This is a genomic window from Bacillus cereus group sp. BfR-BA-01382 (genome assembly GCF_022663475.1).
Classification (GTDB): domain Bacteria; phylum Bacillota; class Bacilli; order Bacillales; family Bacillaceae_G; genus Bacillus_A; species Bacillus_A thuringiensis_S.
The window spans coordinates 1-57671 of sequence record NZ_JAKUFQ010000022.1; the positions used below are offsets into that span (position 1 = coordinate 1).

Here is a 57671-nt window from a genome sequence, read left to right on the forward strand (position 1 = left end):
AAGATCCACATTTAATTCCTCTAATTGTTTCTTTTCATTGTCTAAAATCGCTTTTGCTTTTGTTTTTGTTGCTTCATCTAATCCCGCAAAGATGTCTTCACGCTTCTCTTTTTCTGGAAGTTTCACACCTAATTTTGTTAATTCTTCTTTTGCTTGCTCATGCGTTAATTTTCCAGATTTCTTTTGCTCTAAAATCGACTTCGCTTTTGCTTTCGCCTGATCATCTAATCCTGCAAACATGTCTTTACGCTTCTCTTTCTCCGGAAGCTTTACACCTAGTTTCTCTAACTGTTTCTTTGTATCGTCCATAATTGTTTTTACTTTTTGTTTTGTAGCGTCATCCAAATCCTTTTTCGCCGTTTTTGTAGACTGTTCAGCTGCTGGAGTATTCGTTGCCGCGAATGCCGGAATACCGACTCCTCCAATGATTCCGAATGATAAAGCACCTGCAATCGCTAAATACCCAACTGTTTTCTTCTTCATAGGAAATTTCCTCCTTCATATTTCTAAAGCATGTACACTTTCGTATACAATGCCAATAGTAATGTTGGTTTCTTAAAATTCCCTTAACGTTTCGAATAAAAAACACCGCTCATAATGAGCGGTGTTTCTCTATGCTTTTTGTAATTGTAACTCTTCACGTTCCATTATTTTTCTTAATACGATTGTTTGTGTCATTGTAAATAAGTTACCTGTTATCCAGTACAATACAAGTCCTGATGGCGCCGCAAACCCCATAAATAGAATCATTGCCGGCATCATAATTTGCTGTATCTTTAGCATCTGTACTTGTTCTCCAGGTGTAATATTAGATTGGAAAACTTTCATCTGAATAAATGTCGTTAACGCTGCAATAATCGGTAATATATGATATGGATCTGCATGTCCTAAGTTCACCCATAAAAAAGAAGATGTGCGAATCTCTTCCGTTCTGCTAATCGCATAATACAAAGCAGAGAAAATCGGCATTTGTATAAAAATTGGCCAGCAACCAGCAAGTGGATTCCAACCGCCTGATTTCATTAGCTCTGACATTTCTTTTTGATACTGCTTTTGTTTTTCAAGATCTTTACCTACATCACCGTACTTTTTCTTTAGCTTCTGCAATTCAGGTTGCATTTTCTTCATTTTCGCTTGGCTACGATATTGTGAAACAGCTAATGGAATCATTGCTGAACGAATAACGAGCGTCATAATAATGATTGCAATCCCAAAGCTAGCTCCAGGTATATGATGAGCAACAAATTGAATCATAAACGAGATTGGATATACGAAATAATGATCCCAAATCCCAGTACTATGTGCATCAATTGGGACTGCATTACTGCAGCCAGATAAAACAAAAACAAGTAATAATGATAAACTAACGAGCACAGCTCGGTATGATTTTAACATGTTCATTCCTCCAATGTTTCGTAATTATTTAGCGAAACATTGGTGTATACGGACCGACCTCATCATTCTCTTCACTTGATTCTTGTCTACGTACAGAACGAATCATTCCATATTTATAAAAAATAGAAAATAGCGGTACATTTCCCGCACTATCTTCACATGTATCAACTAACGCAAAAGCTCTTTGTCTACCGCTTGATGCTTGTTGACGCACAAAGCGAGAAACATTAGCAAGGAAGAAAACTTCTAATAAACAAAGTGCCGTCGTTACAAACGATATATATAAAATTGCATCCTGCAATAAAAATTCCATCGCTTCACATCCTTAATAAGGTCATTTTAGCACATTAGGCAAACATTCTCTATTTCCTTTTATTTTCAAAAAAAGTATTTTGCATATTTTCTCAAGAAAACAATAATTAAGAAACGTTGTATTCGCTTTCTTTAGTATATTCACGCACATCAATGAATAGGCTTGATTTATTAGAAATTTATAAAATTTTTGCATTATAATAAAACTATTGCCAGTTTTTGAAAAAACCTTTATTCTCTTCTTGTAATCAAAAATGAATATGGAGATGAAACATACTATGGGTCAACTAGGAGACGCCGATTACGTTCCCGACACCGCCTTTTTATCCTTCCCAGCAGCTAAAACATTTCATTTAGAATTTATGATACAGTTGGTTGTTATTTTTATAGCTTCTATTTTGTATGCAATTTCTATGAATATGTTTTTTATCCCGCATAATATGATTAGCGGTGGATTCGCTGGTGTAGGGATGATTATCGGTTATTTAATGCACTACAATATCGGTGCACTTATCTTTTTACTAAACATTCCTCTTCTTATTTTAAGTCACTTTTACTTAGGCAAGAAGACAACCTTTTTAACAGCGTACTTTGTAGCTGTGTCATCTTTAGCGATGAATATTATCCCGGTACACCAAGTTTCAGACGATATTTTACTTTCTTCTGTATTCGGTGGTGTTATCTGCGGAGCAGCTTCAGGAATTATATTCCGATTTGCTTCTTCAACAGGTGGTTTTGATGTTGTTGGATTGATTGTAGCAAAATATCGAGATGTTTCAATTGGAGCAATCATATTTGTATTCAACTTAATCTTACTTGTCGCAGCAGGTTTTATTTTCGGATGGGATATTACACTTTATACGTTAATTAGTCGATTTGTAGTCAGCAAAGTTATCGATGCTGTGCATACGAAACATATTAAATTAACGATAATGACTATTACAGAAAAAGGCGAGGAAATAAAAAGCGCACTACTACATCACGGCATACGCGGGGTGACAATGGTAGACGCTGTCGGCGGCTATACAAACCATAAGAAAAAAATGATTTACACTGTCGTGACTCGCTATGAGTTAGGCGAAATGAAACGTATTATCCGTCAAGTGGATAACAAAGCATTTATGAACATTACTGAAACAGTTGAAATTGTCGGCCGTTTCAAACGTATATAAAAAAGGTTAATACATTAAAGGGCATAACATATTAGTCATATATACTATGTTATGCCCTTTGTTATTCAACTAACGCACCCTTTAGCATAATAAAATCACGAAGTTTATTACTACAAATCGGAGGATAACATTCCATATACAAAACTATCTGTCCATTCATTTTTATTCCAAAAATCTTGTATGAAATGGGCTTCCTTTCTCATACCTATTCGTTCACACAATTTTTTTGAAGCTGTATTACGTGCATCAAGATTAGCTTGTATACGATGTACATTACATTCATTAAATAATTTAAACACCAAACTACTTACTGCTTCTGTTGCCAAACCTCTTCCAACTACTTCATTTGAAAAACTATAACCAATCTCAACAGTATCCTTCATATTTGTGTACCATACGGATAAGTCACCAACTACTTTAGTCTTGTATATAACTGCCAAACTTAATATTGATTCTTCAGTAAGTGCATTGTTTGCTAGCTTCTTATTAAATCTTTTCAGCATGTCTTCATGAGTCCACTTATTATGTAATAGGAACTTACATGTATCATCATTATTATAAATAGCAAATACATCCTGTAAATCAGTACTCTTAAAAGGTCTAATTATTAATCTTTCTGTTGTGATTTCCAAGTTAGCTCCCCTCCCTTACATTCATGCTACAAAACATTTTTTATTGTATTTAAGCCTCCTTCTTAGATCTCACCTTGATTACATATTTCATCATAATAAATTAAAATCCTTCTTCCACTAAACTGCATTGTTAATGGTATTTCCTTACGCTTTTTATTTTTTACACTTATTACAAAATCAGATAATTCTATTATTATGTCCCTAAATGTGTTATAATGAAAGCAGACTCACAAAAAAAGAGTATATAGACTTGGAAGTTTCTCTTATTTTACAAGCAAAAAGAAACGAGCAGTCGGGTATATTTCAGACACCATACACGTAACGGTTTAAACAACCGATCATCTTAGTTACTCTTCAATGATCTTTTTATAAAAAGATACGTACAATTAAAACTCACTTCAATATACTATACCTACCTTTTTGACTTCCAAATCATCTTATTACATAGGGAGATGAACATATGAATCAATATATACGATATACAATAGCTGTCCTGTTTGCTATTATCGGCGGTACGATTTGTTTCTGGACAAACACACAGCTTGGAGAGAATATCATTTTTAATGGAATCGAAACACTTGTAAGCGCTTCAATTTTAGGCGGATACATTTACTTCCTCTTCAATCCAGAAGAAAATGCTCAGAAAACAATGTTATTAACAATGATTGGAATCGTTGGTGGATGTATTTCCTACTCAATGACAAACTATACATTACCACTTCAATTAAGCTCAGCTTTCTTCCACGGTCTATGGACTTGGTTCATTGCATTCTGCTTAGCAGACGTATTCAACCTATTACAAGACAATGAAGAAGATAGCGGTCGCCAAATTGAAAGTAACTCTTAAGCTGGAAGGAATTCTTCCAGCTTTTTTATGTTGGTTTGCATACACCGGCACTACAATAAAAAGAAGCTACCCAACGGCAACTTCTTTTCCATATACCCCACTTCGTATTCACTTAAATATATCAACGATTTTTCAAATATATCGATCGTTTCTCCACTTATATCAACGATTTTTTCATTATATCAACGATTCGGCACAAGATATCGATTTAACGACAACCTTAGACATCCAAAACGTACAACATACCCTATCCCCCAAGCAACTTACTGCCGAACTCTACGATTAAAAAGATAATCAATAGGATCGCGAGTATCTTTAATGCTACATATGCTACTTTAAAAACAACATAAATGAGCAAGACTATCAAAATAATTGATAAAATTTCCATATTTACTTCCTCCAAGCTTTGCTCTTCTTATCTCATTTTACTCGCCCTAGGCTGTTTATGGAACGGCATAAGATGACATATAAAAAAGAGGATACCTCACCCATCGTAAGATACCCTCTCTTTCAGCTGCTTAAACCATTCTCTTTCTAATTGTAAATATCCCATCTCACTCTTCTCGGCGCTCTTTAATTCTTGATCGGCTTTCTTCATATAAGTACGGGACGCTTCCATATTGCCCTCTACATATTTAATAATCCCTTGTGTACGGTAATATCCACTTAGGTCCATTTTTGTAATAGCCTTTGCATGTTCCTTTGCTTCTTGCAAAGAAAGACTATCCATCTGATAAAGGGCTTTATATAAAAGGTACCAACTATGAAAACTACTAACGAAAAACTTATTTTCTTTCGTTACAGGTAATTGAACAATTCGTTCTATATACGGTATCGCTCTTTCCATTCCCTCTTGATCTGCACGAGCAAAAAAGACGAGCATAAGTCTACTCATTATCTCCCTTATCCCTTTATTCTCTTTTATTTTCTCCTCACTAAGTTCTACTAATCTTTCATCCCAATCTTTCGGTCTTTTATAACTAAATAACTCACTCGATATTTGAATCTCATATAAGTGATTTCTAGCTCTTTCATCATCTTTAATTAAAATAAGAAATTGCATCCCATCACTCATAAGCATTCCTTTTATCGGCACAATTGTAACCGCAAAGATTGCAAAATGGAAAAAGGAAAAATATAAAAGATATTGATAATAACTCACCATGTATATGTAACCGGAAGTAATACCAAATAGTAAACTCGTAATCGGTCCACCTAAAGTGAGCCACGCCCACTTTTTCGAAAGATTCGGTGTCTCTATAGAAGGTGGTACTAATGTTGCAACACCTCCAAAGTACGCCCATAATTTATTTTCTCGAATGCGTACTTTCCCCTTCTCTTTTTGGAAAGTAATCGGCCCTACTGTCATAAATTTAAAATTCAAACCACCTATTACACCAAATACTACATGTCCTAGCTCATGAATGGCTAACACTAACAATGAAATTCCAACTATTGCCCATAGGTTCAAAATTACTTCTAATTTCCCAGTTCGGATTACTCCGTATAAAATGGACAGAATTAGCGCCACTGTCATTGAGCCAGCTGGCCTTCTTAAAATATCCACCTTTTTCTCCCCTTAATAAATCATTTTTCTCTGCATTTCGTACATGAACTTCCCGAGATGCAATATCCAAATAAATGAGATTAAGCCAATTAATACAAAATCGATATCACTAGCAGCTGTATATATAACGGCAGCCCACCATACATATGCCAATATTGTATTCGTAAATTCATACGCTTTATATCCAGCCTCATGCACAATGTGCTTTAATCCTTCATCTGCGTTTTTCGTCCACATTTTCATAGATTCCATATACGTTACACCTTGTTCAGGGTATAGCTTATTATAACGATTTTTTGTTATGAGCCCGATAATCACTACAGTAGTTAAACAAACAATAGAAGCTACTAAATTCCACACCGCAAATGAAACATTAGTATCCTGCAACAGTGCACGTCTACATGTAATAACTGCATATACAAACCATGCCTGCGTCACTATATCACCTACACGTAAATATATACTTATAATGCCTAATTTTCTGCCTTGTACGCTCTCTTCTTCATCGCGTGCCTCCGCTAACATACGCGTATTCTTCCAAGTGTAGTACATCATTAAGATTCCAAAAATAGTACATATGCCTATAAATGTATTGGATGATAATTTTCTCGGTTCATCCGAGAGTAAATTTAAAGCTATATAAGACGTTAAAAAGCCACCCATCATACTTAATGCTATTTTCCCCACAGAATCAAATTGTTTTTTTCGTTTACTCTTCATCATCCTCTTCCCCCTCCACTAACGTGAATATTTCCTCCACCGATACATTGAAAATTTGTGCGATTTTTAACGACAATACAATAGATGGTGCATAATCCCCGCGCTCAATTAAACTAATCGTTTGCCGTGATGATCCAATCGCTTTCCCTAAATCCCCTTGTGATAAACGATGCTTTGCTCGCAATTCCCTCACTCGATTTTGAAGCTTCATGTCTTCCCTCTTTTTCATTTATTTAATTAAAATTGTAAATAATATCCTTATTTTTGTCAATTATAATTGTCATTACGACTATAATAATTGACAAGATACTTATTTCTTATCCTGTATCAAATTCCTATAAAGAATGTAAAATGTGCATTAAACATAGTCTTAACAATAAAATAAAAAAGGCAGTGCTTTTGCACTGCCTTCCTAAATTCTGACATAGAATGGATTTCATATTAGCTTGCGTTTTGTAGTAATACTCGTTTTAACTGTTTGCGGAAACGAACACCTAACGTAATTGCTACGATAACGATAACTCCAACAATGATTTTACCGATATGATCTTCTAGCACTCCAAAGATGTCATGTAAGTTTCCACCTAACCAGTAACCACCGATTAAGAAGAATGATACCCAAAATAGAGCGCCTGAATAAATTGTAATGGCAAAACGACGGAATGGTAAATTAATAATTCCTGCAAAGTATCCTGTGAAATGACGTACACCAGGAATAAAGAAACCAATAAAAATCAGGAAGTACCCATACTTATCAAACCACATTCTCGTTAAATCAATTTTTCTTTGTGTTAAAAATACGTATTTTCCATACTTTTGAATGAAAGGCATACCTAATTTATTTCCTAAAAAGTATTGAATCGTCATTCCTACACTTGTCCCAATAAAGGATAGAATGATTAAAATCGGTAAACTTAAATCACCCTTCTGCGCTAAAAATCCCGCATATGCTAATGTGGGCTCTCCCGGAAACGGAAGTGCAATATATTCTAACAGCAAGCCGACAAGTACAACATAGTACCCGTATTGCTGAAATAATTCATGAATCCATTCCATGTCATCTCTCCTTTCAATCACGTACAACTTCTTACTATTATTGTATAAAAAAATTGTCGAAATAACTATCACAATAGCTTACATTTTTATTACATTTTTGTAAGGGTCACACTAATGATTTCCGTTCTTTATTAATTAGTAAAAATCATTTTTTAAGTCGAAATAACAAAAAGACGCATTAATATCATGCAAATTTTATCCATTTTTTAACACTTAAAAACCCCTCTAATTTTGTTCTCAATAAAAAACCACCACAAACTCATCCTAACTTCATATTAGCTTCATATACGTATTGTAAGATTATATCGGAATTTGTTGAAAAATTTAACCAATATATGACTAAGCATTAATTTGAATAAATATAAGTCGTTTTCGAAATTGAAAAAAGGGTGAATACGAAATGGAAGCATATAAAATGCACGATTTTATTAATACAAATGTTGAATCTCATCAAAATGAAACCGTTTTTAATTTACACATGTGTGAAACAAGTGAATTTGACGTAAGTTTAACAAAATCTACAACACTATCTTTTATCGTTTCAAAAAAGAATATTAAAATTGTCACGAAAAAATGGATTAATTCAAATCAAGAAAGCATGATTGGCAAAAGCTACATCATTCCAACAAAAGCTTTTCATTATTTCTTACCAATCATTTCTGAAAATGAAGATGAGCTAAATATTCAAGTTCAAAGTTTTGGACTACGTGGTGAGCTTTTATTAAATGAAAGATTACTTATTGATAAAAACAACAAACACAACAGCAAAATCACTGCATTCTTTGAAACATTAGATGAAAATGTAAATAAAGCTTTACGAGGATTACAACTTCATTGTATGTAAGACTATTACGATAGTAAAAGGAGAATAACAATGAAAAAATTATTATTAAGCGCACTATTATCATTAGGATTTTTAACTCTTCCATTCGCTAGCGCAGAGGCCGCTACAACGAAAGATCAATTAATCGTAAACACTCAGTTAAATAAAATGGATTATTATCAGGATGGAAAATTTATAAAAAGTTTTACTGTCGCTACTGGAAAAGCAGCAACACCTACACCTAAAGGAACTTTTCAAATCGTAAATAAAATTAAAAACCGCCCTTATTATACAGGCAAAATTAAAGGCGGCGATCCACGTAATCCACTTGGTGACCGTTGGCTCGGATTAAATATGGCAGGAACTTACGGAACAACTTATGCAATTCACGGAACTAACAATAATCAAGCAATCGGCAAAGCAACAACACTTGGTTGTATTCGTATGTATAACAATGATATACACTGGTTATTTGAGCGCGTTCAGCAGCAAGCTACTGTCACTGTAAAATAGCCTAAAAACAAGATTTATGTGTAGCCAAGAATTTTATGTCTTGGCTTATTTTATTTATTCATTTACAGTAGCAAAACAACTGTATTTACATATATAATAGGAATAGATTTGATTAGCTGATATTTAAACATTGATAAACGTAGATATTAAAATTATACAGTTATAATGTTTTATAAATTTTATAATACATACTATAATAGAACTACTGTAATTCTGAACTATTCAGTAACACTAAACTATTCCCCTTGCTACCTTCATGATTATTTTATAGCGGGGGCTTATTATATGTATAAACAATCTGAGTCACTCGAAAAATGATGAATTCGAATATTGCAGTAAAAAGCGTTATTTAGGAGGTGTTACTATGACGCATATACTGGTGATTGAAGACAACCCAGATATACAAGAACTAATTCGTGAATTTCTAATGGCACAAAACTTTACTGTTGATGTAGTTGGTGCTGGAACAGAAGGTATTCTTCTTTTCCAAAAAAATTCATACGATCTTGTCCTCCTCGATGTAATGTTACCAGATATAGATGGCTATAGTATTTGTAAAATTATGCGAGGACAATCTGATGTACCAATCATTATGTTAACAGGCTTACATAATGAAGAAAGTGAAATTAAAGGATTTGAGTTAGGTATTGATGACTATATTACGAAACCGTTCCATTACACTGTATTTATTAAGCGTGTAGAGGCTGTATTAAGAAGGGCAGCAACGAAGGAAGCAGAAGCTGCAACTATACTACAATTCCATGAATTGATGTTAAACTCTACAGCATATGCAGCTTATGTTCATGGTAATCAAATTGAATTGACAACAAAAGAATTTGAAATTATTTATACTTTACTGCAAAATCGAGGAAAAGTATTATCAAGAAGTGATTTGTTGAATAAGGTATGGGGCTATGAACATTATGGTGATGTAAGAGTTATAGATACACATATTAAAAACTTAAGAAAAAAATTAGGAATTACTTATATTAAAACGGTGAAAGGCATTGGCTACAAAATCGAATCGTAGCAAAGACAACATCACCAAAAATATTTTCATCAAAACCTTATTATTTTGTATTCTTTTATCACTTTGTCTTTATCAAATTATTTACTTTCTAGCTTCAAACTACGATAAAGAACATTTTGCGAAAGAAAATGGAACGCCGACTACAGAACAGGCGGATTTAGATAAGCAAAACAATCAAAGTAAAACGAATCAAAATAAAGCTGTGTCAGAGGGAATCATTTCCAATTTCCAATCTTCTATTATAGATTATAAATCTCTTTCTACAGCTATCAATCACCTTTTGCAGCCTAGCCAAACTGCAAAAGCAAAAGAACATACACAAAACCTTTCGGGGAAAAATAGCACTTCTAATCCGCTTACAGAAGCAGAAAAGAAAGTCGCTAATAATGATGCCTTACATACACAAAATGCAGCAAGTAAAATAAATGATATAAATGATAATCCAAAGTTAGCAGATGCGTTGCAGCAATTAGCTCCACATATTGGCGCGACAATGCTTGCATTATCACTACTCGGATCTTTAATTTATACAAAACTAATTGCCAAACCTTTTCAATATATGAGCGATGCTTTAAAAGATATTATGAATCTTGATTTCTCAGATAAAAAACTACTTAACAAAAATACAGATCAAACAGATTTTAATTTGCAAGTAGCCGCTTCACAAGTACCAAATATTGTGAAGAATTTACATGCAAGCAATCAAGATTTAAGAAATGAGCTCAAAAAGGAACAACAATTAGAGCAATCTCGTAAAGAATTTATGTCTATGGTATCCCATGAATTAAAAACACCAATCGCAGCCGTTATGGGACAACTAGATGGCATGATTCACGGAATTGGAGCTTATAAAGATAGAGATAAATATTTAAAACGTTCCTATGAAATGATGCAAGATATTAACATATTAACGGAAAAAATGTCGGAATTATCCAAAATACAAAACCCTCAATTTAAACCGAATTTAGAAGTCATTTCTTTATCTAATATTATTGAGGATGTTATGAAGAAAGTAGATTACTTTGTATCTGTAAAACAATTAAATGTACAATCTAATATTAAACACGACGTACAAATTTTAGCTGATCCTAAATTTATTCAAACTGCTATTTTTAACATTATTTCAAATGCAATTCATTATACAATTGACCACCAGCACGTATATATAAAGCTTTATGAAAAACCAAACGGTTACGCATTAGAAGTATTAAATACAGGTTCACAAATTGATGAAGATAAACTTGCTCATTTATTTGAGCCTTTCTATCGTGCAAACCCTGATAAACACGGTTTAGTACAAGGTAGCGGTCTTGGATTATATATCGTGAAACAAATATTAGATAAACATCAATTTCCTTACGGAATACAAAACACAGCTCAAGGTGTAAAATGCTCCATTGTATTCCCAAAAGCAATGTAGCATTCACTATAATTACATACCCCAAACTCATACTTTATGTGTGAGTGGCGGAATTTTGTAGAGTGTCTTACTCTGTTTCGTTCGCCCGTTATCCTTATTTGGATAGCGGGCGTTTTTTATTACTTAAAAGGAGGATTTTTTATGGATAAGTTTAAATATTCATTGCTCGTTTTATTCGGTGCTTGCAGCTACGGCATACTTTCAACTATTTTCAAACTCGGATTCCTAAGTGGATTTTCAGCACATCAACTATTAGGGGGACAATATGTCTTCGGATGGATTGGACTATTTCTACTCGTTCTTTTCTTTTCACGTCATAAAGTAACAAAAAAACAATTCTTTTCATTACTAACCGTCGGAACAACAATGAGTATGACTGGAATTTTCTACGCTATTTCTGTAGAAGAGCTACCCGCATCTATCGCTGTCGTCCTACTCTTTCAGTTCACTTGGATTGGTGTCATTATCGAAGCAATTGCAAATCGAATATTTCCAAGCCGCGATAAGATCATATCTATCCTTATTTTATTTGCTGGTACATTGTTTGCAGGTGGTATATTTGAAGGCCTCGGACAAAGTTTTTCTACGAAAGGGATTATCTTTGGACTATTAGCTGCTGTCTCTTTTTCATTCTATGTTTTTGCAAGCGGACGCGTTGCTACAGATGTTCCCCCTTATACGAAAAGCTTTCTTATGACAACAAGTGCAACTCTTATCGTATGCCTATTCTTCCCGCCGACCTTTTTAACAGATGGTGCCCTGCAAGCTGGTCTATGGAAATATGCTTTCTTCCTCGGATTATTCGGCGTTGTTGTACCTGTCATTTGTTTTTCAATCGGTGTACCAAAAGTTGGAACAGGACTTAGCACGATATTAGGTGCAGCTGAATTACCAACTGCTATTATCGCTTCTATTACACTTGTACATGAAGTCGTAACCTTCATGCAGTGGATTGGAATTATTTTTATATTGCTTGGAATTTTCACTCCCCAGCTGCTTACGGCTAGGAAAGAAAGGAAACATAATCGCGTGCATAGCGCTTGAAAAAAATACAGAATTTATATAAAGTAAAACTTTAATTAGTGGGGGTTTTGTTCATCCCCCACTGATTATCAGCCCTCACCAATCGGGCTTTTACGGGCAGTTGATCCCCACCTAACTTCTTCGCTTTCGCTGAATTTTGAGGTGGAGTCTTACTGCCCGTTAATGCGGGATAAAAATATAACTACAATTAAAATAAGTAAATTTATCGGGAGGTATAAATGACTATTTTAAGCATCGTATTTTTTGCTATTATGTGTATCTTCTTCCTAATAAGATATATGAAAGAAAAGAAATTTTACGATTTACTTCTCATTCCCGTTTGTATATATGCAGGAGCAGTGAAAACTCCTTTCGTAGAGTACTTAAACTTTAATACTACATTTAAAATAACGTATGATATTGCAGCTATTATTCTTGTAATCCTTGCTGTACTTTTCTTTTTGAAAGATAAGAAAGAGAATCATACTGCATAACAAAAGACCTTTCATTTACTTGAAAGGTCTTTTTCTCTATCTCATTTTGCCGCTACATACAGCTTCTCTATCTCATGCTCAATTTGTTTTACATCGATTCGCTCAAATAATGGCTGCACGCTATCAATTCTATTCGGCAACGTATTTTGCGGTTCCCAATTTCGGTTCACAATCGACAATGTGCTTCGAACTCTTTCACTTGAAAATGGTAAAAATGGTTCAAGGAGATTTGCAAAATTAGCAATAAGATAAATACAATTATAAATCGTTTCTTCACATGAAACTGGATTATCTTCTCTTTCTTTCCAAGGCTGCCTCTCATCAAAGTATTTATTTGCAAAACGTACGGCATCGAATATTGTTTCTAGCGCCACCTTAAATGTAGTTTGCTCAATCGCCTCTCCTACATTTTTATATAATCCTTCTACTTTATCCTTCAGTTCTACATTGATAGTTCCCTGCGGCACAATGCCATCATAATATTTTTCAATAAACTTTAATGTCCGGTTCACGAAGTTCCCGTATGCACCTAACAGTTCACTATTATGACTGTAAATGAATTCACGCCATGAAAAATCAGTATCACGATTTTCTGGTGCATTTACTGTTAAAAAGTAACGAATAGAATCTGGATTGTAACGTTCTAATATGTCAGGCACCCATACTGCCCAGTTTTTACTCGTAGATAACTTTCTTTTTTCAACTGTTAAATACTCATTCGAAACGATATGACGCGGGATTGCTTCCTCTCCTATTCCAAGTAAAACCGCTGGCCAAATGATGGAGTGAAATGGAATATTATCCTTGCCGTGTACATAATATGTTTGCGCATCGCTATTCCAAAACTCATGATCATCTTTTCCTGTTTCTTCAGCCCAATATTTACTCGCTGAATAATATCCTGCCACTGCTTCTATCCATACGTAAATTTTCTTATCTTCATACCCTTTCACTGGAATTGGTACCCCGATTGGTAAATCTCTTGATACAGCCCTATCTTGTAAGCCTTCCTTTACATATCTTTCCGTTAATTGAATTGCATTATCACGCCATGTTCCTTTTTCTTTTGCGATTTCTACAACTTTTTTAATTTGCTGCTGAAATGTATGCAATGCAAAATAAAAATGCTCTGTTTCCTCTACAGATGGTGTACTACCACATAACTTGCATGTCTTTTCTAACAAATCGAGTGGATCTAAAATAGCTGAACACGCATCGCATTGATCGCCTCTTGCTGCTTCATGGCAATGTGGACATATTCCTTCTACATAACGATCCGGTAAAAACTGCGTACACGTTTTACAGTACGCTTGTTCCACTGTTTTTTTATAAATATAGCCTTCTTCCAATAAACGTAAAAAAACTTTTTGAACAGTTTCATGATGATGCTCGCTATCGGTACGTGTATAGCAATCATACGTAAAACCGAGATCACGAAAACATCGCTGGAATTCTTCATGGTACTTATTAGCAATTTCTTTTGCTGTCACACCTTCTTGTTTTGCTCTAATTGCAATCGGTGTTCCATTACAATCACTGCCCGAAACATACAACACATTCTCACCTTTTGCCCGGTAATAACGTGCTAAAATATCTCCAGGTAACAAACTCGCAATATGACCAAGATGTAACGAGCCATTTGCATACGGCCAAGCGCCTCCAATAAAAATACTCATCTTACATTCCTCCTTTTAAATATAAAAAAGCCCCGCCCTTATCTTAAAAAAGATAAGGGCGGGGCTGTATAAACAGTCGCGGTACCACCTTATTTCGCCAATTACTCACATAATTAGCCTTAACAAGTACGGAGCTATATGCTCTTATACTGTGGTTTTGATAACGAGTACCAACTCTCGTCGCCGCCTACTATTATCATTTGATAAGTTCAGGACGAAGCTCAAAGGCCATTGTTCAAATGAATATTCTTGCTTCTTCTCAGCTACCGAAGCTCTCTGGAAAGAATGTGTTCATCCTACTTTTCCTTTTCAACGCTTTTACGTATAAAAAGTATTGTACGACTTAATCACAGAAAAATCAAACTTTTATTCAGAAAGAAAAGGAAATCCCATCCCCCTGCCGAATAACTATACGTTCACAAAAGGAGTGATAACATTGAACCAAAAACAACTAAGCACTATTAATGAAAAAAGCTGGAATACAGCTGCTTATGAAGCTTGGACGAATCGCCATGGGGCACCGGAGGATTATGCGAAAAAAATCATGGAAGACCCTATGCGCGAGGTAGATCACTATTTACCTTACATACAATCTCCGAAAGGAAAACATATTATTAATTTACTAGGATCAAAAGGGAATAAGGCCGTTGCTCTCGCCCTTTTAGGCTCTGACGTAACAGTTGTTGATATTTCAGCAAGTAATGCAAAATATGCAAATGAACTTGCTGCCGCCGCAGACGTCTCTATTCATTACATCGTTTCTGATGTACTAGATGTAAATCTCTCCAAATCATTTGATATCGTATTACTGGAGCTTGGTGTACTTCATTACTTTCTAGATTTAAAACCACTTTTCAAAAAAATTTCTCAACTACTAAAGCCAGGTGGAATACTTATCCTTCGCGATTACCATCCAATATACACAAAGCTATTAGGAGTAGACCACCCATCGTTTCGAGCAAGTGGAAATTATTTCGATGAAGAATTGATTGAAGATGATGTTGCTTATAGCATTCTTCTTACAGAAGCGCAGAAAGAATCGTTACCGAAAACAACCATCCGTCGCTGGACATTAGGAGAAATTATTACAACACTCGCCGAAGAACATTTTAAGATTGAAAAACTAATTGAAGAACAGGGACCTCATCAAAAGTGGGTCTTCCCTTCTACTGCCCCAGAAGGAATTGAAGAACAAATACCCGGTCTATATACAATAATTGCGCGATCATGCAAAAAAGGATCCCTTCACGGATAGGATCCTTTTTGCATGCTCGCGCATATAAGTTGAGGTTGGAGATTACCATAATTCTGTAGAATAGGACACAAGATATTTCAACATTTCGTCTCTGACTTACGTCGTCAAAAAGGGGTATGACCAACATAACGAAGAGTAATGTTTTAGTTGATACTGATAATCGTTATCAACTAATTAGAAGTATACATGATGTTATTTCAAATTTCAATAGCATTTCTAATATTTATTTATGGATTTTATGATATACAAATGTATACATTTTAAGAACTTTTTCTAATACCAATCTGACTCCTTCCATTATCTGCTATAATTTTCATTGAACAGATTAATAACTTCATAATAATGTTTTTATTAATTCCGCTTCAAATATCTATAAATCATAATAAACAGTTTAAATGAGGGTAGGGGTAACGATGAAATATGTTAGTATTCGAAAAAAACTACTGTTCACACTCTTAAGCATTTCTTCTTTATTTAGCATTGCTCTTATTGTTATTCTTTCATTCGCCATGAATCAAGCAAGTGAAATCGAAACGTTAAAAAATGATGTATCGAAAAGAGCGACGATTTTAAAAGAACGTGGCGATTGGTTCCAGGCACAAGTTGCTGGTTTACAAGAATATTTGCTATCACATGATCAAAAAGGATTAGATAAGTTCAACCGAGAAGGGAAAAAATTAGCTGATACTAGAGAGAAAGTAACAAGTGACAAGAAGCTCCCAGAAGGAATGAAAGAAGCCATTTTAATGGGAGGAAAATGGCGTAGCGTCATAGATAATGAGGTACTACCTCTTGCGCATGAAGGAAAATGGGACGAAGCATCTAAAATTGCTTTAGCACAAACAGATTATGTAAATGATCTGTTAGGTCGTTTTAATAAATATACAAATGAAGAAAATGAGAAACGTGACGCATTAATTGCTGACGTCGAGTCTTCTTCATCACTTATTCAATATATTATTTTCTTCTCACTCATTACATGTACATTAACGTCTATTTTATTAGCATGGTGGTTCTCTGGTAAACTCGTTAAACCAATTCGACAAATTGATGAGAAGTTGAAAGAATTAGCTTCTCAAGATGGAGATTTAACGGCTAGATTACACGTAACGAGTAAAGATGAAATTGGTGACATTGCAAATTCCTTTAATCAAATGCTCACTAACTTACAGCATATAATAAAACAAGTTCAACAAACATCAACAAGTGTAAAAGAAGCTTCCGAAAATGTATTTATCGAAACAACCGCTTCTATGGAAAATACCGCAAGGACACAAGAAACTATGAATGCTCTTGAACACAATATTCGTTCACAAGTTTCTAGCATTGAAGAAAGTTCAACCTCAATGGATGACATGGCAACGAGTGTTCAGCGTATTGCTGAGGCCGCCTCTTCTGTTACTAGTTTAGCTGTCACAACCTCAGAAAAAGCAGATGATGGGAATAAAGTCATTGAGAAATCTATTACACAAATGCATACAATTAACGAAGCTGTTAACGCTACATCACAAGTAGTTGAGCGACTCATTACACATACAAATCATATCGATACTGCACTTCAATCTATTTCTAATATCGCCGAGCAAACAAATTTACTCGCTTTAAATGCTTCTATTGAAGCAGCTCGTGCTGGTGAACACGGCAAAGGATTCGCTGTTGTTGCTGATGAAGTTAGAAAACTTGCTGAACAATCTCAACTAGCCGCAACTGACATTAACCATTTACTGCATCAAATTCAAGCCGATACAAAAATAGCAAATGACATGATGACACAAGGTCAAGCAGAGGCTTCTGAAGGAATTACGGTTATTCGTACCGCTGGATCTTCATTCTCAGAAATTGTTAACCACATTAACAAAGTCTCTACGCAAATGCAAGAAATGTCTGCAACTGCTGAAGAGATGGCTGCAAGCTCTGAAGAAATGAACGCAGCTTTAAATAATATCGCTTCTATTTCAAACGAAGTTGCTGCAGAAACATCACAAACAGCACATTCGGCTGGTGATCAAGTAAACAAAATGAGTATCGTGGCTAACAAATCATCTGAAATGAAAACCATCGTACAAGAACTTGAAATTCTCGTTTCTCATTTCAAAACAAACGCTTAAAGTGAAAATGACACAAGCTCAAAGGTATAAGAAAGAAAGTTTTACAGTCTCTCTTTTTTCACTTTAAAATATCTCTTTCTATCTCTCATTCCGTCTGCTATAATTCCTAAAGGAAATAAGAAAGCTTTATTCCAACTGGAGTAAAGCTTTCTTTCAATTTTTTACATTTATTAATTCTAATACTAAGATTTCACAAAGGAGGCTTTTTATCATATGAATTTTGTAAGTATCAGAAAAAAACTTATGTTCATGATGGGAACGATTTGCGCTTTATTCGGTATCGCCTTAGCATTTATTTTATTTTTTGCTATTGACCAATCTCGTAAAGCTGAAACATTACAAAAAGAAATTTCTCCACTGGCAACAGAATTGAAAGAACGTGGAGATGCTTATCAAGTACAGCTCTCTGCTTTAAGAGGTTATTTACTACAACATGATCAAGTCGAATTAGACAAGTTTAATGAGATGAGTAAACGTCTTGAGGATTCAAAAGATAAACTTCTTTCTAATCCAAATCTTTCTTCGTCCGTAAAAAGCACAATGGAATTAGGGTCTACTTGGAGAAAGTTCGTTGAAGAAAAAGTATTCACTCTTGCAAAAGAACAAAAATGGGAAGAAGCTTTACAAGTAGCTTCTTCAGAAAACGGAACTGTCTATAAAGTAATTGGTGACTTCACCAATTACAGTAATGAACAAGCTACATTACGTGAACAATCTATTGAAAAAATTGACCAATCTGCACTCTTAATCGAATATGTTATTTTCTTATCACTTGTTATTTGTATTGTCGCTGCAATTATTCTTGCATGGTGGTTCTCTGGTAAACTTGTGAAACCAATTCAACAAATTGACACGAAACTAAAAGAGTTAGCTTCTCAAGAAGGTGACTTAACGGCACGTCTACAAGTAAATAGCAACGATGAAATCGGTGCTATCGCAGCATCATTTAATAAAATGTTAGAAAACCTACAACATATTATTAATCGTGTTCAAAAAACATCAGTGGAAGTACAAACCGCTTCTGAAAACATGCTAGAAAAAACGAATACATCACGTGAGGCGACAGTAAGAGTCCAAAGCTCAATGTCTAACTTAAACGCAAGTATTCAATCACAAGCTTCTAGTATTGAAGAAAGTTCAACTGCAATGGACGATATGGCAGTAAGTGTTCAACGTATTGCTGAATCTGCTTCATCTGTAGCGGAACTTGCTGTTGCCACATCTGAACATGCTAGCGATGGAAGTACCGTTATCCAAAAATCCGTTTCACAAATGACAACGATACACGAAGCTGTAAATGCTACGTCAGAAGTGGTTGAACGTCTAATCACTCATACGAAATATATCGATACCGCTGTACAATCTATTTCTAATATCGCTGAGCAAACAAACTTACTTGCTTTAAATGCTTCTATTGAGGCAGCTCGTGCTGGCGAGCAAGGAAAAGGATTTGCTGTCGTAGCTGACGAAGTTCGAAAGCTTGCTGAACAATCTAAAACAGCTGCAACAGACATTAATCAATTACTACATCAAATTCAAAATGATACAGAAACTGCTAGCTCTATGATGTCTCAAGGCCGTTCTGAAGCATTTGAAGGCATTCATGTTATTCGTGAAGCTGGTACTTCTTTCACAACAATTGTAGAACAAGTAAATAAAGTATCTACTCAAATGCAAGACATATCAGCAACTGCTGAAGAGATGGCTGCAAGTGCTGAAGAAATGAATGCTTCACTTAATAACATCGCTTCTATCTCGACTGAAGTATCCAGCGAAACCGCCGCAACGGCACAATCTGCTGAACAGAAAGTTATCGTTATGAATGAAATGACAGTAACTGCTGGAAAAATGAAACAAACAGTTGAAGAGTTAGATCAACTCGTATCTCATTTTAAAACAGAATAGATTTTCAAAAAATATCCCTCTTTCAAAGAGGGATATTTTTTTTGAGCTCATTTCCTGCACATTATGCTCATTTCCGTTATAATGAGAATCGATATCATTAAAATATAGGAGGGGCTGCTTATGTCACAAGAAGCATTTGAAAATAAATTATTGGATAATTTAGAAGCTGTTATTGACCCTGAACTAGGTGTTGATATCGTTAATCTTGGATTAGTGTATGATGTTACAGCAGATGAAAATAATAATGCTGTCATTACGATGACTATGACTTCTATCGGTTGTCCAATGGCTGGGCAAATCGTATCAGACGTTAAAAAAGTATTATCAACAAACGTACCTGAAGTTAATGAAATAGAAGTAAATGTCGTTTGGAATCCACCGTGGTCGAAAGAACGTATGTCACGTATGGCGAAAATCGCATTAGGTATTCGCGACTAGCGGAATAAAGTGAAACTTTATTCCGTGGGGGTTTTGTTCATTCCCCACTGATTATCAGCCCTCACCAATCAGGCTTTTACGGGCAGCAGGGCCCCCACCTAACTTCTTTGCTTCCGATGAATTTTGAGGTGGGGGTCTTACTGCCCTGCAAATAGCGGGATAAAGAAAAAAACCTGACATTCTAGTCAGGTTTTTTTCCTATTATTTTACGCCTACTGCATCATAAGCTTTCGTTACAGCTTGTACAGCTTTAGAATCTTTACCGTATAAATCTTCGGCTGATTGAAGAGCAGCTTGACGCATCATTTTGAAGTCAGAGTTTGCAGTTAAATATTTCGTAAGAGCGCGGTAGTAAATTTTTTCTGTCGCTTCACGGCCCACTCCAGCTACTTTCACGTCGTAATGATCTCCGCCTTCAGATACTAAATAAGCAGCTTTATTATTAATACTACTGTTAATATGAACGCCACCATTATCAGCTGTTCCAGTATAACGTTTACTATAGTGATCTGGGTAACCTTCACCTGGTTTTAATGGGTTTGGAATAGACGCTGGATCTTTTAGTGAACGAAGTGCATCGCCTGGTTTACCAGGTGTATAAATGTCAGCACCTAAATCCCAGCTCTTCTTCTCAACCATAACACCCATAATATCGGATAACGATTCATTTAACGCCCCTGACTCATTTTTATAAACAAGGTTTGCTGTATGTTCAGTTACAGCATGCGTTAATTCGTGACCGATAACATCAAGTCCAGCAGATAATGGAATGAATGTTTTTCCATCGCCATCACCATACATCATTTGCACACCGTTCCAAGCTGCGTTATTCCAGCTCTCCCCTACGTGAACAGTTGAAATAAGCTTCGCACCTTTATCATCGAAAGAGTTACGATTAAATGTTTTTTTGTAGTAATCATATACTTTTCCTGCATTTACATGCGCATCAACTGCAGCTTTATCTTCGAAGAACTTAGATTTACTTTCAACTTCTTCGCCTGTATATCCAAGCCATTGTGAGAATAAATTAAACAAGTTTTCATCCATATTTTCTGCATCAAATGTGTGAATACCTTGTCCTCGTTTACCGTCAAATAAGTTGAATACTCCCGTTTTTTCATCTTGGGCAATTTCAAATGATTGTCTAGCACCTAATACTCCGTAGCCAAACCCTGTAACGTGATCTACAGCATTATATTTCTCAATAACATTTCCATTTGTTGCATCAACAAAATAATGCCAATACCCTGGAGCTGGTTTTGAAATCGATGCCTTAACTAAGTATGCAAGGTAGTAATTACCGTCCTTTTCATATACAAATAAATCTTTTTTCACACCATCATAATTCTTTACTTTACCAATTTCTTTCTCAATATCTGCCTTTGCAATTGTTTCTGCTTGTTCCGCACTAATGCTTGCAGATGCAGGGATATTTTTATCATCTAAATTCGGAATAACTTGTCCGAAGAATGCTTTTACATTATTCTCTTTATCAAGTGTAACAGTTTGATCAGAACCGTACACAGGAATGTTATTATGTTTCTCAACTAGCTTCACATGTGTCGTGTCAGATTCAGCGTCTTTTTCTTCTCCAACGATATTAAAATGCTTTTCAATATTTCCTGCTAATTTAAACATATCTTTCTTACTCTCTAAGTATTGAAAGACCGTCTCTTTTTTATCTAGTCCTTCCGGTGCTTTCCATTCTTCACCTATGTATGCAGGTGTTTTAAATTCTTGATGATATTGAATTTTTTGTTCTTCCGCTTTCGTTGTCGTTGCCCCAAACGCTCCAAATCCCCCGGCGATAACAGTTAACGCTAATGCTGATGAAATGACTTGCTTTTTCACTATAACATTCCCCATTCCCATAAAGATTTTTGACACTTTTATAAAATTCTGATTTTTACAGCCGATACCTCTACCGAAAATTTGAGAAACATTTTTCAGATAATTCCAATCAAAAAAGAGGACATCCTATCAGATGTCCTCTTTTCTACAAGCCTTTTATTGTTTTTTCAATTCAATTGCTAAATAGTGTGATTGCTCTTTCGCTTGAATGTGAGTATCTTCTTCTACAGATTCTGCTGCATCACGCATAACAAACGTTTCACCATTTATTACACTGCTTCCTTCAATTTGAACAAGATACAATTGACGGCCTTCTCGCACAGGAAAATGAATTTCTTTTCCGGCATCTAACGATAAAGAATATAAATTTGCATCTTGGTGAATTTGAATTGGTGCCTCTCCTTCTACTGGAGATACCATATGGAACCATTCGTTTTCACGCTCGCTCCAATCAAATTTAAACTCACCATAGTTTGGTTTATGATCCGCACGATCTGGTAAAATCCAAATTTGTAATAAACGTAGTGTTTCATTTCCTAAATTATGCTCGCTATGAAATACACCTGTGCCAGCACTCATATATTGAACATGTCCTCGCTCAATTGTTCCGCGGTTCCCCATGCTATCCTCATGTGTTAAAGCACCATCTACAACGTACGAAATGATTTCCATATCACGATGCGGATGCATATCAAAACCAGTTTGTGCCGCTACTAGATCATCATTAATAACACGTAACGCTCCGAAGTTCATGTTATTTGGATTATAGTAATTGGCAAAAGAAAAATGAAAATGTGTATTTAACCAACCATGATTTGCTCTGCCCATATTTTTATGATCAACTTTTCTAAACATATCCTTCACCTCATACTATATCGAATTCGAGATTTATTTTAAAATTTTTTCTCACTGTAATTTTTTTAGTAATTGTAATAATTGATGTTGTTCTTCTACATTTAATTTTTGAAACTGCTCCGCTTGGAATGTTTCTTGAGGCGGGACGATTTCTTCATATAAAACTTTTCCCTTTTCTGTTAACGAAATATATTTTGTAGTACCTTCTTGTTCACGACGAATCCACTCTAGCTGCTCCATTTTATTTAAAAGCTGCGTGATATTTCCCTTCGTAACAAATAGCTTATTTCCAAGCTCTTGCTGCGTTAGACGATTATGCCCTCCAACTTGAGCTAGTACATCAAACTGAGCGGCAGATACATTCCATTCTTTCAAATGCTGATTCGTCTCACGAATACTCTTATTATAAAAGCGTGATAAACGAAACCATAATAGTAATCCGAGTCTATCTTCTGTTTTCATTTCATCACCTCGCTCGTTTCATATCATTAGTTTAGAACTAAACTTTATAAAAGTCAAATACTTATTTTTAATAAGTATAAAGAAAGCACAGCGCTATTTCTCCACTATGCTTTACATTAACTTTCTATTCTTATATTCATCCAATTTCCTCTCCGCGAACTTCCTCGCATCTTTTTCAATCCATCTATCTTCGTACACTTCACTTCCAACATACAATACTTCTCTCTTATGCTGCATCGCATGACGAAACTCATGCAGTAGTGTTTTGAGCACCTGCTCATACTCTTCCCACATACAAACAAAAATTAATTGTCTTTCTTTATGATAAAAACCACCTACTGGGAATAGGAATTCTTCTTCCTCTTCCCCTAATGATAGAAGCACATCGTTTGCATCACACGTATCACAAAAAATAACGGGCGTTTTACATGCTTCAATAAGAGAGAACAAATCCTCTCTCAGCTTTTTGACATCCCAATGAAGCTCCGAATCCAACACATACCAATTCTCTACCTGTTGATATACATTTTGAAACTGGAGTTCCATTTCTCTTTATTCCCCTTTCCAAGCACCCTTTTTCTATATGTATGCCACAATATGGTAAATATTAAACGTATTCTTTCATCCTTGAAAAAATGCCAATAAAAAAAGAACCTATGTCGACATAGATTCCTTTTCCGTAATCACTTTTTTTTCATCACTTTTTTTAATACAAAATAACCAATTGCACAAACAATAGCAGCAAGTGCAAAGTATTTCACATATGGCCCCGCAACTTTATTAATGCTTTCCCACTCTGTTCCTAATTTAAACCCTAAATATACAAACACAATTGACCACGGAATAACAGCTAATGTAGTTAGCGTAATAAACTTAGCATGTGACATTTTCGCAATACCCGCCGGTATCGAAATAGCATGACGCACAACCGGAATAAAACGTGCGGTAAAAATAACGCCAGTTCCGTAACGATTAAACCAATCTTCAGCATAATCAATATGTTTCTTCTGAATTAAAATATATTTTCCATATCGCTCAAGAACAGGTCTTCCTCCGTATCGACCGATCCAATAAATGAATAGTTGTGCAATTACACCACCAATTGTACCAAACGCGACAGCGCCCCAAAATGTAATGCTTCCTGTTGATACTAAATAACCTGCATAAGACAATACGATTTCACTTGGAATAACCTCTAGCATTAATCCAAGCATAATTCCCCAATAACCAAGTCCTTCTAAAAAAACTAAAACCGAATGAATCAACTCTCCTAACATCATTTACCTCTCTTTACTGTTTTCATTACAAAAATAAAAGTACAAGCAGGAAATATCTTGTACTTTATTTTTTAAAATTTAGTTAGTCTTCGTATCCCACTTAAAGATTTTATTTAAGAATTTATATACATTCTTCGACTCCTTTGTCAGAAGTGGGCCTAAAATGGATAGTATAAGCACGTATAGTGCTGAGAAGGGTTTCAGTACTGACATTAAACCACCGGCGATACCGATATTAGCCATAATGATGGAGAACTCTCCTCGTGAAACGATTGTTAATCCGATATTTGTTGATGCTTTATGAGATAACCCTGCTTGTCTTCCTGCAATCATTCCTGCTACAAAGTTGCCGATTATTGTAAGAAGGACAGCACCTAACGTTAACCATATCGCTCCTCCTAATGAGAACGGATCAATACTTAACCCGAAGCTGAAGAAGAAAATAGCTCCGAAAAAGTCTCTAAATGGAACAACAAGATGTTCAATTCGATCACTATGCTCTGTCTCAGAGAAAACTAATCCTAGAAGAAGTGCCCCAATCGCTTCTGCAACGTGAATTGTTTCTGAAAAACCAGCAATGAAGAATAACGAAGCAAATACTACAATAATAAAAATTTCATCTGAGCTAATATTGAGCAATTTATTTAATAACGGCGTAGCCTTTCTAGCTACTATAAAGAATAGAAGCATATATCCTAAAGCAATTCCAATTGAAGTAAGGGCGCCTAAGAAGGAAGCGTGATCCCCTAGTACTAAACCAGAAACAACTGATAAATATACAGCAAGGAATATATCTTCAAACATAATAATTCCTAAAATTAATTCGGTTTCATTATTACCAGTTCTTCTTAAGTCCACTAACACTTTAGCAACGATAGCGCTAGAAGAAATCGTAATAATACCCGCAATAATTAAGATTTCTAGTAATGGGAATCCCATTATAAATCCGTATAACAAACCAAGTGAAAAGTTAATTAAAATATAAATCGTTCCGCCAATCGCAATAGAGCGTCCAGATTTAATTAGTTTTTTCATTGAAAATTCTAATCCTAGATAGAATAGAAGGAATAGAACCCCAATCCGTCCAAGGAAGGAAATTACACTTGCACTTTCAATAAATTTGAGATCGATAACACCTATTGTCGGTGCATGCGGTCCTACTAACATTCCGAGAACAATTAGAAAAGGAATTACTGAGAATTTAAATTTTCCAGCAATTACCGCTGCAATTGCCACTAAAACTAAAGCTGTACCAACTTCAAAAATTAACGTATCCATCTAGTCAGTCCCCCCTATTTGAAAGTAATTCATTAATGATTTTTTTAATTTCTTCTCTCTCACCTGAAACTACAAGCATATCTCCTTCTTCAATTACTGTTTCTGGCCCTGGATTAAATAGCTTCTTCATGTTCTTCTTCATAACTGCGATTATCGTTACGCTATATGTTTTTCTTATTTCAAGATCGCCAATTGTTTTTCCGATTGCTGGAGCTGTATTCTCCACTTTGAACCACTCAATCGCTAAACCTTCAAAAACCATCTCAACATTTTCTAACGCCCTAGGCTTATATACCATTCCACCTAATATTGCTGCGATTTGCCTTGCCTCTGAGTCACGTAGTGAAATACTTGAGATGCTTTCTTCATGGTCTGAATCAAAATGATACATTTCTCTACGCCCATCATCATGAATGACAATTACCATCTTTTCGTTACCTTTCGTAACGATTTGAAACTTATAACCAATACCCGGAAGTTCACTTTCTCTAATATTCATTTTTAGCTCCTCCATAACTTATTTATTTTAATTTTCTGTTTTTCTGTCTTTTATTCATCCAATCAACTTTAGAAATTCTAACCACTCAGGATATTTGTGATTTGGAAATCTTTTATTGTAATAATAAGTTGCCCCTAAAAAGATACTTAAAGATGTAATGATAAAAAACATATTACTTCTCATTTTCAAACTCTCAAGGCTTACTTTCAATAAAGAATCTTCTTTCAAATTATCCCCACTTTCTCGCTTTAAATTTAGTTTTTTAAAATGTAAATAATTCTAAAAATATTACGATGTAACATAATCATAACACAAAATTGATTTAAGTAACATAATTTTTTAGAAAAATTGATTCTCGTATATTTTTTGCATATAATTTTCTTATTACGAAAAAAAGGAAGTGTATTATATGGTTGATATCTTTAGCAGATTCCTTGAGGTAACGAATAATATTTTATGGTCATATATTCTTATTGCAATGCTAATCGGCTTCGGTCTTTACTTCTCTTTTAAATTAAAATTTGTCCAAATTACTCATTTCAGTGAGATGGTCAGCTTAATTAGTAAAGGGTTTAATCGAAAAGAAAAAAAGAAAGATAGCATCTCTCCATTCCAAGCATTTTGCTTAAGTGCAGCAGCACGTATCGGTATCGGGAACTTAGCCGGTGTAGCACTAGCAATTTCAATGGGTGGACCTGGCGCAATATTTTGGATGTGGTTTATCGCAATTATCGGAGCAGCTACTAGTTTCGTAGAATGTACGCTCGCTCAAATTTATAAAGTAAAAGATGGTAGCAGGTTCCGTGGTGGGCCGGCATATTACATGGAAAAAGGATTAAACAAACGCTGGATGGGTGTTTGGTTCTCACTTCTTATTACAGTTGCGTACGGATTAATTTTCAATTCAGTACAAGCGAATACAGTAACAATAGCGTTTGAAAATGCTTTTGGACTAGAGCGAACAATCGTAGGAGCTCTATTAGCCTTATTAGTTGCAGTCATTATTTTTGGTGGTATTAAGAGCATTTCACGTATTACAGAAATGATTGTTCCGCCAATGGCAATCGTTTATATCGGCGTGGCTATTTTTGTCGTTATTAACAACTTCAATATGTTACCAAGCATTTTCATGGAAATCTTTAACGGTGCATTCGGTTTAGACCAAGCCATCGCTGGTGGTATTGGAGCAGCAATCAAGTTCGGAATTCAGCGCGGTTTATTCGCGACAGAAGCAGGTATGGGTAGCTCTCCTAACGCAGCAGCAACATCAGATGTATCTCACCCTGTAAAACAAGGACTTGTTCAAGCATTAGGTGTTTTCGTAGATACATTCTTAGTATGTACATCAACAGCATTTATCGTATTATGTTCTGGACTTTACAAAGGATCAAATTTAGAAGGTATCGAATTAACACAAAACGCTTTAAGTTCACAAATCGGACCGTGGGCAAGCACTTTCTTAGCGATTATTATTTTCCTATTCGCTTTCAGTTCTCTACTAGGAAACTACTATTATGGTGAAACAAATATTGCATTCATTAAAGAAAGCAAAACATGGTTAATGATTTATCGTGTTGCAGTTGTCGGAATGGTATTCTTCGGATCAATCGCTGCTCTTAAAACAGTTTGGAGTTTAGCTGATTTATTCATGGGACTAATGGTATTCACAAACTTAATTGCCATCTCATTCCTTAGCAAATTTGCTTACGCTGCATTAGTAGACTATTTGAAGCAAAAGAAACAAGGAAAAGATCCAGTTTTCGTTGCAAGCTCTATCCCTGGTTTACAGAATACAGAGTGCTGGGATGGACAGGATGTAGAAGAAAAACAGAAGGCTGTGTAATGATTAAAAGCGGATTCGGCTCGTTCAGAATCGCAGGACACTTCAAGCTCTCGACCTTGAAGCGCTTTTTGCTTCGAGCGAGAGAGCGAAATGACCGGAGATTCTAGCCGCTGGAGCTGGATATTAATTAAAAGCGGAGGTGACTTGCTCAGAACAGGAGGGCATTGGAGCTCCTGACGAAGAGGCGTTCTTTGCCTCACAGGAAGGCGCGAAATGACCGACTGGTCTAGTCACCGGAGCTGGATATCATTAAAAGCACAAGCGGCTCATTTAGAACAAGAGCTATATATCAAACAAAATCCCTATTACCTCACCGTAATAGGGATTTTTATTTACAACAGTTCATAATTTGTTCAAATTAATTTCAGCAAAAGGGTTGTTTTATATCAATTACTAGATTATAATAATTATAAATTAGTAATTGATATAACATAACAACTCAAAAGGAGATTGATCATAATGAACAAACAAGTAATCGAGGTATTAAACAAACAAGTAGCAGACTGGAGCGTTTTATTCACAAAACTTCACAACTTCCATTGGTACGTAAAAGGGCCTCAATTCTTCACATTACACGAGAAATTCGAAGAACTTTACACAGAATCAGCTACTCACATCGATGAAATTGCAGAACGCATTTTAGCAATTGGCGGCAAACCAGTAGCAACAATGAAAGAATACTTAGAACTATCTTCTATTCAAGAAGCAGCATACGGAGAAACTGCAGAAGGGATGGTCGAAGCAATTATGAAAGACTACGAAATGATGCTAGTCGAACTGAAAAAAGGCATGGAAATCGCTCAAGACTCTGACGACGAAATGACATCTGACCTACTACTAGGCATCTACACAGAACTAGAAAAACACGCTTGGATGCTACGCGCGTTCTTGAATCAATAATAGACTTTAAAGCGGAAGCGGCTCGTTCAGAACAGGAGGGTGTTGGAACTCCTGATTACGAGGCGCTTTTTGCCTCGAATGAAGGAGTGAAACAACCGACTGTTCTAGCCGCTGGAGCTGGATATCATTAAAAGCAGAAGCGGCTCGCTCAGAGTCGCTTTTTTCTGTAATGGTTGCACTTAACGGTACACGAAATTATATCAACGATTTTTCAAATATATCGATCATTCCCCTTAATATATCAACGATTTTTTCATTATATCGATCATTACCCTCAATATATCAACGATTCGACAAGGGATATCAATTTACCGACAAATCACGACAGTATTAACACACAACTCGCCCCCACTTTTATCACTATATTACAATCCTTTTTATGTTAAAATATAGGAAACACCCTTTAGTATCATAGATCCAAAAGGCTTTTCCAAATTCATCATTTACTACTTAAATGACGGGAGTGGTTCAGTTGAAAGACTACTTAATTAGAGCGTTTTTTGCGTTAATAACAGTTGGGATTCTCTTACTTATAGCTAATATTTTCAATATACGTGTCGAGGTTAAGGACTATGCTTTCCTCGTTGTCGTAGCAATTGGTGGCGGCTGGGGTGGCTGGTACCTGTATAAAAAACAAAGCAATCAAAATGATAAAGGCATTCCAAAGTAATATGGAATGCCTCTTTTATTGCCTTCTGTAATAAATAATGAAATTCAGACCACTAATACAACCAATCGCAATAAACATACAAAACGATTGTGGATCTCCACCTAGATTATACTCATCAACGATAAATCCGGACATAAACAACGTTATCGCGGAAACACCGATACACAATACCGAGATAAACCAAAGCGAAAATTCATTAATCAACTCTTTCTTCTGTCTCAAAACAATTAGCATAACAAGAATAGATGCTGCTAAAATACTTTTAAAAACCGGACGTAAATATACGAACTCCTCCATCTATTTCTCCTTTCCCCCAAAACATTACATCTAAACATTAACATATTTAACCAAATTAAAAACACATGCCATCTTAAATTAAAACGACATGTGTTTCCGTATTTGCTATGATAGTTGCTTCCACTTCGTTCCCAAAACAGGACGCTCATAATTTTGGATTGCATGAATTAGTTTATCTGCCGTCTCAGCTGAAACGATCAATTCTTTATTTGATGGATTCATAAATCCTTCTTCAGCTGAACGTTCAACCATTTGCAAAATTGGTCCGTAAAAACCTTTTATGTTTAATAAACCAACTGGCTTATTATGTATACCAATTTGTGACCAACATACAACTTCAAATAGTTCTTCAAACGTTCCGTATCCGCCTGGAAGCGCAATAAAAGCATCCGCAAGCTCTGCCATTTTCGCTTTACGTTCATGCATTGTCTCTACTTCAATTAATTCTGTTAATCCTGTATGTACAATTTCTCCTCGAAATAGACCGCGCGGCATAACCCCTGTTACACGTCCACCTAAACGAAGAACTTCGTTTGCTACTTCTCCCATTAATCCGACACATGAACCACCGTATACGAGCTCATAGTCGTTCTCAACAAACATTTTACCTAACTGAATTGCCTGCTCTTTGAATTCTGGTCTCTCCCCTAAATTAGAACCTGCAAACACACAAATCTTTCTCATCCCTACACCCCGATACTGTATATTGTTATGTTACAATGAACATTGTACAACATATTGAGGAGGTGAGGAAGAAATGGATATCGTTGCATTTCAAAGATGGGTTGAGGAATTTTACGAAAAACGAAGCTGGTCACAGTATAATGCCTTTATTCGCTTAAATTTCTTAACCGAGGAAGTTGGGGAAGTTTCACGAGTCGTTCGTGCTATTGAAATCGGCCGCGATCGCCCTGATGAAGATGCGAAAACAGAAGAAGAGCTAAAACAAGAACTAAAAGAAGAACTTGGCGATGTACTATCTAACCTTATTATTCTTTCGCAAAAATATGATTTAGACTTACAAGACATTATGGACGCACACGTCACAAAGCTTTCAAAAAGGTTCGAAGTATCTAAATGAGAACATTATCAATTATGGTATAATATTCTTGTCACAATATTAAGGGGGATTTTATGTTATCAAAAAAATTACACGACGCATTAAATGAACAAATGAACTTTGAATTTTACTCTGCCCATGCTTATATGGCAATGGCTGCTTACTGTACAGCCGAGAGCTATGATGGATTCGCTAACTTTTTCCTTGTACAAGCTGAAGAAGAACGTTTCCACGCGATGAAGCTTTACAACTATATTAATGACCGTGGTGAGCGTGCTATTATTACTGGATTTGATAATCCAAATAACGAATATGAATCTGTATTGAACGCTTTTGAAGTGGCACTTGAGCACGAGCGTGAAGTAACGAAGCGTATTTATAACTTATCTGATATCGCTTGGGATGAGCGTGAACACGCAACAATTACATTTTTAAAATGGTTCGTCGATGAGCAAGTAGAAGAAGAAGCTTCATTTGATAGCATCATCCAAAAACTAAAACGTATTACAAGTGATTCAAACGCACTATTTATGCTAGATGCTGAATTAGAGAAACGTACATTTACACCTCCAGCTGAGTAATATTTCAATCACCTTAATACATGTATTAAGGTGATTTTTTATTTGCTCTCTATCTTAAAATCACCTTAAATTTCCTCATATTTGACATAGCGCCAGCTATAAAATGGTATTATTTTCAATATAAAAACAATATACGAGGAGAGAAAAAATGAATCAACGTGTAGAAGCTGTCGATGCAATTCGTGGTTTCGCTTTGTTTGGCATTTTACTAGTCAATATGACATTAATTCAATTTGGGTTCTTCACCAGTGAAAAACCCACTTATCTATTCGGCAATCTTGATAAAGGCGCTAATTGGTTTATTCAATTTTTCGGCACACACAATTTTATATCCCTATTTTCTTTTCTATTTGGGCTTAGCATTATTTTGTTACAAAAAAGTATTATCGCAAAAGGAAAAAAATTCTTCCCTACATACATAAGACGTATTATCATTCTTTTACTACTTGGCTACATTCACGGCACTTTTGTTTGGGAGGGAGATATTTTATTTGCATACGGAGTTATCGGGATTTTCTTAATGATGTTCATCAATCGAAAACCGAAAACTTTGCTCATTTGGGCGATTATTCTACTCGCACTTATTACACTTATGTCCTATCAAACTGATCCATCTACAAATATAAATGATTTCGCACCTTATACTGAAAAAGAACATAAAGTCCATCAAACCGGAGGCTATATGGATCACGTCAACTTTAGATTGACTGAAAATCCTTTTGATTACATGGGAATTGACGGTGCATTCGGATTATTTTTCATATCAGTTTTCGCAATAATTTTTATGTCTCCACTGTTCCTACTCGGAATGTATGTAGGGAAAAAAGGCTGGCTATTTGAGGTCAATAAACATATACCTGCTGTCAAAAAAATATGGTTTGCCACCGGTCTCTTCTCTTTTACAATTAAAATCTTAGCTATGTTCGTAAAGCATCCGATTTTAATTATGTTACAAGATGGCCTTACACCAGTAACTATGACCTTCTTTTACGGAAGTACGATTATTTTATTATTCCATTACAAAAAAGCATCTCGTCTACTAACATACATGGCGAACATGGGAAAAATGTCCGTTAGTAATTACTTAGCACAATCTATTATTGCAACAACTATTTTTTACGCATATGGATTTGGCCTATACGGTAAAATCGGTTATTTCTTCGGTATTCTTTTAACCATCGGAATTTATACGATTCAATTATTCGTTAGCACCTATTGGCTCCAGAAATACCGGATGGGTCCAGTGGAATATGTGTGGAGACTGGGAACTTATTTAGAGAAACCACGTTTTAAAAGAGATTTGGATAAAGCAAGTTAAACAAAAAAGCAATGAGCTTACGCTCATTGCTTTTCTTAATTTATTAAAGCATAACCCCAACGATAATCGCTGATAATATACTTACTAACGTTGCACCGTATACAAGTTTTAAACCGAATGATGATACAACGTTTGCTTGTTTGCCATCGATACTCTTCGTTGCACCTGCGATAATTCCGATAGATGAGAAGTTCGCAAATGATACAAGGAAGATAGATAAAATACCTACTGTACGAGCTGATAAATCGCCAGCTACTTTTCCAAGGTCAAGCATTGCAACGAATTCGTTCGTCACTAATTTTGTTGCCATAATTTGTCCTGCTTGTAGCATCTCTGATGTTGGAATACCCATTACGAATGCTAATGGTGAGAAAATGTATCCTAAAATGCTTTGGAATGTGATTCCGAAAATTGAATCGAATACACCGTTAATTGCTGTAATTAATGCTACGAAACCGATTAACATCGCCGCTACTGTTACAGCGATAGAGAAACCAAGCATAATATATTCGCCTAACATTTCAAAGAATGTTTGTTTCTTGTCTTCTTGTAATTCTAAAATATCGTCTTCTTCTTTTACTTCATATGGATTAATGATATGAACGATAATGAATCCACTGAATAAGTTTAATACAAGTGCTGTTACTACATATTTTGGATCAATCATTTTCATATAAGAACCGACGATTGACATCGATACTGTAGACATTGAAGATGCACAAAGTGTGTATAAACGATTTTTCGGTAATTTGCTTAGTTGATCTTTTACTGTAATGAATACTTCCCCTTGACCAACGATTGCAGCCGCTACCGCATTATATGATTCTAGTTTTCCTAAACCGTTAACTTTACTTAATAGGAAACCGACTGCACGAATGATAATCGGTAAAACTTTAATATGTTGCAGGATCCCGATTAATACTGCTAAGAAAATAATCGGTAATAATACTGTTAAGAAGAATGGTGCTTGTCCATCGTTTGCTAGACCACCAAATACGAAGTTAACCCCAGCTTCCGCAAATTTTAAAATAGAACCAAATCCATCTGCGATCCCTTTTACTAATACAAATCCGACCTTTGTATTTAGTAAGAAATACGCAAGTACCAATTGAATGACAAGCATAAGTGCAATTGGTTTATATTTAATTTTCTTACGATCTGAACTGATAAGGAAACCTAGTACAAACACTACAAGTAAACCGACTAGAAACATTACTATTTTCATATGTGAATCCCCCACTTCTCCCACGAGTTATTGGCCGTATAACGTATAACGAATGACGTCTGACCATTGTTGTTAAAAAAATTTAAAACCCCTAAAAGCTATTCAACTGTCATCTAAAATCAGTAAGCGTTTACATAAATTGCAATTTATAAAAGGTAGCTTCTTCTCTCCTACCATACTTGAAAGTCTGAAATTGATACCACCTACAAATCAAATTGTAAGCGTTATCTAGGTGAAATGCAATATAAATTTTAAAAGATTTTTATATGTTAATATATTCCTAATTAATTGGTTTTTTCATGCAAATTTACCATAAAAAAATAGCCCTAGCTATGAGCTAGAGCCATCCTTTTTTTACCCCGCTTTAACGGGCAGTAAGACCCCCATCTCAACATTCAGCGAAAACAAAGAAGTTAGATGGGTGATTAACTGCCCATAAAAGCCCGATTGGTGAGGGCTGATAATCAGCGGGGGATAAAGCTCCCCCCACTAATTAAAGTTTCACTTTATAACATAACACCAACGATAATCGCTGATAAAATACTTACTAATGTCGCACCGTACACAAGGCGTAGGCCGAATGATGATACAACATTTGATTGATTTTCATCGATACCTTTCGTTGCACCTGCGATAATTCCGATAGATGAGAAGTTCGCAAATGATACAAGGAATACAGAAAGAATACCAACTGTACGAGCCGATAAATCACCAGCTACTTTTCCAAGATCAAGCATCGCAACAAACTCGTTTGATACTAATTTTGTTGCCATAATTTGTCCCGCTGTTACCATTTCTGCTTGCGGGATGCCCATTACGAATGCTAATGGTGAGAAAATATATCCTAAAATAGCTTGGAATGTAATACCGAACATTGAATCAAACAAGCTATTGATTGCTGTAATTAATGCTACGAAACCAAGTAACATTGCCGCTACTGTGATCGCGATTGTGAAACCAAGCATAATATATTCGCTTAGCATTTCAAAGAATGATTGTTTCTTCTTATTTTCTAATTTCAGTGTATCTTCTTCTTCTGTAATATCGTACGGGTTAATAATATGAATGATAATGAAACCACTAAATAAATTTAATACAAGTGCTGTTACTACATATTTTGGTTCAATCATTTTCATATAAGAACCAACAATTGACATCGATACTGTCGACATAGAAGATGCACATAATGTATATAAACGATGTTTTGGGATTTTACTTAATTGATCTTTTACTGTAATAAATACTTCTGCTTGTCCAACAATGGCAGCTGCTACTGCGTTATATGATTCTAGTTTTCCTAGACCATTTACTTTACTTAACAACGTACCAATAGCACGAATAAATATTGGTAAAATTTTAAAGTGTTGCAGAATTCCGATTAAAACCGCAAAGAATACGATTGGTAATAGCGCTGTTAAGAAGAATGAAACCTCTCCTTTATTAACAAGACCACCAAATACGAAAACGATTCCAGCTTCCGCATATCCAAGAAGTGCGCCAAATCCATCTGAAATTCCTTTTACTAAAATATAACCAACTTGCGTATTTAATAAGAAATAAGATAATACTAGCTGAATAATAAGCATAATTGCGATTGGTTTATACTTAATCTTCTTTCGATCGGCACTTATAAGAAAACCGAGTACAAATACAACGAGTAATCCTACAAGGAACATAACAAACTTCATTAATAAAATCCTCCATTTAACTCTTCATTAACGTTGAACGTCTGACCATTCGAAACAAGAAATAATCCGAACTTTCCATTTCTCCTCCAAAACCTTCAATCGGATAGGAAAGATCATAAAACCTCTTATTTCAAAGGCATTTTCCATTCTAACATAAATCATAATTCATATCCGCATTTTTCTTAAAAAAATACGTTTTATTATGAAACATTCATGAATGTTCGTCTTTTTCATTATAAAGCGAAACTTTAATGAACGGGAGTTTCACTTCACACAAATAGCTGAACCAACAAAAAATGAGCATCAAGTTTCACTTGATGCTCACCTCATTATACTGCTTTTTCTTTATCAGCTACCTCTGGCTTATCCCAACACTCTGTATTGTTCAAACCTGGAATAGACTCCGCATAAAAGACTGGATCTTTCCCTTGTTTCTTTTGCTTAATATAATCTGATAACGCTGCGAAAGCGTACTTAGAAAGGAATACAATTGCTACTAAGTTAATAACAGCCATAATTCCCATAAATAAATCTGCTAAATCCCAAACGATTTGAATTGTCGCCACGGACCCTAGCATAACCATACCAAGTACAGCAATGCGGTATGCATTTAATAGCACTTTACTTCCATTTAAGAACTCAATATTCGTTTCACCATAGTAGTAGTTACCTACTAATGAACTGAATGCAAACAAGAAGATTGCAACTGCTACAAATATAGAAGCCCATGGACCGATATGTTGACTTAACGCCTGCTGCGTTAATTGAATTCCATTTAAATCAGCTGCATTATGCACATCTGATAAAAGAATAATAAATGCTGTACAACTACAAATTAATAATGTATCTGTAAATACCCCTAAAGTTTGAATGAAACCTTGTTTAACTGGGTGCGTTACGTTTGCAGTCGCTGCTGCGTTCGGCGCACTACCCATACCTGCTTCATTTGAGAATAATCCACGTTTTACCCCTAATAAAATCGCAGCTCCTAATCCTCCACCTACTACTTCTTTAATTCCGAAAGCATGTAAGAAAATTTCTTTAAATACATATGGAATTGCCGTAATGTTTGTTACAACAACGAATAATGCCACTGCTACATAAATAATTGCCATTACTGGAACAATCATTTCAACCGCGCGAGCAATTCGTTTTACTCCGCCGAAAATAATAACTGCAAGTAAACCAGCCATAACAAGACCTACTAATCTACTATCTGTTTTGAACGCCCCATCAAAGGCAGCCGCTACAGTATTAGACTGTACAGCGTTAAAAATCAATCCGAAACTTACTGTTATTAGAACAGAGAACACAACACCTAACCAGCGTTTCTTTAAACCCTTTTCCATATAATACGCTGGGCCCCCACGGAATGCATTCCCATCTTTTACTTTATAAATTTGCGCTAATGTGCTCTCTACAAATGCAGAAGCACCCCCAATTACCGCGATTAACCACATCCAAAATACTGCTCCTGGACCACCTGCTGAGATTGCAATAGCTACACCAGCTAAGTTACCAGTACCTACACGAGAAGCTGTACTCATACAAAACGCTTGAAATGATGATACGCCGCTCTTCTCTTTTTGCGCTTTTCTCGTTTTCGAGCTTGCTCCATCCCCAAGCAAACGAATCATTTCACCGAAGTAACGAACTTGGACAAATTTCACACGAAATGAAAAATAGAGCCCTAACCCAATTAACATCGCAATAATGACATATGACCAAAGGATATTATTTACATCCCCAATTACCCTAGCTAAAAAATCCATATTTGCATTGCCCCCTCTTCCTAACAATAAGAAAATTATATTCTAAAAACTTTAAGTAATCAAGAACTTTATGTAAGGTTTTATAACATGAATATGTTAATAAAATTAACATACGTGTTTTTTTTACATAAAAATATAGCCATTACATACATTTATCCAATACTCAATCACTTATCCTCTTCGACCAGTCATACTTTTAATACAGCACGTTCCCCACAAATAACGAGAGAGAAATAAACAAAAAAATTATATTAATAATTACCTCTCACCCTTTTCATCATTTCCTACAACAAAAAAGGCGAGCATCGAATTCACCTCGATGCTCGCCTTTTCATTTACACTGCTTTTTCTTTATCTGTTACCGCTGACTTATCCCAACACTCTGTATTCGTTAAACCAGGAATAGAATCTGCACTGAAGACTGGATCTTTTCCTTGTTTCTTTTGCCTTACATAGTCTGCCAATGCAGCATACGCAAATCGGCCGAGAAGTGTAATCGCAATTAAGTTCGTGATTACCATTAGCCCCATAAATAAGTCCGCCATATTCCATACAACTTGAAGCGTCGCAACAGAACCGAATAATACCATTCCAACTACCGCAATACGATAAATTGTTAACCACGTTTTGCTTTGCTTAATGAATTCAATATTTGTTTCACCATAATAGTAGTTTCCTAGAAGTGAACTAAATGCAAATAAGAAAATAATAATCGCTAAGAAACTGCTCGCCCATGGGCCAATTTGTGAACTTAATGCATTTTGTGTTAATTCAATACCTTCTAAATTCGTTGCTTTATATGCACCAGAACATAGTACGATAAATGCTGTTGATGTACATACTAAGAATGTATCTACTAATACTCCAATCGTTTGAATAAAACCTTGTTTCGCTGGATGCGTTACATCAGCTGTTGCTGCCGCATTCGGCGCACTACCCATACCTGCTTCGTTCGCAAATAATCCGCGCTGAATACCATATTTCATCGCAGCACCGATACCGCCACCTACAGCTGAATCTAAACCAAATGCACCTTTAAAGATTTCCGTAAACACATCTGGTATTAAATAGAAGTTTTTAATGACAACAAAAATAGCTACGGCAATATAAATAAGCGCCATTGGCGGAACAATCATTTCCGACATACGTGCAATACTTTTTACACCACCAAAAATAATAACCGCAACTAATGCAGCTAATACAATACCAACAATATAACGCTCTAAGCCAAATGCATTTTCAAATGCTAATGTTACTGTATTTGCTTGTACTGAGTTGAAAATTAAACCGTAACTAATTGTAATCAGAATAGAGAACCAAATCCCCATCCAACGTTTATTTAAACCTTTTTCCATATAATAAGCAGGACCACCACGGAAGCCACTGCCATCTTTTATTTTATAAATTTGCGCAAGCGTACTTTCTACGAAACTTGAAGAAGCACCGATAATCGCAATAACCCACATCCAAAATACAGCTCCAGGTCCTCCCATAGAAATAGCTAACGCTACACCAGCTAAGTTCCCGATACCAATACGAGCTGCAGAACTCATACAAAATGCTTGGAACGATGATACACTGCCCTTTTTACGTGTCTTGCCAGTTAGTCCATCACTCATTAAACGAATCATTTCTCCTAAATGAGTAAGCTGTACGAATTTCAATTTAATAGAAAAATAAAGCCCTAAACCAATTAACATTGCAATAAGAATATATGACCAAAGAATCGTATTCGTTGATGAAACGAATTGTTCCAAAATATTCATACAATTAACCCCTCCTTTTCTCCATAAAACGAATTATATTTAAAAAACATTCAAAAATCAACATTTTTCGACAATTTGCAATTTCCAAATATTAGCCAAGCGCGAAGTAACAATATCTTTATGACTCTCCTCCCTCTAACTGTGCATACTAAAACAAAAAATAAATCTACAAACTACCCCATTGACAAAAACACCTACCTGTAACTATAATGATTACAACAGGTTGTAACAAACCTAATTACAATACATTCATTCACTTTCAGATATACAATTTAACAAAACACTTTGGAGGGATTTATTATGAAAATCGGAATTATCGGAGCAACTGGTAAAGCAGGAAGTCGTATTTTAAAAGAAGCATTAGATCGTGGACATGAAGTAACTGCAATCGTAAGAAACGCTGCAAAAATTACAGAAGAAAACGTAGAAGTTTTAGAAAAAGACGTATTTTCTCTTACATCTAACGACCTACAAGCATTCGACGTAGTTGTAAATGCATTTGGCGCTCCAGCAGGGCAAGAACACCTTCACGTAGATGCAGGAAACGTACTTATTGAAGCTGTGAAAGGTGCACCAAATACAAAATTACTTGTAGTTGGCGGAGCAGGAAGCTTATTTGTAGACGAAGAAAAAACAACACGTGTATTTGATACACCAGGTTTCCCAGGCGAATACCTTGCAACAGCTCAAAACCAAGGTAAAAACTTAGAAATCTTGCAACAAACAAATGATATCACTTGGACATTCATCAGCCCTTCTGCACTATTCGCATTAGGAAAACGCACTGGTTCTTACAAAGCTGGCAAAGACAATCTTCTTGTTAACTCAAAAGGTGATAGCTACGTAAGTTACGAGGACTTCGCAGTTGCAGCACTTGATGAAATCGAAAATCCAAAACATGTAAACGAACGCTTCACAGTTGTTTCTGAAGCTGAATAATAAAAAAGCTCGTAAAACATAATGTTTTACGAGCTTTTTCTTATTATCGTACTTGCTCTAAGCCATTTTGAGTAATCTTGAAGGAAATCTCTTTAAATTTTTTCGCATCCCCTTTTCCAATTAACTCACCAGTTTTATACCAACTTAAACGATCAGATTCTGCATGATACACTTTTACTACATCACCATACTCGAACATCATACCATTTACTTGCTCAGCAAAATTCTTTGAAGTTTCTTGTCCTTCTGCTGTTACATGTTTTTTCTCCGTTCCATTTTGATCATATAGGGTAATTCCCATATATAATTCATTGTTAAAGTAACTATGAATTTGTTCATTTGTAGACGTTACATGTAGTTTCTTATCATCATGATTTAACGTTACAATAGAACGAATATCATCACCCAGCCCTTGGTATACAAGACTATCTCCATATGTTACTTCTACTGGTACTTCCGTTACTTTCTTATTTCCAAAACGGTCTTTCGTTTCTACTTTTACTGTTTGTTTACCGATTTTTGTTGTATTTGGTTTTTCTACAAATCCAATTACTTCTCTATCTTTCACTTGAACAAAGTTTTTTGCATCTAATTTATCAGCGTTTGTTGCGATTACTACTTTTTGCGGTATAGCTGTTACTTCTTGTTGTGCTTCCATTCTCTCAAAACCTTGCTCTGTCACTTTAAAGAGCACTTCATGAACACCATACTGCGCATTCATTAGTTCATTCTTTTTATACACTTTAAATCTATCAAACTCTCTTTGATATACCTTTATTACATCACCGTATTCAAAAGTCATTCCATTAAATTGTTCTGCAAATACTTTCGTATTCTCCGATGCTTTTACTGATAAATCTTTCTTCTCTTTTCCATCCTTATCATACACAGTCATTCCCATATACTTCTCATCTGCAAATGAAGTATGCATTGGACCTTCTGAATCTGTTGTACTGAATTTCTTTTCTTCATGATTTAATGTAACAATCGATTTAATATTCGTTTCGTCGTGCCATGTACCGAAGAACATAATGCTATCTCCGTAAATCACTTCTACTGGCACTTCTGTTATTTGCTTATTACCAAAGCGATCTTTCGTTTCTACTTTTACTGTTTGTTTTCCAACTTTTGCTGTAGTTGGTTTTTCTACAAATCCTACTACTTCTCCGTCTTTCACCTGAACAAAATTTTTCGCTTCTAATTTTTCAACATCTGTTCCGATTACTACTTGTTGAGGTTTCGCTGTGACTTCTTGCAACATGTCCATTCTCTCAAAACCTTTTTCTGTCACTTTGAAGAATAGTTCTTTTGTTCCTTTTTTCTCACCTTGACCAGTAAGTGTATTATTTTGATACCATTTCAAACGATCCGGTTCTGCGTGGAATACTTTCACTACATCTCCATACTCGAACTGTATACCATTCACTTGCTTCGCAAAGTTCTCTGATGTTTCTTGTCCCTCTGCTGTTACATGTTTTTTCTCTTTTCCTTCTCCATCGTATAACGCGATCCCCATGTATAGCTCTTTATTAAAATACTCATGAATTTCGCTATCCATATCAGTTGCATGGAATCTCTTCTCTTCGTGCCTTAAAGTTACAATTGAAGCAATATCATCGCCATTTCCTGCATATGCAATGCTATCTCCATAAACCACTTCTAATGAAACTTCCGTCACTTTCTTATTACCAAAGCGATCTTTCGTTTCTACTTTTACTTTTTGTTCACCAATCTTTGTCGTATTCGGTTTTTCTACAAATCCTACTACTTCTCCGTCTTTGACTTGCACAAAATCTTTTGCTTCTAATTTTTCAACGTCAGTTCCAATAACTACTTTTTGTGGTACTGCTGTTACTTCTTGCAGAGCTTCTAATCTTTCAAATCCATTTTCAGTAATTTCGAAGAATAATTCTTTTATTTCTTTATTTTTTCCTTCTCCCACATATAAACCTTTTTGATACCAATGTAAACGTGAAGACTCTGCATGGTATACTTTCACCACATCTCCATATTCAAATGCTAACCCATTTGCTTCCTTGGCAAAAGCTTCTGTATTCTCCAAGCCTTTTACCTCTATATTTTTCTTCTCTTTTCCCTCTTTATTGTACAAGGTGAATTCAAAATACTTCTCATCTCCAAAGTAATCATGAATCAAATTATCCGTATCTGTCGCACTCATTTTTTTCGTATCATGATGTAACGTTATAATCGATTTCATATCGTCACTACCATAACTTAATCCATATACAAATAGGCTATCTCCATAAGTTACTTCTACTGGCACTTCCGTCACTTTCTTATTTCCGAAACGATCTTTCGTTTCTACTTTTACTTTTTGTTCACCGATTTTCATTGTATTCGGTTTTTCTACAAATCCAATTACTTCTCCACCTTTTACTTGAACAAAGTTTTTCGCTTCTAATTTTTCAGCGTCTGCCCCGATTAATACTTTTTGCGGTACTGCTTCTACTTCCTGTATACCGTCTATTAGTTCATATCCTTGTGGAGTAATCTTAAAGAACTTTTCTTTTTTATTCTTAGCTCCACCTTGATCTACAAGTTTATTACTTTGATACCAATCGAAACGACTTGGTTCTGCATGATATACTTTCATAATATCGCCATATTGAAGTTCAACACCTTCAAGTTGCAAAGCAACTTTTTTAGAATTTTCTTGCCCTTCTATAGAAATATTTTTCTTTTCATTTCCATCCTTATCATATAAGGTAATCCCTACATACTTTTCATTTTTAAAGCGCTCATGAAACTCATTACCAACGAAAGAAACGTTGATTTTCTTTTCATCATGAAGGAGCGTTATAACAGAATTTACCTCATCACCGTAACCTTTAAATACCATAGTATCTCCATAAAGACTGTTAACTGGAACAGAAATGAAATTTCTCTGTCCTTTCTCATCCTCAATTTCTACTAATACCGCTCTTTTTCCAACCTCTAAATACGGCCACATAATTCTACCTGTTACTTTTACATTTTCACCTAAATTTTGAACAAGACTATTTGCTAGATTTTCATTAAAATTCGCACCAACGATGAGATCTTGTACCACAGTAGACGCTTCACCATAAGGAAGCCCGCCGTATGGTTTCACTTGTTTTTCACGAATAATATTACTATCTGTTGCTTTCCATATTTCTTTTTCTAATTTAGGTAAATTTAAATTTTCGATTTTCCCTCTAACCTCATCATTTGGACCTAATCCCCATTTCTCAAAAAACGGCACTAAGTTTTGTTTAGCCGCTTTCGATGCCATATAAATAAACATTTGCTTTTTATCTTCATCTGAAGCAGGCATTTCAGATTCTGGTAATAAGCGATACATTTGATGTAAATTAGGGTAAAAATGCTCTCCATAAGCTAAATCAAGTTGCCAAAACATTACTAGTTTCTCGAATTCTTCCATCTTTTTTTGAGCATCAGGATTATCTAAGTAAGCAAAAGCTTTTTTATAATGACCATCTTCTTCTAGACTTGATTTATTGCCTAACATTCTTTGAACCGATAATGAATATATATTTACTGTTACTTCTCCTACACCTGACCAAAACCAAGGAGCTTGCTGATGTAAATGCCCTACTTCATGCCACGGTCCCCAGCCATCTCCTTGTAATCTCTTTATATTTAAAACCCTATCCATAGTCTCTGGAACATACCCTGTATGATAATGAGTAGCAAACATCCAATCATCTTTATCTGGTTTTCTCTTTTCAACAAATTGGATATAGTGGTTTGGAGCTTTTGACACCCCTATACCATCTTCAGATAATCCTGCTACAGAATTTTCAAAGCGAATAATCTTATCATGTAGCCTCATTAATTCTACTGGATCCGTCTCTCCCATATAGTTTGCCACTGCTTCAGGACTTGCAGTAATTAAACTTCTCTCACCCTTCAATTCAACTGCATAAGGATTTTTATACTTTTTTAACATTGCATCCCAATCTTTTTTTGTGTGTTTCCCTAATACAAATAATGGAAAATGACTTCCTCCATGAATAACTGAAGCTGTTACTTCGCCATCATTATTCATGTTATAAAAATATAGTATTCCACCTCTTGAAGATGAAATATTATTTTCACCAGGTTTTAACTCAAATTCTTCAAACCCTTTTTCATCATATGACTTCGTTCCTATGAACGCTTTAATAGATTGCGTTCCTTTTATTTCAATTTTAATTTCTTCATTTGGACCAGCATAAATTCCAGTTGGTTCATTTGTTGAAAGTACATAACGTACTTTTAAGCGTTTTTGCTCTTCTTCAACACTACCTTTTCCAGGCAAATGAAACGTTCTCTGCTCCAAACGATTCTCTTTACTCTCTTCCAACTGCCCGCCCTTATTCTCTTCCAAAGGCGCCGCATATCCTTTCGATGCTTCGAAAGCTACTGGTGATAATAATGTAGATATACAAATACCAGCTACTAATACCCTACTCTTTTTCTGCTTTGACATAATCTGTGTCCCCTGTCCTTTTTTTAGACAAACCATCCTATATATATTCATTTAATAAGAAATCCTATTATTTTTATAAAAACATTTATTGAATAGACTAACACCTCTCGCACCTATATCAATTACTACCGCATTTCTCTAAATGTATTCGCTTTCTTATATTGTAAATTTTTTTATGTATTACGCCCTCCTCACTTCGCTCTACTTGTGATGAGTTCTCTTCTTACATAAAAGGAAAATAGTAAAAGATATATTTTAGTCTCGTCATCTATACATCTAAAAATAAAACCTTACATTTTCTTCATATATGACCATCTATAGGTAGTTTTTCCAACTGAATTTTACACGCTTTTACCTGTATTTAATAGCCTCCCCCCAAGAATAATATTACAATTTTGTGAATTTAATCTATTAATCGTAACGTTAGGATTTTGTTATATTTATATTATTTTAAAATATAATTTACTCTGTAAAAACACTATTTTATCTATTTTATTATTTTCTTAATATAACTTTAATCCTCGCATACAAAAAGCATTGGCATAGGCCAATGCTTTTATTTACCTTTTATATTGATTCGGTTTATGCGGTTCATTTGGAGTATATGGCTTATTTGGTTTATTTGGAGCCTCAGCCTTTTTCCAACTTACCGCTAACTCAGGGCTCGTTTTCTCTTCACTACGCTCAAGTAATACTACTGCATTTTGAATAGTCGGTGTACCTTTATGCGCAATCCCTTGTAATTTCGTTAAATTTCCTGATACTTTAAAGCTAAATCCACCAGCTGGTGTTTGTTTCGGAATTAAAATGCGGAACTTCTCTCCTACATTAAATTCTGTTTTTGTTTCGCCTTTTTCATTTGCAAACTTCACGCCCGCTGGTGCACCTGTTGCTTGCACTTTATACGTTCCGCTTTTTGCATTTGTTTCTACTGTATATAAACCTGTTTCAAAGAAATCATTTTTTAATACTGCTTCTTGTTCTTCTGTAGGAGTTACACTCATCGTAATTTCTTGTAACTCTTCACTAGCGTTTGCTTTTGCAACGATGTCTTTCGTTACTTTCTCTACATTTTTATTGCGGAAATCTAAATCATTAACATCAATTTGTTTTAACGCATTCCACACTGCCAGTTGCGTTGCGTAATGCGCCTCTCTCCAATCAGATACCCCTAATTCTTGTGGGCTCTTTTGTGGATATCCATTCAACAGTACACGGTACACGTTAATATCTACTTTACCCATTTCTGGTAAGTCTTGACCGCTCGGAGATTTTAAGTCTACATTTAAGCAAAATGCAATTTTTCCATCTGCCGTTTTAATAAGTTCTGTTCGGATTGGTTTCTTCTTTGACCTACTATAACTCCAATCCATTTCATACTTTGTATGGTCCATAACCTCTGCGAATGCTTTTTGAAGTGGGAATAATACAAATAAGACACTTAAAAACATAGCTAAAAGTTTGAACGATTGCTTTATATTCATATTTACAGCCCCTTAATAACAAACTTAATACTAAGTAGTATTTAATTAGAAAATATTTTTATGCACAAAAAAAGAGTGCATAAAAGCACTCTTTTTTCTTTCTTACTTTAATCTTAGAAATCGAAGTTATCAGGATCTGGACCAACGCGGTGATTTTCGTTTAACGCATCGATTGTTTCCATGTCTTCTTTTGTTAATTCAAAGTTAAATACATCCGCGTTTGCAATAATGCGGTGTTCTTTCGTTGATTTTGGAATTGTGATTATTCCGTTTTGAAGATCCCAACGTAAAATCACTTGTGCTGTTGTTTTACCGTGTTTCTCAGCAATTGCTTGTAATGTTTCGTTATCTAATAATTGACCTTGCATAAGTGGTGACCATGCTTCCATTTGAATACCTTGTTCTTTACAGAAAGCTTGTAATTCTTTTTGTGTTAAACGAGGGTGGTATTCTACTTGGTTAATCATTGGCTTAATTTCTGCATCTTTCATTACATCTTGTAAGTGGTGAATTTGGAAGTTACTTACGCCAATTGCACGTACGCGATCTTCTTTATAAAGTGTTTCTAGCGCTCTCCACGTATCTTTATATTTTCCTTCTACAGGCCAGTGAACAAGATATAGGTCTAAATAATCTAGTTCTAATTTCTTTAAGCTCTCTTCGTATGCAGCAATTGTTTCTTCGTATCCTTGATCTGCGTTCCATACTTTTGAAGTGATAAATAATTCTTCTCTTGAAATACCAGTCGCTTCAATACCGGCACGGATTCCTTCACCTACAGCTTTTTCATTTCCGTAAATTGCAGCTGTATCGATGCTACGGTATCCTGCTTTAATCGCTGATTTTACAGCTTCTACAAGTTCTGGTCCTTCTTCTACTTTAAATACACCTAAACCGAACCAAGGCATTTCTACACCATTATTTAATACTGTTTTACTTTGTAAGTTTTTCATTTTATTTTCTCTCCTTTTATTTTACTTGATCTCTTTTTTCTAATGTCATGCTCCACGCTGTTAAAATCACAGCACCTACTACCATAATTCCGCCTACCCAAGCCGTATGAATTAATCCTAACGAGTTCGTTACAATACCGCCCAAGTAAGCACCAAGAGCAATTCCTGCGTTAAATGCTGCAATGTTAATCGCTGATGCTACATCAACAGCGCTAGGTACAAACCTCTCAGCCAAGATAACGACATACACTTGTAGCCCTGGGACATTCATAAACGCAAATAGTCCCATAAAAATAATTGTAATGAATCCAGCAACTTTAAATGGCGCTGTAAATGTTAAAACAAATAATACAATCGCTTGAATAAAGAACATGTAAAATAACGCTCGAATCGGATTATAATTTGATAATTTTCCGCCGACCATATTCCCAATCGCAATTGCAATTCCGTATACTAACAAAATAATTGTAACGGTACTTGCTTTAAATCCTGTTACTTCTTGTAATAACGGAGATAAATACGTAAATGTTACGAATGTTCCCCCGTATCCTAATGCAGTAATGATAAATACAAGTAATAGTCTTCCGTTCGTAATCAACTTAAATTGATCGTGAAATGATACAGACGTACCCTTTTTTAAGTTAGAAGGAATTAGCATACTGTTGGCGATTAAAGCAACGACTCCAATTGCCACAATAACCATAAACGATGCTCTCCAGCCAAATTGTTGACCGATAAATGTTCCAATTGGTACACCTGTAATAGTCGCAACAGTTAAACCAGTAAACATAAATGCTATTGCACTTGCACGTTTATTCTCAGGTACAAGCGCAGCCGCAATTGTAGATCCAATTGACATAAAAACCCCATGCGCAAACGCAGATACAACCCTCGCGATAAGTAGCACAGTAAAACTTGTTGCTACTGCCGCAATACCATTGCCAATAATGAAAATAATCATAATCCACATTAACAACGTCTTTCGCGACATACTAGCTGTTAATGACGTCAATACTGGAGCACCAAACGCTACTCCTAATGCATATAAAGAAACGGTTAAACCAGCTGTTGTAACCGAAACATTTAAATCTTTCGAAATAGATGGTAGTAAACCGACACTAATAAACTCGGTCGTACCAATCCCAAATGCACTAATTGCTAGTGCTAATAAAGCAAACATACTTCTTCGATTCGTCTGAACTTCTGAAGATGGTACTGTATATGAACTCAATTGAATTCCTCCTTATTACAAGAAATCCAATCATAATAGTGTGATAAAAAGGCCCTTTTATCTTCTAAAAAATATATTTTATACTTACAAATGCTATTATGAATGGTTTCATTCCTTTTTTGAAGAACGCACTTTAAAGTACGATAGGCACTAAAAAGTAACATAGTCACTTTTTGGTACCGTACTACTCACTTGCTTCTCACATGTGCTATTATGAAACATATTTAACATGATAAAAAGTACGTACTTTAAAGTGCTATAGGTACTAAAAAGTAACATTTGTATTATTAAGCTTACTTTACTCATAAAAGGAGGGTTTCATATGAAGAAATACAATATTCCTGTAGAGGCGACTTTAGAGGTTATCGGTGGAAAATGGAAGGTTGTTATCCTTTGTCATCTAACGAAAGGCACAAAAAGAACGAGTGAACTAAAACGTTTAATGCCTGGTATTACACAAAAAATGTTAACTCAGCAATTACGCGAATTAGAGGACGACGGGGTCATTCAAAGAAAAGTCTACAACCAAGTCCCGCCAAAAGTAGAATACTCCCTTACTGATTACGGTTGGTCTTTAGAATCAATTCTTGACTCTCTTTGTACTTGGGGCGAATGTCATCTTGAAAAAGAAGGTAATACATCGATGCTAATTGCAGAAGGTGAATAATAGGAAAAAAGGAAAAAACGAACATGAATTTGTTCGTTTTTTCCTTTTTTTCTATATATATATGTACATTTCTAACTAAAACAAAATATTTTATACGCTTTCATACCTTGTCAGCACTAGGTTATACACTCAATATCAAATAATTAGGAATCATTTTTATGTTAACATAGGTGCATATAGTATATAATATAGGATATATATTATATACACTTTCCGGTAGCGGAGCTTTTCCATTATGCGGACAAGCCATGTATCGGACAGTTCATAAACAATAGGTAAGAAAATGTGGTTTTAGATTTATGTCAGCTTGTTTGCTGCCATAGATTTAAAGGCATTTTATTGTGTTTTGTGAAACTTTGCATAAAGTTTCGTAAACGTTTACTATCTTACTTATAAAAAATAAGAGTATTGCTATCGTAAAGGAGAATTGGAGATGCCAGAAACTATGACTCAAACAAAGCCAGAACAAGAAACTGTACAAATTTCTGCTAGCCAAGGACAACTTGATGTACTTGATCAGTTGTTAAAACCTGAGGTACAAGAATCATTAACAACACTAGTAGAACAGCTTCCAAAATTAACTGAGCTTGTTAACATTTTAACTAAGTCTTATGACTTCGCTCAAACTGTTGCTACTGATGAAGTATTAAAAAGCGACACTGTTGGTGCAATTACAGAGCTTGTAGAACCTGTAAAAGATACAGTGAAAAGCATGGCTGCAACTGCAATCGAAGCGAAAGATCGTGCTGACGAAAGTACTGAAGTTATCGGCCTATTCGGTCTATTAAAATTACTAAAAGATCCACAAGCACAAAAAATGTTCCGCTTTGTGAACGCATATCTTCAAATTAGTGCAGAACGTAACAATAAATAATTTAACTTATAACAACAATTAGTAAAGACGGGGGATATCATACTATGTCAAAACAAATTGTCATCTTAGGCGCTGGTTATGGCGGTCTTCTTGCCGCTTTAAACGTACGTAAATATTACAGCAAATCAGAAGCACAAGTTACAGTGATTAACCAATACCCAACACACCAAATCATCACTGAACTACACCGCCTTGCAGCTGGTAACGTTGCTGAGCAAGCAATTGCAATGCCACTTACAAAGCTTTTCAAAGGCAAAGATATCGATCTTAAAATCGCAACAGTTGAGTCATTCTCTGTTGATAGCAAAGAAATCAAACTAGCTGGCGGCACTACTTTATCTTACGATGCACTTGTAGTTGCTTTAGGAAGTAAAACTGCTTACTTCGGTATTCCAGGACTAGAAGAAAACAGCATGGTATTAAAATCTGCTGCTGATGCAAACAAAATCTACAAACACGTTGAAGACCGTATTCGTGAATACGCGAAAACGAAAAACGAAGCTGATGCTACAATCGTAATCGGTGGTGGCGGATTAACTGGCGTTGAGCTAGTTGGTGAGCTTGCTGACATTATGCCTAAACTTGCAAAAAGCCACGGCGTAAATCCAAAAGAAGTTAAACTTCTTCTTGTTGAAGCAGGTCCAAAAATCCTTCCAGTATTACCAGACCACTTAATCGAACGTGCAACTACTAGCCTAGAAGCACGCGGTGTTACATTCTTAACAGGTCTTCCTGTAACAAACGTTGCTGGCAATGAGATCGACTTAAAAGACGGTCAAAAACTTGTTGCTAACACATTCGTTTGGACAGGTGGCGTACAAGGTAATCCATTAATCGGTGAATCAGGTCTTGAAGTTAACCGTGGTCGTGCAACAGTTGATGCATACCTACAATCTACTTCTCACAAAGACGTATTCGTTGCTGGAGACAGCGCTGTTGTCTTCTCTCCAGACGGTCGTCCATACCCACCAACTGCACAAATCGCTTGGCAAATGGGTGAGTTAATTGGATACAACTTATACGCAGCACTAGAAGGCAAAGCATTCGAAGAGTTCGCACCTGTAAACTCTGGAACACTTGCTAGTCTAGGACGTAAAGATGCGGTTGCTACAATTGGAGCAAGCAATACTCCACTTAAAGGCTTACCAGCATCATTAATGAAAGAAGCAAGTAACGTTCGTTACTTATCACATATTAAAGGTCTATTCAGCTTAGCTTACTAATCTGAATATAAGCCCGAATCATGCCCAGCATGGTTCGGGCTATTTTTATCCCGCATTAACGGGCAGTAAAACCTCCACCTTAAAATCCAGTGAATGCAGGGATGAAGTCGGAAGATTAACTGCCCGTAAAAGCCCGATTGGTTCAACTAATAATCAGTGGGGAGGAACAATCCCCCCACTGATTAAAGTTTCACTTTATCCGTAATTTTCTCTAACTTATATATTCGGCAGAAGAATAATATAACCCTTTTAATTATCTAAATTTACTGATTATTTTATGTCCAAATTGTGTATATGAAAGGGGTGGAAGTATTCTTCCTACTCCCACCCCTTTCACACAAACTATTCGCCTAACTTCACAAGGCTGTAGTTCTTCTTCCCTTTACGAATAATAATAAATCTTCCATCAAATGAATTTTCTACAGTAACATCCGTACCCACATCTGTTACTTTCTCACCATTCATAGAAATCGCACCATTATTAATGTCCTCGCGTGCTTGTCGTCTGGATGGTTCAATTCCTAAATCAACTAGCCACTCTACAATATTTTTTGTCTCTTTTGAAGAATGGAATGTTGGCATTTCTTTAAAACCTTGTTCAATTTCATCAGCTGTTAACGATTTAATATCTCCGCTAAATAACGCTGCTGTAATTTTCTCAGCTTGTAATAACGCCTCTTCTCCATGAACGAATTTCGTCATTTCTTCCGCTAGCACTTTTTGCGCTTCACGTTTATGAGGCTCGACTTCTACCTTCGCTGCTAATTCATCAATACGCTCTTTCTTTAAGAACGTAAAGTATTTCAAGTATTTAATTACGTCACGGTCATCTGTATTTACCCAGAACTGGTAAAATTCAAACGGTGTCGTTTTTTCAGGATCAAGCCAAACTGCACCACCTGCTGATTTACCAAACTTCGTACCGTCCGATTTTAATAATAACGGAATCGTTAATCCGAATACTTTAGCCTCATGACCTTCTAACTTACGAATTAAATCTAAACCACTCGTAATATTTCCCCATTGGTCACTACCACCAATTTGAAGTTGAACATCCTCTTTCGTGTATAAATGGTGAAAATCCATCGCTTGCAAAATTTGATATGTGAATTCTGTGAAAGAAATACCTGTATCTAAGCGGCTTGCTACAATATCCTTCGCTAACATGCTATTGATGCTAAAGTTTTTCCCGTAATCACGTAAAAACTCAATAATATTTATTTCATGTGTCCAATCATAGTTATTTACCATCTTCACTTCGCTATTTCCACCAAAATCAAATAGCTTTTTCATTTGTGCTGTTAACGCATCTACATTATGCTGAACCACTTCTAACGTTTGAAGTTGACGCTCTGATTGTCGTCCACTCGGATCACCAATTGTTCCTGTTGCCCCGCCAATTAAAATAACAGGATGATGGCCAGCTAATTGGAATCTCTTCATCATCATAAACGGAATCAAATGTCCGATATGCATACTATCACCAGTTGGATCAACTCCGCAGTATAGTGAAATCTTTTTCTCTTCTACTAGCTTACGTAAGCCTTCTTCGTCAGTCTGCTGATTAACGGCGCCGCGCCATTCTAATTCATCAATAATATTCATCTTTTGTCATCCCCTTTATTTTTTAAAAACAAAAAAGCCCCTATGTCTACGATAGACATAGGGACGATTATTCACCGTGTTACCACCCAGTTTGCATAAATAGCATAGCTACTCATACCACTCTTAGCAATAATATCGATTGCTAGTCCGCTTAGCATTACCTAAGATACTCCAGAGTGTAATTCGCAAGTTTGTTTGTGCTAGGTTCCAGCAACCCCTAGCTCTCTCGTTAACAGTGACAAACTGCTACTGGGCTCTTTCAACGTATGTTATTTGTTAAATTATTAGCCATTATATTGAATTGAAAACAAATTGTCAACAATACCCAAATATTATTTTAAAATAATTCATATCTTCATACGTATTTCGTTATTCCTTATCTTCTCCAATAATCCTTACTTCTCGCTCTAACTTCACGCCAAATTTCTCTTCAACTGTCTTTTGTACGAAGTGAATTAAATCGATGTAATCTTGTGCTGTTCCGTTATCAACATTCACCATAAATCCAGCATGTTTTAAAGAAACTTCTACTCCACCAATTCGCTTACCTTGTAGTCCTGAGTCTTGAATCAACTTACCAGCAAAGTTATTTGGTGGGCGCTTAAATACGCTACCACAAGAAGGGTATTCTAGAGGCTGTTTTGACTCACGCTTAAACGTTAAATCATCCATTTTTGCTTTAATTTCTTCACGTACACCTTCTTCAAGTTCAAATCTCGCTTCAAGAATAATGTAATGGTTGTTCGCAAATACACTCTTACGATATCCAAATTCAAATGCTTCTTTCGTCAAAGTACGTAGCTCTCCATCACCTGTCATTACGACAGCTTCTGTTAATACAAACGAAATTTCACCGCCGTATGCACCAGCATTCATATATAATGCTCCGCCAACTGAACCTGGAATACCACAAGCAAACTCAAGACCCGTTAAATTATGATCTAATGCAATGCGTGATACATCAATAATTGCTGCGCCACACTGTGCTACAATCGTCGTTCCTGTTACAGTAACACCTGTAATATGAATTAAACTTACTGTAATCCCGCGAATTCCACCATCTTTAATAATGACATTCGATCCATTTCCTAAAAACGTAACTGGAATATTATATTCGTTCGCATATTTGATAACTTCTTGAATTTCATCATAATTTGTAGGCGCAACGAAAACATCTGCTTTTCCGCCAACTTTAATATGCGTATGATTCTTTAACATTTCATCTTGTTTAACATGTCCTTCAGGCAATACCGTACTTAAATATTTATAAACCTCTTGCATATTCATTTTACGATTCCTCTATTTCTATATTCATTTTATCCCGTTATACGGGCCCATAATATCCCCACGTACATGAAAGAACCTAAAGTGGTGGATACAGTGTACCCAAAATCAATTCGAGACACCTATAAACCTCTTAATTTATAAGAGGTGCCACTCATATTAAAATATATATTGCATAATAAAGCAACCCAAATGGACTACTAAACTTGACATGTCATCAGAAAGACAACAATTTGTAAAATATGTGACTTTTTCAAAACACTATCCCTCAGTATCTTACTATACCATACAAAAAGAAAGTGGTATTTTTTTGTACTTTTTACTTTATTTACATCAATGAAAAAAGAGCACATTCCACAGAATGTGCTCTTTCTATACTCATTAAATTATTTTTCGTTCTCTTCTTTTTCCTTATCAAACCATAATAGCTCATCGTCATCCACTTCACCATTATAATTGATTAAAATTTCTTCTCCCGCTTTTATATCCTTATACGCGAAGAAGTTAAAAGTATGATTCTCGAAGACAATTTCATACGTTGCATTCGGATTATATGCATGATTAAATAACATGCCGTATCCTAACAGGAATGCCGTATGATTTACCCCATACTCAAATGCGTAGTCAGCAAGTAACGTTTTTTCAATGTGTTCATGCTGTTCATTCGGATAAGAGATAACTGGTGCTGAGTGAATCAACTCACCCTTTTTAATATCACGAGTTGCAAATACACCTCTATTAAATTCTCCATCACTAAGTTCAGAAGTCTTAACTTCAATCATATTCGTCACCTATATAATTCTTTCTTTGAAGTATTTTATCCCGCTATTTGCGAGGTTCAACTAATAATCAGTAGGTATTAGTCTCACTTTATCTCCTTAAGCTTGGCAGAAAACGCGCAGAAAAGCAATTAAATTACTATCAAGTATTCATTTAAATGAAAAAAGAGCACACATGGTGTGCCCTTTTCAAGAAATATTACTTTTCTAGAATATCTTCTAGTAACTTCACTTGCTCGCTAACAGTATGTAACGTCTTCACCGATATATCATTTCGATGTTTTTCTTCTTCCACACTCGCTAGCACTTCTTCTGTAGCTGTAGAAGTTTGCTGAATTACGTTAGAAGCATGCGTAACATCCTTTACAATATTCGTCGTTTTAACTTGGAAACTTTCTTGATGAATAACAACCTCTCGCATTACTTTATTAATCGCATCAATAAACTTCCCTAAATCAGTTACGTTTGTTAAAACGCTTGCTAACATTTCGTTACACTCTTCTTGTACTCTTTCTGACTTCTCTACCTGCACTTCTACCTTACTTGCTTGATTACTAAACTCCTTCAAAATCCCCTGAATTCTTCCCGCAGAACGATTTGATTCTTCAGCAAGCTTTAACACTTCACTCGCTACAATAGCAAAACCTTTTCCATGCTCACCTGCCCTCGCAGCTTCAATATTTGCATTTAAAGCTAGCAAACTCGTCTGACTTGAAATATTCGTTATTACATCTACAATTTCATTAATTTGTTTCGATTGCATCATTAAATCTCTAAATATAATTCCAGACTGTGAAACAACATCATTTAAACTTCTCATGTTAGCTTCAAAATTTCTTAAAGTATGTACACTACCTTTTGAAATGTCTAAACTTTCATCCACACGAGCCGATGCAGTTCTTACTTGAGAGATGATTTGTTCAATATTTCCCTCCATATCATTCAATACCTCTACCGAACGATACATCATCTCTGATTGTGATTGCGTACCAACTGCTACCTCTTCAAAGGCAAAATTAATTTCACTCATCGATTCCATCGACGTGTTCATATTTTGCCTTAAATGATTGAAATTACTATCTAGTTTCACAACTGTTTCTTCAATAAGCCTTTGCGTCTCTTCTAGCTCCTGAGCTTTTCTCATTACTTCTTGCTTCTCATCACTTAAATGAAGGAGCAGATTAGAACCGATTTTCGTGACGCCCCACATAGCAATTGTTACAATCGCTAACAAACTTGCAAAATTAGCAGCTTCAGACGAGGCTGTATAAGCAAAAAATTGCTTCGGCCAATAGCTACAAAGAATAAATGTGATCACAACAGCTACCCCGCCAAGAATTAAAATGAGGCGCTCACTTAAGTAAATAAGTGAAACAGCTAATGTAAAATAAACCATTTGAAATACAGCCGGGCTTTCATTAAAAGCTTGTACCATGATGTAAGACATGGTAAGCAACATAAATGTCATGATATATTTATACGCTGATTCCATATTTTTTATAAAAGTAAAAAGCGTTCCAAATGCAACGACCGAAATACCACAAATCCAAAACGCTATTGCTCTCTCTGTAAAAATATATCCATAATACCCAATCGCGATTATCCCAAGGCAGAAACTACAAATCGTTATAAACAGTAATAAATGATTTTTCTGTGATTCTTTCTCAAGGTTAGAAAAACAAGTCCTCTTTAACCACTCCATATGAAGCCCCACCTTCTACTTATACATATCAATTACTTCAGTTTAAATACCGCACTCACTGGGTTATGATCGCTATTTTCAAACTTTAAATCTTTCCCTTGTACATTTACAATCTCTACATTCGGTGAAACGATAAAGCCATCAATAATAGTGACGAAATTTTCACCTTCGACATATTTCTTTACATCATCTCTCACAGTCATAACAGACGGATCTACAGCCCACTTAAAGCCACCGTCCGTAAAATCCTTCGGTAACTCTACTAACCACTCAGGACGCTCTTTCACAAACTTCGGATCACTTAATTGAGCGTTCGAAACTAATTGATTCCAATCTCCGCCCATTATTACGTAATCACCATTTTCATAATGCTTGTTCATATATTCTTTTAAATACTCTACTTGCTGTTTTCTAATTTTCCCGCCTTCATCATAAGCAGACAAATGTAGATTTACGAGTCTAACATGTTTCCCATTATTAACAGGAATTTTATATTCCACAATTGCTCGATCTAAATCAAACAAACGCTTTGGCCAAGGCTCCATTCCAGGCAGCTGGAACCTCTTCGCTTCTTGAACAGTGTATTTAGAAAACGTACTTAATCCAGCCTCCGCATATCCCATTGGATTTGTTATTGGCACTGGAACCCATTTCGTATCGTAGTTCTTGCCAAATGACGAAACATAATCAGGTAATCCTTTTTTCAAAAATTCATGTCCATTTACATC

At 35.5% G+C, this 57671-nt stretch carries 55 protein-coding genes and 2 other annotated features (1 of these 57 running past the window's edge); of the genes, 23 read left to right on the forward strand and 32 right to left on the reverse strand.

Translation table 11 applies throughout. The annotated features are described in order from the left end of the window. The 3 genes from MR160_RS11580 to MR160_RS11590 all read right to left on the reverse strand — a co-directional run. Nucleotides 1–483: hypothetical protein (locus MR160_RS11580; RefSeq protein ID WP_242297376.1), on the reverse strand; the 483-nt coding region annotated here is incomplete at its 3' end. Nucleotides 484–612: 129 nt separating this feature from the next. Next, nucleotides 613–1395 (reverse strand): membrane protein insertase YidC, encoded by a 783-nt coding sequence (gene yidC / locus MR160_RS11585; protein ID WP_074791056.1) that lies wholly within the window; start codon nucleotides 1393–1395, stop codon nucleotides 613–615. 28 nt (nucleotides 1396–1423) lie between these two features. Further along, the gene (locus MR160_RS11590; protein WP_000394930.1) at nucleotides 1424–1708 is read right to left on the reverse strand and encodes a hypothetical protein; all 285 of its coding nucleotides are present in this window, start codon (nucleotides 1706–1708) and stop codon (nucleotides 1424–1426) included. 277 nt (nucleotides 1709–1985) lie between these two features. On the opposite strand from MR160_RS11590, the gene MR160_RS11595 reads away from it, so the two are divergent. Then, nucleotides 1986–2879 (forward strand): YitT family protein, encoded by an 894-nt coding sequence (locus tag MR160_RS11595; RefSeq protein ID WP_000530044.1) that lies wholly within the window; start codon nucleotides 1986–1988, stop codon nucleotides 2877–2879. 110 nt (nucleotides 2880–2989) lie between these two features. Here MR160_RS11595 and MR160_RS11600 read toward each other — a convergent pair whose 3' ends face one another. Then, the gene (locus tag MR160_RS11600; protein ID WP_242297378.1) at nucleotides 2990–3511 is read right to left on the reverse strand and encodes a GNAT family N-acetyltransferase; all 522 of its coding nucleotides are present in this window, start codon (nucleotides 3509–3511) and stop codon (nucleotides 2990–2992) included. 460 nt (nucleotides 3512–3971) lie between these two features. Between MR160_RS11600 and MR160_RS11605 the strand changes: the two genes are divergently transcribed. Further along, nucleotides 3972–4358, forward strand: coding sequence for a DUF3938 domain-containing protein (locus MR160_RS11605; RefSeq protein ID WP_001077773.1), 387 nt, complete (start codon nucleotides 3972–3974; stop codon nucleotides 4356–4358). A 247-nt stretch (nucleotides 4359–4605) separates the two neighbouring features. On the opposite strand, the gene MR160_RS11610 is transcribed toward MR160_RS11605, so the two are convergent. The 5 genes from MR160_RS11610 to MR160_RS11630 all read right to left on the reverse strand — a co-directional run bounded on the left by MR160_RS11610 (nucleotide 4606) and on the right by MR160_RS11630 (nucleotide 7701). Further along, nucleotides 4606–4746: a DUF3985 family protein gene (locus MR160_RS11610; RefSeq protein WP_000404758.1), complete on the reverse strand. Its 141-nt coding sequence runs from the start codon at nucleotides 4744–4746 to the stop codon at nucleotides 4606–4608. A 96-nt stretch (nucleotides 4747–4842) separates the two neighbouring features. Continuing rightward, nucleotides 4843–5895: a site-2 protease family protein gene (locus tag MR160_RS11615; RefSeq protein WP_140159684.1), complete on the reverse strand. Its 1053-nt coding sequence runs from the start codon at nucleotides 5893–5895 to the stop codon at nucleotides 4843–4845. A 42-nt stretch (nucleotides 5896–5937) separates the two neighbouring features. After that, nucleotides 5938–6645: a DUF3169 family protein gene (locus MR160_RS11620; RefSeq protein ID WP_000837717.1), complete on the reverse strand. Its 708-nt coding sequence runs from the start codon at nucleotides 6643–6645 to the stop codon at nucleotides 5938–5940. Then, nucleotides 6635–6856: a helix-turn-helix transcriptional regulator gene (locus MR160_RS11625; protein ID WP_000776170.1), complete on the reverse strand. Its 222-nt coding sequence runs from the start codon at nucleotides 6854–6856 to the stop codon at nucleotides 6635–6637. The genes MR160_RS11620 and MR160_RS11625 overlap by 11 nt, the downstream gene beginning before the upstream one ends. Nucleotides 6857–7086: 230 nt before the next feature. Continuing rightward, the gene (locus MR160_RS11630; protein WP_000454764.1) at nucleotides 7087–7701 is read right to left on the reverse strand and encodes a DedA family protein; all 615 of its coding nucleotides are present in this window, start codon (nucleotides 7699–7701) and stop codon (nucleotides 7087–7089) included. Between the two features lie 400 nt (nucleotides 7702–8101). Between MR160_RS11630 and MR160_RS11635 the strand changes: the two genes are divergently transcribed. From MR160_RS11635 to MR160_RS11660, 6 genes are all read left to right on the forward strand, one after another. Further along, nucleotides 8102–8545: a DUF3978 domain-containing protein gene (locus MR160_RS11635; RefSeq protein WP_000388763.1), complete on the forward strand. Its 444-nt coding sequence runs from the start codon at nucleotides 8102–8104 to the stop codon at nucleotides 8543–8545. 30 nt (nucleotides 8546–8575) lie between these two features. Continuing rightward, nucleotides 8576–9037 (forward strand): L,D-transpeptidase, encoded by a 462-nt coding sequence (locus tag MR160_RS11640; RefSeq protein ID WP_000735061.1) that lies wholly within the window; start codon nucleotides 8576–8578, stop codon nucleotides 9035–9037. A 364-nt stretch (nucleotides 9038–9401) separates the two neighbouring features. After that, a complete protein-coding gene (locus tag MR160_RS11645; RefSeq protein WP_000148834.1) occupies nucleotides 9402–10067 on the forward strand; it encodes a response regulator transcription factor in 666 nt (221 codons plus the stop codon). Further along, a complete protein-coding gene (locus tag MR160_RS11650; RefSeq protein ID WP_242297380.1) occupies nucleotides 10045–11487 on the forward strand; it encodes a sensor histidine kinase in 1443 nt (480 codons plus the stop codon). The genes MR160_RS11645 and MR160_RS11650 overlap by 23 nt, the downstream gene beginning before the upstream one ends. Nucleotides 11488–11628: 141 nt before the next feature. Continuing rightward, nucleotides 11629–12531, forward strand: coding sequence for an EamA family transporter (locus tag MR160_RS11655; protein WP_000357149.1), 903 nt, complete (start codon nucleotides 11629–11631; stop codon nucleotides 12529–12531). A 218-nt stretch (nucleotides 12532–12749) separates the two neighbouring features. Further along, on the forward strand, nucleotides 12750–13004 hold the full coding sequence (locus tag MR160_RS11660; protein WP_000154129.1) for a hypothetical protein: 255 nt from the start codon (nucleotides 12750–12752) through the stop codon (nucleotides 13002–13004). Between the two features lie 41 nt (nucleotides 13005–13045). Here the strand turns inward: MR160_RS11660 and metG are convergent, their stop codons facing one another. Then, nucleotides 13046–14680 carry a methionine--tRNA ligase gene (gene metG / locus MR160_RS11665; protein WP_000021589.1) on the reverse strand — a complete coding sequence of 545 codons (1635 nt, stop codon included), beginning with the start codon at nucleotides 14678–14680 and terminating at the stop codon, nucleotides 13046–13048. A gap of 51 nt (nucleotides 14681–14731) precedes the next feature. Then, nucleotides 14732–15002, reverse strand: a binding site (T-box leader). A 114-nt stretch (nucleotides 15003–15116) separates the two neighbouring features. Between metG and MR160_RS11670 the strand changes: the two genes are divergently transcribed. From MR160_RS11670 to MR160_RS11685, 4 genes are all read left to right on the forward strand, one after another. Then, nucleotides 15117–15935 carry a class I SAM-dependent methyltransferase gene (locus tag MR160_RS11670; RefSeq protein ID WP_242297382.1) on the forward strand — a complete coding sequence of 273 codons (819 nt, stop codon included), beginning with the start codon at nucleotides 15117–15119 and terminating at the stop codon, nucleotides 15933–15935. A gap of 413 nt (nucleotides 15936–16348) precedes the next feature. Further along, the gene (locus MR160_RS11675) at nucleotides 16349–18043 is read left to right on the forward strand and encodes a methyl-accepting chemotaxis protein (RefSeq protein WP_000878434.1); all 1695 of its coding nucleotides are present in this window, start codon (nucleotides 16349–16351) and stop codon (nucleotides 18041–18043) included. Nucleotides 18044–18256: 213 nt separating this feature from the next. Continuing rightward, nucleotides 18257–19948 (forward strand): methyl-accepting chemotaxis protein, encoded by a 1692-nt coding sequence (locus MR160_RS11680; protein ID WP_001012199.1) that lies wholly within the window; start codon nucleotides 18257–18259, stop codon nucleotides 19946–19948. Nucleotides 19949–20068: 120 nt separating this feature from the next. Continuing rightward, entirely contained in the window at nucleotides 20069–20386 is a 318-nt protein-coding gene (locus MR160_RS11685; RefSeq protein WP_000076424.1) for a metal-sulfur cluster assembly factor, read from the forward strand. Nucleotides 20387–20587: 201 nt separating this feature from the next. On the opposite strand, the gene nprB is transcribed toward MR160_RS11685, so the two are convergent. The 7 genes from nprB to MR160_RS11720 form a co-directional block, all read right to left on the reverse strand. Then, nucleotides 20588–22237, reverse strand: coding sequence for a neutral protease NprB (gene nprB / locus MR160_RS11690; RefSeq protein WP_000745125.1), 1650 nt, complete (start codon nucleotides 22235–22237; stop codon nucleotides 20588–20590). A gap of 156 nt (nucleotides 22238–22393) precedes the next feature. Then, nucleotides 22394–23092: a pirin family protein gene (locus MR160_RS11695; protein WP_000488932.1), complete on the reverse strand. Its 699-nt coding sequence runs from the start codon at nucleotides 23090–23092 to the stop codon at nucleotides 22394–22396. 51 nt (nucleotides 23093–23143) lie between these two features. Next, a complete protein-coding gene (locus MR160_RS11700) occupies nucleotides 23144–23554 on the reverse strand; it encodes a MarR family winged helix-turn-helix transcriptional regulator (protein WP_000845462.1) in 411 nt (136 codons plus the stop codon). 111 nt (nucleotides 23555–23665) lie between these two features. Then, the gene (locus MR160_RS11705; protein ID WP_000422792.1) at nucleotides 23666–24100 is read right to left on the reverse strand and encodes a DUF3920 family protein; all 435 of its coding nucleotides are present in this window, start codon (nucleotides 24098–24100) and stop codon (nucleotides 23666–23668) included. A 137-nt stretch (nucleotides 24101–24237) separates the two neighbouring features. Continuing rightward, nucleotides 24238–24831 carry an undecaprenyl phosphate transporter UptA gene (uptA, locus tag MR160_RS11710; RefSeq protein ID WP_000900216.1) on the reverse strand — a complete coding sequence of 198 codons (594 nt, stop codon included), beginning with the start codon at nucleotides 24829–24831 and terminating at the stop codon, nucleotides 24238–24240. 78 nt (nucleotides 24832–24909) lie between these two features. Beyond that, complete coding sequence (locus tag MR160_RS11715; RefSeq protein WP_000380223.1) at nucleotides 24910–26109, reverse strand: cation:proton antiporter; 1200 nt, start codon at nucleotides 26107–26109, stop codon at nucleotides 24910–24912. 4 nt (nucleotides 26110–26113) lie between these two features. Next, nucleotides 26114–26608 (reverse strand): cation:proton antiporter regulatory subunit, encoded by a 495-nt coding sequence (locus tag MR160_RS11720; RefSeq protein ID WP_001026075.1) that lies wholly within the window; start codon nucleotides 26606–26608, stop codon nucleotides 26114–26116. A 409-nt stretch (nucleotides 26609–27017) separates the two neighbouring features. Between MR160_RS11720 and MR160_RS11725 the strand changes: the two genes are divergently transcribed. The 4 genes from MR160_RS11725 (at nucleotide 27018) to MR160_RS11740 (ending at nucleotide 30021) form a co-directional block, all read left to right on the forward strand. After that, nucleotides 27018–28451, forward strand: coding sequence for an alanine/glycine:cation symporter family protein (locus MR160_RS11725; RefSeq protein WP_000227587.1), 1434 nt, complete (start codon nucleotides 27018–27020; stop codon nucleotides 28449–28451). A gap of 459 nt (nucleotides 28452–28910) precedes the next feature. Next, on the forward strand, nucleotides 28911–29351 hold the full coding sequence (locus tag MR160_RS11730; protein ID WP_001041895.1) for a Dps family protein: 441 nt from the start codon (nucleotides 28911–28913) through the stop codon (nucleotides 29349–29351). Further along, nucleotides 29321–29482 carry an NADH dehydrogenase gene (locus MR160_RS11735; protein WP_080786474.1) on the forward strand — a complete coding sequence of 54 codons (162 nt, stop codon included), beginning with the start codon at nucleotides 29321–29323 and terminating at the stop codon, nucleotides 29480–29482. Before MR160_RS11730 ends, MR160_RS11735 begins: the two co-directional genes overlap by 31 nt. Nucleotides 29483–29823: 341 nt before the next feature. Beyond that, the gene (locus tag MR160_RS11740) at nucleotides 29824–30021 is read left to right on the forward strand and encodes a hypothetical protein (protein ID WP_000656312.1); all 198 of its coding nucleotides are present in this window, start codon (nucleotides 29824–29826) and stop codon (nucleotides 30019–30021) included. Between the two features lie 15 nt (nucleotides 30022–30036). Here MR160_RS11740 and MR160_RS11745 read toward each other — a convergent pair whose 3' ends face one another. Further along, entirely contained in the window at nucleotides 30037–30318 is a 282-nt protein-coding gene (locus MR160_RS11745; protein ID WP_000390910.1) for a hypothetical protein, read from the reverse strand. A 105-nt stretch (nucleotides 30319–30423) separates the two neighbouring features. After that, nucleotides 30424–31002: an LOG family protein gene (locus MR160_RS11750; RefSeq protein ID WP_001225753.1), complete on the reverse strand. Its 579-nt coding sequence runs from the start codon at nucleotides 31000–31002 to the stop codon at nucleotides 30424–30426. A 73-nt stretch (nucleotides 31003–31075) separates the two neighbouring features. Between MR160_RS11750 and MR160_RS11755 the strand changes: the two genes are divergently transcribed. From MR160_RS11755 to MR160_RS11765, 3 genes are all read left to right on the forward strand, one after another. Further along, on the forward strand, nucleotides 31076–31399 hold the full coding sequence (locus MR160_RS11755; RefSeq protein ID WP_000355749.1) for a MazG nucleotide pyrophosphohydrolase domain-containing protein: 324 nt from the start codon (nucleotides 31076–31078) through the stop codon (nucleotides 31397–31399). A 53-nt stretch (nucleotides 31400–31452) separates the two neighbouring features. Next, nucleotides 31453–31959 (forward strand): ferritin, encoded by a 507-nt coding sequence (locus MR160_RS11760; protein ID WP_000949403.1) that lies wholly within the window; start codon nucleotides 31453–31455, stop codon nucleotides 31957–31959. A gap of 148 nt (nucleotides 31960–32107) precedes the next feature. After that, nucleotides 32108–33277: a DUF418 domain-containing protein gene (locus MR160_RS11765; protein WP_001076363.1), complete on the forward strand. Its 1170-nt coding sequence runs from the start codon at nucleotides 32108–32110 to the stop codon at nucleotides 33275–33277. Nucleotides 33278–33320: 43 nt separating this feature from the next. On the opposite strand, the gene MR160_RS11770 is transcribed toward MR160_RS11765, so the two are convergent. The 4 genes from MR160_RS11770 to MR160_RS11785 all read right to left on the reverse strand — a co-directional run bounded on the left by MR160_RS11770 (nucleotide 33321) and on the right by MR160_RS11785 (nucleotide 39728). Next, nucleotides 33321–34502, reverse strand: coding sequence for a NupC/NupG family nucleoside CNT transporter (locus tag MR160_RS11770; protein WP_000706853.1), 1182 nt, complete (start codon nucleotides 34500–34502; stop codon nucleotides 33321–33323). Between the two features lie 506 nt (nucleotides 34503–35008). Further along, nucleotides 35009–36190, reverse strand: coding sequence for a NupC/NupG family nucleoside CNT transporter (locus MR160_RS11775; protein WP_000673845.1), 1182 nt, complete (start codon nucleotides 36188–36190; stop codon nucleotides 35009–35011). Between the two features lie 329 nt (nucleotides 36191–36519). Beyond that, nucleotides 36520–37962 (reverse strand): alanine/glycine:cation symporter family protein, encoded by a 1443-nt coding sequence (locus MR160_RS11780; RefSeq protein WP_000346410.1) that lies wholly within the window; start codon nucleotides 37960–37962, stop codon nucleotides 36520–36522. 335 nt (nucleotides 37963–38297) lie between these two features. Further along, a complete protein-coding gene (locus MR160_RS11785) occupies nucleotides 38298–39728 on the reverse strand; it encodes an alanine/glycine:cation symporter family protein (RefSeq protein WP_001022952.1) in 1431 nt (476 codons plus the stop codon). Between the two features lie 300 nt (nucleotides 39729–40028). Here MR160_RS11785 and MR160_RS11790 point away from each other — a divergent pair, with 300 nt between their 5' ends. After that, nucleotides 40029–40667: an NAD(P)-dependent oxidoreductase gene (locus MR160_RS11790; RefSeq protein WP_000689884.1), complete on the forward strand. Its 639-nt coding sequence runs from the start codon at nucleotides 40029–40031 to the stop codon at nucleotides 40665–40667. 43 nt (nucleotides 40668–40710) lie between these two features. Here the strand turns inward: MR160_RS11790 and MR160_RS11795 are convergent, their stop codons facing one another. The 4 genes from MR160_RS11795 to MR160_RS11810 all read right to left on the reverse strand — a co-directional run bounded on the left by MR160_RS11795 (nucleotide 40711) and on the right by MR160_RS11810 (nucleotide 48758). Then, nucleotides 40711–45141 carry a putative mucin/carbohydrate-binding domain-containing protein gene (locus tag MR160_RS11795; protein ID WP_044783110.1) on the reverse strand — a complete coding sequence of 1477 codons (4431 nt, stop codon included), beginning with the start codon at nucleotides 45139–45141 and terminating at the stop codon, nucleotides 40711–40713. Between the two features lie 560 nt (nucleotides 45142–45701). Continuing rightward, complete coding sequence (locus MR160_RS11800; RefSeq protein ID WP_001022528.1) at nucleotides 45702–46625, reverse strand: thioester domain-containing protein; 924 nt, start codon at nucleotides 46623–46625, stop codon at nucleotides 45702–45704. A 113-nt stretch (nucleotides 46626–46738) separates the two neighbouring features. Then, nucleotides 46739–47578 (reverse strand): aldo/keto reductase, encoded by an 840-nt coding sequence (locus MR160_RS11805; RefSeq protein WP_000793558.1) that lies wholly within the window; start codon nucleotides 47576–47578, stop codon nucleotides 46739–46741. A gap of 16 nt (nucleotides 47579–47594) precedes the next feature. After that, nucleotides 47595–48758 carry an MFS transporter gene (locus MR160_RS11810; protein WP_164852167.1) on the reverse strand — a complete coding sequence of 388 codons (1164 nt, stop codon included), beginning with the start codon at nucleotides 48756–48758 and terminating at the stop codon, nucleotides 47595–47597. A gap of 373 nt (nucleotides 48759–49131) precedes the next feature. Here MR160_RS11810 and MR160_RS11815 point away from each other — a divergent pair, with 373 nt between their 5' ends. The 3 genes from MR160_RS11815 to MR160_RS11825 all read left to right on the forward strand — a co-directional run bounded on the left by MR160_RS11815 (nucleotide 49132) and on the right by MR160_RS11825 (nucleotide 51573). Then, the gene (locus MR160_RS11815; protein ID WP_000760473.1) at nucleotides 49132–49476 is read left to right on the forward strand and encodes a winged helix-turn-helix transcriptional regulator; all 345 of its coding nucleotides are present in this window, start codon (nucleotides 49132–49134) and stop codon (nucleotides 49474–49476) included. Nucleotides 49477–49909: 433 nt separating this feature from the next. Then, complete coding sequence (locus MR160_RS11820; RefSeq protein WP_001115310.1) at nucleotides 49910–50350, forward strand: DUF1641 domain-containing protein; 441 nt, start codon at nucleotides 49910–49912, stop codon at nucleotides 50348–50350. 44 nt (nucleotides 50351–50394) lie between these two features. Further along, entirely contained in the window at nucleotides 50395–51573 is a 1179-nt protein-coding gene (locus tag MR160_RS11825; protein ID WP_000043197.1) for an NAD(P)/FAD-dependent oxidoreductase, read from the forward strand. A 342-nt stretch (nucleotides 51574–51915) separates the two neighbouring features. Here the strand turns inward: MR160_RS11825 and tyrS are convergent, their stop codons facing one another. The 5 genes from tyrS to MR160_RS11850 all read right to left on the reverse strand — a co-directional run. Beyond that, entirely contained in the window at nucleotides 51916–53178 is a 1263-nt protein-coding gene (gene tyrS, locus MR160_RS11830) for a tyrosine--tRNA ligase (protein ID WP_001021089.1), read from the reverse strand. A gap of 56 nt (nucleotides 53179–53234) precedes the next feature. Further along, nucleotides 53235–53450: a binding site (T-box leader), on the reverse strand. Nucleotides 53451–53547: 97 nt separating this feature from the next. Next, on the reverse strand, nucleotides 53548–54465 hold the full coding sequence (gene murB / locus MR160_RS11835) for a UDP-N-acetylmuramate dehydrogenase (RefSeq protein ID WP_001057103.1): 918 nt from the start codon (nucleotides 54463–54465) through the stop codon (nucleotides 53548–53550). A 383-nt stretch (nucleotides 54466–54848) separates the two neighbouring features. Further along, the gene (locus tag MR160_RS11840) at nucleotides 54849–55244 is read right to left on the reverse strand and encodes an SET domain-containing protein (protein ID WP_000573651.1); all 396 of its coding nucleotides are present in this window, start codon (nucleotides 55242–55244) and stop codon (nucleotides 54849–54851) included. Between the two features lie 196 nt (nucleotides 55245–55440). Continuing rightward, entirely contained in the window at nucleotides 55441–56943 is a 1503-nt protein-coding gene (locus tag MR160_RS11845) for a DUF4077 domain-containing protein (RefSeq protein WP_000455070.1), read from the reverse strand. 32 nt (nucleotides 56944–56975) lie between these two features. Then, nucleotides 56976–57671: the 3' portion of an endonuclease/exonuclease/phosphatase family protein gene (locus tag MR160_RS11850; RefSeq protein WP_000714043.1), read on the reverse strand. Its footprint extends 363 nt past the window's final position; 696 of the gene's 1059 nt are visible here — the last part of the coding sequence; its start codon lies beyond the right edge, outside the window; it ends in the stop codon at nucleotides 56976–56978.

Excerpts from the sequence above, each read along its gene's own strand:
- yidC (WP_074791056.1), bottom strand. The coding sequence starts at position 1,395 with ATGTTAAAATCATACCGAGCTGTGCTCGTTAGTTTATCATTATTACTT.
- MR160_RS11590 (WP_000394930.1), bottom strand. The coding sequence starts at position 1,708 with ATGGAATTTTTATTGCAGGATGCAATTTTATATATATCGTTTGTAACG.
- MR160_RS11595 (WP_000530044.1), top strand. The coding sequence starts at position 1,986 with ATGGGTCAACTAGGAGACGCCGATTACGTTCCCGACACCGCCTTTTTA.
- MR160_RS11605 (WP_001077773.1), top strand. The coding sequence starts at position 3,972 with ATGAATCAATATATACGATATACAATAGCTGTCCTGTTTGCTATTATC.
- MR160_RS11610 (WP_000404758.1), bottom strand. The coding sequence starts at position 4,746 with ATGGAAATTTTATCAATTATTTTGATAGTCTTGCTCATTTATGTTGTT.
- MR160_RS11615 (WP_140159684.1), bottom strand. The coding sequence starts at position 5,895 with ATGACAGTGGCGCTAATTCTGTCCATTTTATACGGAGTAATCCGAACT.
- MR160_RS11620 (WP_000837717.1), bottom strand. The coding sequence starts at position 6,645 with ATGAAGAGTAAACGAAAAAAACAATTTGATTCTGTGGGGAAAATAGCA.
- MR160_RS11625 (WP_000776170.1), bottom strand. The coding sequence starts at position 6,856 with ATGAAGCTTCAAAATCGAGTGAGGGAATTGCGAGCAAAGCATCGTTTA.
- MR160_RS11630 (WP_000454764.1), bottom strand. The coding sequence starts at position 7,701 with ATGGAATGGATTCATGAATTATTTCAGCAATACGGGTACTATGTTGTA.
- MR160_RS11635 (WP_000388763.1), top strand. The coding sequence starts at position 8,102 with ATGGAAGCATATAAAATGCACGATTTTATTAATACAAATGTTGAATCT.
- MR160_RS11640 (WP_000735061.1), top strand. The coding sequence starts at position 8,576 with ATGAAAAAATTATTATTAAGCGCACTATTATCATTAGGATTTTTAACT.
- MR160_RS11645 (WP_000148834.1), top strand. The coding sequence starts at position 9,402 with ATGACGCATATACTGGTGATTGAAGACAACCCAGATATACAAGAACTA.
- MR160_RS11655 (WP_000357149.1), top strand. The coding sequence starts at position 11,629 with ATGGATAAGTTTAAATATTCATTGCTCGTTTTATTCGGTGCTTGCAGC.
- MR160_RS11660 (WP_000154129.1), top strand. The coding sequence starts at position 12,750 with ATGACTATTTTAAGCATCGTATTTTTTGCTATTATGTGTATCTTCTTC.
- metG (WP_000021589.1), bottom strand. The coding sequence starts at position 14,680 with ATGAGTATTTTTATTGGAGGCGCTTGGCCGTATGCAAATGGCTCGTTA.
- MR160_RS11675 (WP_000878434.1), top strand. The coding sequence starts at position 16,349 with ATGAAATATGTTAGTATTCGAAAAAAACTACTGTTCACACTCTTAAGC.
- MR160_RS11680 (WP_001012199.1), top strand. The coding sequence starts at position 18,257 with ATGAATTTTGTAAGTATCAGAAAAAAACTTATGTTCATGATGGGAACG.
- MR160_RS11685 (WP_000076424.1), top strand. The coding sequence starts at position 20,069 with ATGTCACAAGAAGCATTTGAAAATAAATTATTGGATAATTTAGAAGCT.
- MR160_RS11695 (WP_000488932.1), bottom strand. The coding sequence starts at position 23,092 with ATGTTTAGAAAAGTTGATCATAAAAATATGGGCAGAGCAAATCATGGT.
- MR160_RS11700 (WP_000845462.1), bottom strand. The coding sequence starts at position 23,554 with ATGAAAACAGAAGATAGACTCGGATTACTATTATGGTTTCGTTTATCA.
- MR160_RS11705 (WP_000422792.1), bottom strand. The coding sequence starts at position 24,100 with ATGGAACTCCAGTTTCAAAATGTATATCAACAGGTAGAGAATTGGTAT.
- uptA (WP_000900216.1), bottom strand. The coding sequence starts at position 24,831 with ATGTTAGGAGAGTTGATTCATTCGGTTTTAGTTTTTTTAGAAGGACTT.
- MR160_RS11715 (WP_000380223.1), bottom strand. The coding sequence starts at position 26,109 with ATGGATACGTTAATTTTTGAAGTTGGTACAGCTTTAGTTTTAGTGGCA.
- MR160_RS11720 (WP_001026075.1), bottom strand. The coding sequence starts at position 26,608 with ATGAATATTAGAGAAAGTGAACTTCCGGGTATTGGTTATAAGTTTCAA.
- MR160_RS11725 (WP_000227587.1), top strand. The coding sequence starts at position 27,018 with ATGGTTGATATCTTTAGCAGATTCCTTGAGGTAACGAATAATATTTTA.
- MR160_RS11730 (WP_001041895.1), top strand. The coding sequence starts at position 28,911 with ATGAACAAACAAGTAATCGAGGTATTAAACAAACAAGTAGCAGACTGG.
- MR160_RS11745 (WP_000390910.1), bottom strand. The coding sequence starts at position 30,318 with ATGGAGGAGTTCGTATATTTACGTCCGGTTTTTAAAAGTATTTTAGCA.
- MR160_RS11750 (WP_001225753.1), bottom strand. The coding sequence starts at position 31,002 with ATGAGAAAGATTTGTGTGTTTGCAGGTTCTAATTTAGGGGAGAGACCA.
- MR160_RS11755 (WP_000355749.1), top strand. The coding sequence starts at position 31,076 with ATGGATATCGTTGCATTTCAAAGATGGGTTGAGGAATTTTACGAAAAA.
- MR160_RS11760 (WP_000949403.1), top strand. The coding sequence starts at position 31,453 with ATGTTATCAAAAAAATTACACGACGCATTAAATGAACAAATGAACTTT.
- MR160_RS11765 (WP_001076363.1), top strand. The coding sequence starts at position 32,108 with ATGAATCAACGTGTAGAAGCTGTCGATGCAATTCGTGGTTTCGCTTTG.
- MR160_RS11770 (WP_000706853.1), bottom strand. The coding sequence starts at position 34,502 with ATGAAAATAGTAATGTTTCTAGTCGGTTTACTTGTAGTGTTTGTACTA.
- MR160_RS11775 (WP_000673845.1), bottom strand. The coding sequence starts at position 36,190 with ATGAAGTTTGTTATGTTCCTTGTAGGATTACTCGTTGTATTTGTACTC.
- MR160_RS11780 (WP_000346410.1), bottom strand. The coding sequence starts at position 37,962 with ATGGATTTTTTAGCTAGGGTAATTGGGGATGTAAATAATATCCTTTGG.
- MR160_RS11785 (WP_001022952.1), bottom strand. The coding sequence starts at position 39,728 with ATGAATATTTTGGAACAATTCGTTTCATCAACGAATACGATTCTTTGG.
- MR160_RS11790 (WP_000689884.1), top strand. The coding sequence starts at position 40,029 with ATGAAAATCGGAATTATCGGAGCAACTGGTAAAGCAGGAAGTCGTATT.
- MR160_RS11795 (WP_044783110.1), bottom strand. The coding sequence starts at position 45,141 with ATGTCAAAGCAGAAAAAGAGTAGGGTATTAGTAGCTGGTATTTGTATA.
- MR160_RS11800 (WP_001022528.1), bottom strand. The coding sequence starts at position 46,625 with ATGAATATAAAGCAATCGTTCAAACTTTTAGCTATGTTTTTAAGTGTC.
- MR160_RS11805 (WP_000793558.1), bottom strand. The coding sequence starts at position 47,578 with ATGAAAAACTTACAAAGTAAAACAGTATTAAATAATGGTGTAGAAATG.
- MR160_RS11810 (WP_164852167.1), bottom strand. The coding sequence starts at position 48,758 with ATGTTTGCTTTATTAGCACTAGCAATTAGTGCATTTGGGATTGGTACG.
- MR160_RS11815 (WP_000760473.1), top strand. The coding sequence starts at position 49,132 with ATGAAGAAATACAATATTCCTGTAGAGGCGACTTTAGAGGTTATCGGT.
- MR160_RS11820 (WP_001115310.1), top strand. The coding sequence starts at position 49,910 with ATGCCAGAAACTATGACTCAAACAAAGCCAGAACAAGAAACTGTACAA.
- MR160_RS11825 (WP_000043197.1), top strand. The coding sequence starts at position 50,395 with ATGTCAAAACAAATTGTCATCTTAGGCGCTGGTTATGGCGGTCTTCTT.
- tyrS (WP_001021089.1), bottom strand. The coding sequence starts at position 53,178 with ATGAATATTATTGATGAATTAGAATGGCGCGGCGCCGTTAATCAGCAG.
- murB (WP_001057103.1), bottom strand. The coding sequence starts at position 54,465 with ATGAATATGCAAGAGGTTTATAAATATTTAAGTACGGTATTGCCTGAA.
- MR160_RS11840 (WP_000573651.1), bottom strand. The coding sequence starts at position 55,244 with ATGATTGAAGTTAAGACTTCTGAACTTAGTGATGGAGAATTTAATAGA.
- MR160_RS11845 (WP_000455070.1), bottom strand. The coding sequence starts at position 56,943 with ATGGAGTGGTTAAAGAGGACTTGTTTTTCTAACCTTGAGAAAGAATCA.